At 58.7% G+C, this 55,732-nt stretch carries 57 protein-coding genes and 2 pseudogenes (2 of these 59 running past the window's edge); 32 read left to right on the forward strand and 27 right to left on the reverse strand.

All coding sequences use genetic code 11. The annotated features are described in order from the left end of the window. Positions 1-764, reverse strand: partial view of a transcription termination factor Rho gene (rho, locus tag ABIB00_RS26530; RefSeq protein ID WP_247448236.1) — the 5' portion only. The gene continues 502 nt to the left of window position 1, outside the view; 764 of the gene's 1,266 nt are visible here — the first part of the coding sequence; the start codon lies at positions 762-764; its stop codon lies beyond the left edge, outside the window. A 247-nt stretch (positions 765-1,011) separates the two neighbouring features. After that, on the reverse strand, positions 1,012-1,446 hold the full coding sequence (gene hemJ, locus ABIB00_RS26535; RefSeq protein ID WP_354106396.1) for a protoporphyrinogen oxidase HemJ: 435 nt from the start codon (positions 1,444-1,446) through the stop codon (positions 1,012-1,014). Between the two features lie 456 nt (positions 1,447-1,902). Between hemJ and ABIB00_RS26540 the strand changes: the two genes are divergently transcribed. From ABIB00_RS26540 to dnaQ, 4 genes are read left to right on the forward strand one after another with little or no spacing between them, the layout of a single operon-like run. Beyond that, positions 1,903-2,742: a pyruvate, water dikinase regulatory protein gene (locus ABIB00_RS26540; protein ID WP_354106397.1), complete on the forward strand. Its 840-nt coding sequence runs from the start codon at positions 1,903-1,905 to the stop codon at positions 2,740-2,742. 19 nt (positions 2,743-2,761) lie between these two features. Then, positions 2,762-3,370, forward strand: coding sequence for a Maf family nucleotide pyrophosphatase (locus ABIB00_RS26545; RefSeq protein WP_354106398.1), 609 nt, complete (start codon positions 2,762-2,764; stop codon positions 3,368-3,370). Between the two features lie 23 nt (positions 3,371-3,393). After that, entirely contained in the window at positions 3,394-3,987 is a 594-nt protein-coding gene (gene coaE, locus ABIB00_RS26550) for a dephospho-CoA kinase (protein WP_247352576.1), read from the forward strand. 28 nt (positions 3,988-4,015) lie between these two features. Then, positions 4,016-4,732 carry a DNA polymerase III subunit epsilon gene (gene dnaQ, locus ABIB00_RS26555; protein ID WP_354106399.1) on the forward strand — a complete coding sequence of 239 codons (717 nt, stop codon included), beginning with the start codon at positions 4,016-4,018 and terminating at the stop codon, positions 4,730-4,732. Here dnaQ and secB read toward each other — a convergent pair. Next, the gene (gene secB, locus ABIB00_RS26560) at positions 4,729-5,211 is read right to left on the reverse strand and encodes a protein-export chaperone SecB (protein WP_247352580.1); all 483 of its coding nucleotides are present in this window, start codon (positions 5,209-5,211) and stop codon (positions 4,729-4,731) included. The two genes, dnaQ and secB, sit on opposite strands and share 4 nt — an antisense overlap. Before the next feature lie 419 nt (positions 5,212-5,630). On the opposite strand from secB, the gene ABIB00_RS26565 reads away from it, so the two are divergent. The 3 genes from ABIB00_RS26565 to ABIB00_RS26575 are packed head-to-tail and all read left to right on the forward strand — an operon-like array spanning position 5,631 to position 8,468. After that, positions 5,631-6,326 (forward strand): Tim44/TimA family putative adaptor protein, encoded by a 696-nt coding sequence (locus ABIB00_RS26565; protein WP_247352582.1) that lies wholly within the window; start codon positions 5,631-5,633, stop codon positions 6,324-6,326. Next, positions 6,304-7,881, forward strand: a complete 1,578-nt coding sequence (gene mltA, locus ABIB00_RS26570) for a murein transglycosylase A (protein ID WP_354106400.1) — start codon at positions 6,304-6,306, stop codon at positions 7,879-7,881. The genes ABIB00_RS26565 and mltA overlap by 23 nt, the downstream gene beginning before the upstream one ends. Next, a complete protein-coding gene (locus ABIB00_RS26575; RefSeq protein ID WP_354106401.1) occupies positions 7,878-8,468 on the forward strand; it encodes a Smr/MutS family protein in 591 nt (196 codons plus the stop codon). The genes mltA and ABIB00_RS26575 overlap by 4 nt, the downstream gene beginning before the upstream one ends. Before the next feature lie 109 nt (positions 8,469-8,577). Here ABIB00_RS26575 and ABIB00_RS26580 read toward each other — a convergent pair whose 3' ends face one another. From ABIB00_RS26580 to hslV, 4 genes are all read right to left on the reverse strand, one after another. Then, positions 8,578-9,702, reverse strand: a complete 1,125-nt coding sequence (locus tag ABIB00_RS26580; RefSeq protein ID WP_354106402.1) for a hypothetical protein — start codon at positions 9,700-9,702, stop codon at positions 8,578-8,580. Positions 9,703-9,731: 29 nt separating this feature from the next. Then, on the reverse strand, positions 9,732-11,036 hold the full coding sequence (gene hslU / locus ABIB00_RS26585) for an ATP-dependent protease ATPase subunit HslU (RefSeq protein ID WP_354106403.1): 1,305 nt from the start codon (positions 11,034-11,036) through the stop codon (positions 9,732-9,734). A gap of 50 nt (positions 11,037-11,086) precedes the next feature. Then, the gene (locus ABIB00_RS26590; protein WP_354106404.1) at positions 11,087-11,704 is read right to left on the reverse strand and encodes a DUF2585 domain-containing protein; all 618 of its coding nucleotides are present in this window, start codon (positions 11,702-11,704) and stop codon (positions 11,087-11,089) included. A 199-nt stretch (positions 11,705-11,903) separates the two neighbouring features. Then, entirely contained in the window at positions 11,904-12,464 is a 561-nt protein-coding gene (gene hslV, locus ABIB00_RS26595; protein WP_247352594.1) for an ATP-dependent protease subunit HslV, read from the reverse strand. A gap of 191 nt (positions 12,465-12,655) precedes the next feature. Between hslV and hisB the strand changes: the two genes are divergently transcribed. The 8 genes from hisB (at position 12,656) to ABIB00_RS26635 (ending at position 17,845) form a co-directional block, all read left to right on the forward strand. Further along, the gene (gene hisB / locus ABIB00_RS26600; RefSeq protein WP_247352596.1) at positions 12,656-13,249 is read left to right on the forward strand and encodes an imidazoleglycerol-phosphate dehydratase HisB; all 594 of its coding nucleotides are present in this window, start codon (positions 12,656-12,658) and stop codon (positions 13,247-13,249) included. A gap of 63 nt (positions 13,250-13,312) precedes the next feature. Next, a complete protein-coding gene (locus ABIB00_RS26605) occupies positions 13,313-13,843 on the forward strand; it encodes a DUF2628 domain-containing protein (RefSeq protein WP_247352598.1) in 531 nt (176 codons plus the stop codon). After that, a complete protein-coding gene (gene hisH, locus ABIB00_RS26610) occupies positions 13,840-14,490 on the forward strand; it encodes an imidazole glycerol phosphate synthase subunit HisH (protein WP_247352601.1) in 651 nt (216 codons plus the stop codon). Before ABIB00_RS26605 ends, hisH begins: the two co-directional genes overlap by 4 nt. Then, complete coding sequence (gene hisA, locus ABIB00_RS26615; RefSeq protein ID WP_354106454.1) at positions 14,487-15,224, forward strand: 1-(5-phosphoribosyl)-5-[(5-phosphoribosylamino)methylideneamino]imidazole-4-carboxamide isomerase; 738 nt, start codon at positions 14,487-14,489, stop codon at positions 15,222-15,224. Before hisH ends, hisA begins: the two co-directional genes overlap by 4 nt. 10 nt (positions 15,225-15,234) lie before the next feature. Then, the gene (gene hisF, locus ABIB00_RS26620) at positions 15,235-16,011 is read left to right on the forward strand and encodes an imidazole glycerol phosphate synthase subunit HisF (protein WP_247448248.1); all 777 of its coding nucleotides are present in this window, start codon (positions 15,235-15,237) and stop codon (positions 16,009-16,011) included. Between the two features lie 103 nt (positions 16,012-16,114). Next, positions 16,115-16,441, forward strand: coding sequence for a phosphoribosyl-ATP diphosphatase (locus ABIB00_RS26625; RefSeq protein WP_354106405.1), 327 nt, complete (start codon positions 16,115-16,117; stop codon positions 16,439-16,441). Positions 16,442-16,462: 21 nt separating this feature from the next. After that, on the forward strand, positions 16,463-17,419 hold the full coding sequence (coaA, locus tag ABIB00_RS26630; protein WP_247352607.1) for a type I pantothenate kinase: 957 nt from the start codon (positions 16,463-16,465) through the stop codon (positions 17,417-17,419). A 24-nt stretch (positions 17,420-17,443) separates the two neighbouring features. Continuing rightward, on the forward strand, positions 17,444-17,845 hold the full coding sequence (locus ABIB00_RS26635; protein WP_354106406.1) for a hypothetical protein: 402 nt from the start codon (positions 17,444-17,446) through the stop codon (positions 17,843-17,845). A 58-nt stretch (positions 17,846-17,903) separates the two neighbouring features. Here ABIB00_RS26635 and ABIB00_RS26640 read toward each other — a convergent pair whose 3' ends face one another. The 4 genes and pseudogenes from ABIB00_RS26640 to ABIB00_RS26655 all read right to left on the reverse strand — a co-directional run. Beyond that, positions 17,904-18,533, reverse strand: coding sequence for a histidine phosphatase family protein (locus tag ABIB00_RS26640; protein WP_354106407.1), 630 nt, complete (start codon positions 18,531-18,533; stop codon positions 17,904-17,906). Between the two features lie 103 nt (positions 18,534-18,636). After that, positions 18,637-20,862 carry an ATP-binding protein gene (locus ABIB00_RS26645; protein WP_354106408.1) on the reverse strand — a complete coding sequence of 742 codons (2,226 nt, stop codon included), beginning with the start codon at positions 20,860-20,862 and terminating at the stop codon, positions 18,637-18,639. Positions 20,863-21,002: 140 nt separating this feature from the next. Further along, positions 21,003-21,470, reverse strand: a complete 468-nt coding sequence (locus ABIB00_RS26650; RefSeq protein ID WP_354106409.1) for a hypothetical protein — start codon at positions 21,468-21,470, stop codon at positions 21,003-21,005. Positions 21,471-21,578: 108 nt separating this feature from the next. Next, positions 21,579-22,487, reverse strand: a pseudogene (locus ABIB00_RS26655) (YifB family Mg chelatase-like AAA ATPase); the annotation flags it as partial. A 33-nt stretch (positions 22,488-22,520) separates the two neighbouring features. Here ABIB00_RS26655 and ABIB00_RS26660 point away from each other — a divergent pair. Further along, the gene (locus tag ABIB00_RS26660) at positions 22,521-24,245 is read left to right on the forward strand and encodes a recombinase family protein (RefSeq protein WP_354106410.1); all 1,725 of its coding nucleotides are present in this window, start codon (positions 22,521-22,523) and stop codon (positions 24,243-24,245) included. 81 nt (positions 24,246-24,326) lie between these two features. Here the strand turns inward: ABIB00_RS26660 and ABIB00_RS26665 are convergent, their stop codons facing one another. Then, entirely contained in the window at positions 24,327-24,905 is a 579-nt protein-coding gene (locus ABIB00_RS26665) for a hypothetical protein (protein ID WP_354106411.1), read from the reverse strand. A 76-nt stretch (positions 24,906-24,981) separates the two neighbouring features. Between ABIB00_RS26665 and ABIB00_RS26670 the strand changes: the two genes are divergently transcribed. Together ABIB00_RS26670 and ABIB00_RS26675 are read left to right on the forward strand one after the other, a co-directional pair. Further along, positions 24,982-25,947 carry an HNH endonuclease gene (locus ABIB00_RS26670; protein WP_354106412.1) on the forward strand — a complete coding sequence of 322 codons (966 nt, stop codon included), beginning with the start codon at positions 24,982-24,984 and terminating at the stop codon, positions 25,945-25,947. Further along, the gene (locus tag ABIB00_RS26675; protein WP_354106413.1) at positions 25,922-26,902 is read left to right on the forward strand and encodes a hypothetical protein; all 981 of its coding nucleotides are present in this window, start codon (positions 25,922-25,924) and stop codon (positions 26,900-26,902) included. The genes ABIB00_RS26670 and ABIB00_RS26675 overlap by 26 nt, the downstream gene beginning before the upstream one ends. Positions 26,903-26,951: 49 nt before the next feature. Here the strand turns inward: ABIB00_RS26675 and ABIB00_RS26680 are convergent, their stop codons facing one another. Continuing rightward, entirely contained in the window at positions 26,952-27,650 is a 699-nt protein-coding gene (locus ABIB00_RS26680) for a hypothetical protein (protein ID WP_354106414.1), read from the reverse strand. Between the two features lie 201 nt (positions 27,651-27,851). Then, the gene (locus ABIB00_RS26685; RefSeq protein ID WP_354106415.1) at positions 27,852-28,496 is read right to left on the reverse strand and encodes a recombinase family protein; all 645 of its coding nucleotides are present in this window, start codon (positions 28,494-28,496) and stop codon (positions 27,852-27,854) included. Positions 28,497-28,731: 235 nt separating this feature from the next. Between ABIB00_RS26685 and ABIB00_RS26690 the strand changes: the two genes are divergently transcribed. Continuing rightward, positions 28,732-29,013, forward strand: a complete 282-nt coding sequence (locus tag ABIB00_RS26690; protein ID WP_354106416.1) for a winged helix-turn-helix domain-containing protein — start codon at positions 28,732-28,734, stop codon at positions 29,011-29,013. A 120-nt stretch (positions 29,014-29,133) separates the two neighbouring features. Beyond that, on the forward strand, positions 29,134-30,141 hold the full coding sequence (locus tag ABIB00_RS26695) for a BsuBI/PstI family type II restriction endonuclease (protein ID WP_354106417.1): 1,008 nt from the start codon (positions 29,134-29,136) through the stop codon (positions 30,139-30,141). Here ABIB00_RS26695 and ABIB00_RS26700 read toward each other — a convergent pair. Beyond that, positions 30,138-31,571 carry an Eco57I restriction-modification methylase domain-containing protein gene (locus tag ABIB00_RS26700; RefSeq protein WP_354106418.1) on the reverse strand — a complete coding sequence of 478 codons (1,434 nt, stop codon included), beginning with the start codon at positions 31,569-31,571 and terminating at the stop codon, positions 30,138-30,140. The genes ABIB00_RS26695 and ABIB00_RS26700 overlap by 4 nt on opposite strands. 568 nt (positions 31,572-32,139) lie before the next feature. Between ABIB00_RS26700 and ABIB00_RS26705 the strand changes: the two genes are divergently transcribed. Together ABIB00_RS26705 and ABIB00_RS26710 are read left to right on the forward strand one after the other, a co-directional pair. Further along, positions 32,140-34,128, forward strand: a complete 1,989-nt coding sequence (locus ABIB00_RS26705) for an ATP-binding protein (protein ID WP_354106419.1) — start codon at positions 32,140-32,142, stop codon at positions 34,126-34,128. Between the two features lie 343 nt (positions 34,129-34,471). Then, positions 34,472-34,690: a hypothetical protein gene (locus ABIB00_RS26710; protein ID WP_354106420.1), complete on the forward strand. Its 219-nt coding sequence runs from the start codon at positions 34,472-34,474 to the stop codon at positions 34,688-34,690. Positions 34,691-34,798: 108 nt separating this feature from the next. Here the strand turns inward: ABIB00_RS26710 and ABIB00_RS26715 are convergent, their stop codons facing one another. Continuing rightward, positions 34,799-35,374 (reverse strand): hypothetical protein, encoded by a 576-nt coding sequence (locus tag ABIB00_RS26715; RefSeq protein WP_354106421.1) that lies wholly within the window; start codon positions 35,372-35,374, stop codon positions 34,799-34,801. Positions 35,375-36,251: 877 nt separating this feature from the next. Between ABIB00_RS26715 and ABIB00_RS26720 the strand changes: the two genes are divergently transcribed. Further along, positions 36,252-37,031, forward strand: a complete 780-nt coding sequence (locus ABIB00_RS26720; RefSeq protein ID WP_354106422.1) for a DUF7689 domain-containing protein — start codon at positions 36,252-36,254, stop codon at positions 37,029-37,031. A gap of 730 nt (positions 37,032-37,761) precedes the next feature. Here the strand turns inward: ABIB00_RS26720 and ABIB00_RS26725 are convergent. After that, the gene (locus ABIB00_RS26725; protein ID WP_354106423.1) at positions 37,762-38,283 is read right to left on the reverse strand and encodes a TIGR02594 family protein; all 522 of its coding nucleotides are present in this window, start codon (positions 38,281-38,283) and stop codon (positions 37,762-37,764) included. 506 nt (positions 38,284-38,789) lie between these two features. Here ABIB00_RS26725 and ABIB00_RS26730 point away from each other — a divergent pair. The 3 genes from ABIB00_RS26730 (at position 38,790) to ABIB00_RS26740 (ending at position 41,830) form a co-directional block, all read left to right on the forward strand. Beyond that, positions 38,790-39,233, forward strand: coding sequence for a hypothetical protein (locus tag ABIB00_RS26730; protein WP_354106424.1), 444 nt, complete (start codon positions 38,790-38,792; stop codon positions 39,231-39,233). A 787-nt stretch (positions 39,234-40,020) separates the two neighbouring features. After that, a complete protein-coding gene (locus tag ABIB00_RS26735) occupies positions 40,021-41,430 on the forward strand; it encodes an esterase/lipase family protein (protein ID WP_354106425.1) in 1,410 nt (469 codons plus the stop codon). 76 nt (positions 41,431-41,506) lie between these two features. Continuing rightward, positions 41,507-41,830 (forward strand): hypothetical protein, encoded by a 324-nt coding sequence (locus tag ABIB00_RS26740; RefSeq protein WP_354106426.1) that lies wholly within the window; start codon positions 41,507-41,509, stop codon positions 41,828-41,830. A 343-nt stretch (positions 41,831-42,173) separates the two neighbouring features. Here ABIB00_RS26740 and ABIB00_RS26745 read toward each other — a convergent pair whose 3' ends face one another. Then, the gene (locus tag ABIB00_RS26745; protein ID WP_354106427.1) at positions 42,174-42,620 is read right to left on the reverse strand and encodes a hypothetical protein; all 447 of its coding nucleotides are present in this window, start codon (positions 42,618-42,620) and stop codon (positions 42,174-42,176) included. A gap of 306 nt (positions 42,621-42,926) precedes the next feature. On the opposite strand from ABIB00_RS26745, the gene ABIB00_RS26750 reads away from it, so the two are divergent. Beyond that, positions 42,927-43,166, forward strand: coding sequence for a helix-turn-helix domain-containing protein (locus tag ABIB00_RS26750; protein ID WP_354106428.1), 240 nt, complete (start codon positions 42,927-42,929; stop codon positions 43,164-43,166). A 7-nt stretch (positions 43,167-43,173) separates the two neighbouring features. Here ABIB00_RS26750 and ABIB00_RS26755 read toward each other — a convergent pair whose 3' ends face one another. Beyond that, the gene (locus tag ABIB00_RS26755; protein ID WP_354106429.1) at positions 43,174-43,566 is read right to left on the reverse strand and encodes a hypothetical protein; all 393 of its coding nucleotides are present in this window, start codon (positions 43,564-43,566) and stop codon (positions 43,174-43,176) included. Between the two features lie 515 nt (positions 43,567-44,081). Here ABIB00_RS26755 and ABIB00_RS26760 point away from each other — a divergent pair. Then, the gene (locus ABIB00_RS26760; protein WP_354106430.1) at positions 44,082-44,603 is read left to right on the forward strand and encodes a rolling circle replication-associated protein; all 522 of its coding nucleotides are present in this window, start codon (positions 44,082-44,084) and stop codon (positions 44,601-44,603) included. 608 nt (positions 44,604-45,211) lie between these two features. Next, positions 45,212-45,583, forward strand: a complete 372-nt coding sequence (locus ABIB00_RS26765; RefSeq protein WP_354106431.1) for a hypothetical protein — start codon at positions 45,212-45,214, stop codon at positions 45,581-45,583. A gap of 120 nt (positions 45,584-45,703) precedes the next feature. Here the strand turns inward: ABIB00_RS26765 and ABIB00_RS26770 are convergent, their stop codons facing one another. The 4 genes from ABIB00_RS26770 to ABIB00_RS26785 form a co-directional block, all read right to left on the reverse strand. Continuing rightward, positions 45,704-46,159 (reverse strand): hypothetical protein, encoded by a 456-nt coding sequence (locus tag ABIB00_RS26770; RefSeq protein WP_354106432.1) that lies wholly within the window; start codon positions 46,157-46,159, stop codon positions 45,704-45,706. Positions 46,160-46,258: 99 nt separating this feature from the next. Next, positions 46,259-46,612: a hypothetical protein gene (locus ABIB00_RS26775; RefSeq protein ID WP_354106433.1), complete on the reverse strand. Its 354-nt coding sequence runs from the start codon at positions 46,610-46,612 to the stop codon at positions 46,259-46,261. A gap of 423 nt (positions 46,613-47,035) precedes the next feature. After that, a complete protein-coding gene (locus ABIB00_RS26780; RefSeq protein WP_354106434.1) occupies positions 47,036-48,796 on the reverse strand; it encodes a DNA polymerase in 1,761 nt (586 codons plus the stop codon). A gap of 64 nt (positions 48,797-48,860) precedes the next feature. Further along, on the reverse strand, positions 48,861-49,490 hold the full coding sequence (locus ABIB00_RS26785; RefSeq protein WP_354106435.1) for a hypothetical protein: 630 nt from the start codon (positions 49,488-49,490) through the stop codon (positions 48,861-48,863). A 417-nt stretch (positions 49,491-49,907) separates the two neighbouring features. Between ABIB00_RS26785 and ABIB00_RS26790 the strand changes: the two genes are divergently transcribed. Continuing rightward, on the forward strand, positions 49,908-50,459 hold the full coding sequence (locus ABIB00_RS26790; RefSeq protein ID WP_354106436.1) for a hypothetical protein: 552 nt from the start codon (positions 49,908-49,910) through the stop codon (positions 50,457-50,459). A gap of 71 nt (positions 50,460-50,530) precedes the next feature. Here the strand turns inward: ABIB00_RS26790 and ABIB00_RS26795 are convergent. Next, positions 50,531-51,175 (reverse strand): annotated as a pseudogene (locus tag ABIB00_RS26795) (magnesium chelatase domain-containing protein); the annotation flags it as partial. Between the two features lie 228 nt (positions 51,176-51,403). On the opposite strand from ABIB00_RS26795, the gene ABIB00_RS26800 reads away from it, so the two are divergent. Together ABIB00_RS26800 and ABIB00_RS26805 are read left to right on the forward strand one after the other, a co-directional pair. Continuing rightward, positions 51,404-51,649: a PilZ domain-containing protein gene (locus ABIB00_RS26800; protein ID WP_247352615.1), complete on the forward strand. Its 246-nt coding sequence runs from the start codon at positions 51,404-51,406 to the stop codon at positions 51,647-51,649. 136 nt (positions 51,650-51,785) lie between these two features. Further along, on the forward strand, positions 51,786-52,571 hold the full coding sequence (locus ABIB00_RS26805; protein WP_354106437.1) for a tetratricopeptide repeat protein: 786 nt from the start codon (positions 51,786-51,788) through the stop codon (positions 52,569-52,571). Between the two features lie 75 nt (positions 52,572-52,646). On the opposite strand, the gene ABIB00_RS26810 is transcribed toward ABIB00_RS26805, so the two are convergent. The 3 genes in view from ABIB00_RS26810 to ABIB00_RS26820 are tightly spaced (at most 56 nt apart) and all read right to left on the reverse strand, a layout consistent with a single transcriptional unit that may run on beyond the window. Beyond that, a complete protein-coding gene (locus tag ABIB00_RS26810; RefSeq protein ID WP_247352619.1) occupies positions 52,647-53,936 on the reverse strand; it encodes a CpaE/TadZ family protein in 1,290 nt (429 codons plus the stop codon). Continuing rightward, positions 53,933-54,667 (reverse strand): CpaD family pilus assembly protein, encoded by a 735-nt coding sequence (locus ABIB00_RS26815; RefSeq protein ID WP_354106438.1) that lies wholly within the window; start codon positions 54,665-54,667, stop codon positions 53,933-53,935. Before ABIB00_RS26815 ends, ABIB00_RS26810 begins: the two co-directional genes overlap by 4 nt. 56 nt (positions 54,668-54,723) lie before the next feature. Beyond that, positions 54,724-55,732, reverse strand: the 3' portion of a protein-coding gene (locus tag ABIB00_RS26820) for a type II and III secretion system protein family protein (protein ID WP_354048538.1). It continues 509 nt past the right edge of the window; the window shows 1,009 of its 1,518 coding nt (coding positions 510-1,518); its start codon lies off the right edge, out of view; the stop codon is at positions 54,724-54,726.

Below are 55,732 nucleotides of genomic sequence, written 5' to 3' on the forward strand. Positions count from 1 at the left end.
CGCTTGGCCTTCTCGATCACCATCTCGGCGACCTGGACGTGGCGCACCGCCGGCTCGTCGAAGGTCGAGGAGACGACCTCGCCCTTCACCGAGCGCTGCATGTCCGTGACTTCTTCCGGACGTTCGTCGATCAAGAGCACGATCAGATAGCACTCAGGATGATTGTGCGCGATCGAATGCGCGATGTTCTGCATCAGCACCGTTTTACCGGTGCGCGGCGGCGCGACGATCAGCGCGCGCTGGCCCTTACCGATCGGCGCGACGATGTCGATCACCCTCGCAGACAGGTCTTTCCGCGTCGGATCGTCGATTTCCATGCGGAAACGCTGATTCGGAAACAGCGGCGTGAGATTGTCGAAATTGACCTTGTGCTTGGCCTTTTCCGGGTCCTCGAAATTGAGCGTGTTGACCTTCAGCAGCGCAAAGTAGCGCTCGCCCTCTTTCGGGCTGCGGATGTGGCCTTCGATGGTGTCACCGGTGCGCAGGCCAAAACGGCGGATCTGCGAGGGCGAAACGTAGATGTCGTCCGGGCCCGGCAGATAATTCGCATCAGGCGAGCGGAGGAAGCCGAAGCCGTCGGAGAGAACCTCGACGACGCCTTCGCCGACGATGTCGGTCTCGGCGATCGCAAGCTGCTTGAGGATGGCAAACAACAGCTCCTGCTTGCGCATGGTGCTGGCATTCTCGACCCCGTTCTCTTCCGCGAACGAGACGAGCTCGGCCGGCGTCTTCGACTTGAGGTCCTGGAGTTTAATTTCCCGCATTGGGGTGGTCCTGTGGGGTAACCTGGGGAGGGGTGCGAGGAGGCTCTGAAGTGCGGACGCGAGAATGTAAGGTCCGCAGGTCTGGCAAGGAGAGCGCCGGTGAGGCTTCAAACCTGATGGGGTGTCCGGCTTTTGGAAAGCTCAGACACAACCACATCCGCCTGCGTTGGGTGGGATATCGCTAATATAGAAAATCGGCTCACACTCCGCAAGCCGAAGCGCTGAGCGATCGTTCGCGAATCCTTGCCTAGAACGGCTTCACGATCACCATGATGACGATCAAAATCATCAGAGCAGTTGGTACCTCATTGATAATCCGATAGAATTTCTGGCTTCGTGGACGCCGGTCCGCGGCGAAATCCTTCAACCAGCGCGAAAAAAAGCCGTGGACCGCCGACATCGCCAGGACCAGCGCCAGTTTTACGTGCAGCCAGCCGAAGGTGAACCAATGACCGGCCCACGCGAGATAGAGCCCGGCGAGCCAGGTGACGATCATGGCGGGATTGATGATCGCCTTGAACAGGCGCCGTTCCATGATCTTGAACGTTTCCGACTGCTTCGAGCCGACCTCGGCTTCGCAATGATAAACGAACAGCCTTGGCAGGTAGAGCATGCCCGCCATCCACGAGATGACGGCGATCACATGCAGCGCCTTGATCCAGAGATAGACGTCTTCGAACATTTTTCTGCGTCCGGATTTCTGCCGAGGCAAGGGAACTGGGGATAGTAAGAACCCGTTAAGGTCTTGCCTGCACACTTATCCGTCCGTAGCGCCCTTCTCCAATAAGAATCTTAGATTCTTAAGGTTTGAGTCTATGTGACGGTGAATTGGACTCACACAATTCAGTCCGCCCGTTGCCACGCGCTTATTCACATCCATCAACATATACCCGATCGCTCTGGTCGCTTTCGATAAGTCGACCAGCTTCAAAGGCTTGCGCGTTTCTGTCGGCAGCTTATCAAGGGGGTTATCGGCCCAATCCCGTTTCCCTTTCGGCAGGGCGTCGAACTTGTTCTCAGGGGCAGTGGTGTGAAGAAAGTTGGCGGTTATCCCGTCCCTGCTGTCGCACATCCGTTTCCGAGCGGTTAAGCTCCACAGAAATCCACAAACCACACCGCCTTCATACAAAGAGCTTTTGTGCCGACCTCGAACAATTATTTCCATCTGCACCTCGTCTCCGACTCCACCGGTGAGACGCTGATCACGGTCGCACGCGCCGTTGCCGCCCAGTACGCCAACGTTACCCCGGTCGAGCATGTCTATCCGCTGGTGCGCAGCCAGAAACAGCTCGATCGTGTGCTCGACGAGATCGAGGAAGCGCCGGGAATCGTGCTGTTCACGCTGCTTGAGAAGGACCTGGTTTCCAGGCTCGAGGACAAGTGCAAGGGGATCAATGTTCCGAGCCTGTCGATCATCGGCCCGGTGATGCAATTGTTCGAGGCGTATCTCGGAGCTGCCACGACCGGCCGGGTCGGCGCCCAGCACGTGCTCAATGCCGAATACTTCAAGCGCATCGACGCGCTGAACTACACCATGATCCATGATGACGGTCAGCATGTCGAAGGGCTCGACGACGCGGACGTGGTGCTGGTCGGTGTCTCCCGCACCTCCAAGACTCCGACGTCGATCTACCTTGCCAATCGCGGCATCCGCACTGCCAACGTGCCGCTGGTTCCGGGCATTCCGGTTCCCTTGCAATTGGAAACGTTAACGCGACCGCTGGTCGTGAGCTTGCATGCGACGCCGGAACGCTTGATTCAGGTGCGCCAGAACCGCCTGCTTTCGATGGGCGCCGATTCCAGCAGCGACACCTATATCGACAGGCAGTCAGTCGCGGAGGAGGTCGCATTCGCCCGCAAGCTGAGCGCCAAGCACGATTGGCCGCTGCTCGACGTCACGCGGCGCTCGATCGAGGAAACCGCCGCGGCGATCATGAAGCTCTATAGCGATCGCCAGCGTAACCGGCCTTCTCAATAGTCTTGGGATTAATCTTGCGATGGGTCTGTGGCTCGGCAAATCTTCGTTGATCCTGGCCTCGCAGAGCAGCGCGCGAAAGATGCTGCTGGCCAATGCCGGGCTCGAGTTCAAGGCGATCACGGCTGATATCGACGAGCGCGGTATCCAGGCTGCCTCGGGGCTTTCGAGTCCGGGCGAGATCGCCCTGCTGCTGGCGCGCGAAAAGGCCAGGGCAGTCTCGGCCAATCATGCAGGAAGCACCGTCATCGGTGCGGATCAAACGCTGGCCCTTGGCGATCGCCTGTTCAACAAGCCTGCGGGGCGCTCCCAAGCGCTGGCGCAATTGCGCGATCTCTCCGGCAAGTGCCATGAGTTGAATTCCGCCGTGGCGATAGCACGCGATGGCGAGATCATCTTCGAGGACGTCTCGGTCGCCCGCCTGTCCATGCGGCAAATGACCGAGGCTGAGCTTTCGGCCTATCTCGACGTCGCCGGCGATGCAGTCGCCACCAGCGTCGGCGGCTACCAGCTCGAAAGCCTGGGTATCCATTTGTTCGAGCGTATCGAGGGCGACCACTTCACCATTCTCGGCCTGCCGCTGCTGCCGCTGCTTGCGTTCCTGCGGCGCGAGCGGCTAGTTGCGGTGTGAATGGCAGATATGGCTGGGCACTGATGCGAATCCTGGGACTGACCGGCTCGATCGGGATGGGCAAATCCACCACCGCGAAATTATTCGAGGAGGCCGGCGTCCCCGTCTACGATGCCGATGCGGCCGTGCATCAGCTCTATGAGGGCGAAGCTGCGCCCGCGATCGAGGCCGCCTTCCCCGGCACCACCGCGAACGGCAAGGTCGATCGGCCGAAACTGTCGGCGCGTGTGGTGCACGATCCCGCCGCCATCAAGCAGCTCGAGAAGATCGTCCATCCGATGCTCGGCGCTTCTCGAAACAAATTCTTCGCCGACGCCGCTGACGCGCCGGTCGTGGTGCTGGACATTCCGCTGCTGTTCGAGACGGGCGGCGAGACGCGGGTCGATGCCGTGGTCGTCGTGACGACGTCTCCGGAACTCCAGCGCGAGCGGGTACTGGCGCGCGGCACGATGGACGAGGCCAAGCTCGACGCCATTATCGCCAAGCAGACGCCCGACGCGGAAAAGCGCAAGCGTGCCGATTTCGTGGTGGATACCTCACACGGACTCGAACCGGTGCGCGCCCAAATCGCGCACATCCTCGCCGAGGTCGTTAAGATGCCGCAGCGGCGAGCCTGATTCGCCGCCTTACACGGCTTCCTGAATCATGCGCGAAATCGTTCTCGACACCGAAACCACCGGCCTCGATCCGCTGCGTGGAGATCGCCTGGTCGAAATCGGCTGCGTCGAGATGTTCAATCGCATGCCGACGGGGCAGAGTTTCCACGTCTACATCAATCCCGAAAGGGACATGCCGGCGGAAGCCTTTGCCGTGCACGGGCTGTCGGCCGAGTTTCTGACGACGAAGCAGCTGTTTCACGAGGTCGTCGACGAGTTTCTGGAGTTCATCGGCGACGCGCCGCTGGTGATCCACAACGCCTCGTTCGACATCAGTTTCATCAACGCCGAGTTGGACCGGATCAAGCGCGCGGCGATCCCGCGTGAGCGGCTGGTCGATACGCTGCTGCTGGCGCGGCGCAAGCATCCCGGCGTGTCGAACCGGCTCGACGATCTCTGCTCGCGCTATGCGATCGACAATTCACGCCGAACCAAGCACGGCGCGTTGCTCGACGCCGAGTTGCTTGCGGAAGTTTATGTCGATCTGGTCGGGGCGCGGCAATCGCAGCTGCTCCTGGCTTCGGAAGCCGAGGAGATGCGCGTCAATGGTGCTGCCGATGCGCCGCGGCGGCAGCGGCCGGTGCCGCTCACGCCGCGGATTTCAGACGCCGAGCGCGAGGCCCACCGGGCCTTCATCGCGACCCTCGGCGACAAGGCGATCTGGAAAGAGTTCTTGCCCGCTCCAGCCGCCGCTTCGGCCGGTTAGGCCTGACCGGCCGGCGGAGCGGCCATTTGCCGCTCCATGTTCTGACGATAGAGACCGACGAAGTCGACCGGATCCAGCATCAGGGGCGGGAACCCGCCGTCGCGCACGGCGGTCGCGATGATCTCACGGGCGAACGGGAACAGCAGGCGCGGGCATTCGATCATGACCAGCGGATGCAGATTGTCCTTCGGCACATTGGAGATCCGGAACACGCCGGCATAGGCGAGTTCGAACGAAAACATGATCTTGCCGGCGGTCTCGGCCTTGCCCTCGACCGACAGGGTCACCTCGAACTCCTGTTCGCTGAGGTTGTTGGCGCTGACATTGATCTGGATGTTGATCTGGGGCGGCTGGCTCTGCTGCTGGAGCGAGCTGGGCGCGTTCGGATTTTCGAACGAGAGATCCTTGGTATATTGCGCCAGCACGTTGAGCTGGGGAGCCTGGGCCGCTTCGGGAGGGGTGCCGTTACCGTTGGTCATAAGAGTGTCTCCTTACCCGATTGGGCTGAATTTCGCGGCGGTTGGCTAACATAGGGCTACCTCGTTCCACAAGGACGAACGGTCCCGGATGGGGAATTCAGGCCGCGCCGACAGCGGTGTCGTTCACCCCCACCGATCCAGCCAAGTCGCGCCTTAAACGATTGAAGATGCGCGATTTCCGGGCAGGATCGGGTTTCCCCTTAAGCATAAAACGCGCTACACTCGGTGCTGTGCCAAAAGGCGCCATTGGCCGGGCCAGGTTTCGTGCCTACATCCCACGGACCTGACGCGCGGACCTAAAATGGTGACGTAGACTTGCCGTTTCCGTGTGGAACGGTCTACTGGCCGGATCGATTTTCCCGGCAACGACCCCTTCGGGACGGCTCCTTATCTACAGAAGACTAGAAAGCGAATACGACGTGGACATCTACACCATCATCTTCCTGGCGCTGGCGGTCTTCATCTTTCTGAGGCTGCGCAGTGTGCTGGGGCAGCGCACGGGCAACGAACGGCCGCCGTTCGACCGTAACGCGCTCCAGGGTGCCCAGGACAAGAACGTCGTGACCATGCCGGGCAAGGTCATCGACCAGGCCCCGTTGGCGCCGACGGCCGAGCCGGCCCCGCCTTCCGACCGCTGGAAGGGCCTGACCGAGCCGGGCACCGTGCTGGCGCAGGGCCTGGACGGCATCGTCGAAAAGGATTCCACCTTCGATCCACGCCATTTCATCTCCGGCGCCCGTGGCGCCTATGAGATGATCGTGCTGGCCTTTGCCAATGGCGACCGCCGCGCGCTGCGCGACCTGTTGTCGTCGGAGGTCTATGACAGCTTCGATGCCGCCATCAAGGAGCGCGAGAAGAACGAGCAGAAGACCGAGACGCGCTTCGTCTCGATCGACAAGGCCGAGCTCGTCGGCGCCGAGCTGCGCGACCGTACCGCCCAGCTCACGATCCGCTTCGTTTCGCAGATGATCTCGGCGACCCGGGACAAGGCCGGCAACATCGTCGACGGCAGCGCCGATACCGTCGCCGACATCACCGACATCTGGACTTTCGCCCGCGACATCACCTCTCGCGATCCGAACTGGAAGCTGGTTGGCACCGGAAGCGCGAATTAAGGCTTTCCTGAAGACCAGCGCGACGGCGCTTTGCGCAGCTGTCGTCGCGCTATCGTCGTTTTCGCTCGGCGCCGAGGCGGCGCGGCGCCACTATCGCAGCCATCACCATCATCTCCCGGAATTGCCCGCCGCGCCGCCGCGGGCCTTGCCGTATCCGCAGCTTCCCCTGCCATTCGGAATCCCTGGCGCGCAATATCTGCCGCTGGCCTGGGCCGACGTAAAGGGCTGGAGCGACGACGCTCATCTCGCCGCCTATAAGACGTTTCGCGCGAGCTGCCGTCCGATCAGCGCGCAGACCGGCGCTCCCGAACCGAAGGCTTTGGGGGCCTCGCTGAGCGAACCCTGTCGGGCAGCGAAATCACTTGAGCTTGCTGACGACGCGAAAGCCAAAACCTTCTTCGAGGAGAATTTCGCGCCGTTGCGCATCTCCCGCCTCGGGGAGCCCGATGGTTTCGTCACCGGCTATTACGAGCCGGTGCTGGAGGGATCGCGCACGCAGACCGATGTCTACAACGTCCCGGTCTATCGCCGACCCTCGAACCTGTTCGTGCGCGGCTACAAGCAGGATTCGGTCAGCCTGCCCAACAAGGGCCCGGTGTATCGCAAGATCGGTCGCCGCAAGCTCGTGCCGTATTACGACCGCGCCGAGATCGAGGACGGCAAGATCGCCGGCCGCGGACTTGAGATTGCCTGGCTGAAGGACCCGACCGATCTGCTGTTCGCCCAGATCCAGGGCTCGGCGCGGATCAAGTTCGACGACGGCGGCACGGTCCGGCTCAACTACGACGCCTATAACGGCTATCCCTATACGGCGGTCGGTCGCATCCTGATCGAGCGCGGCATCATTCCGAAGGAAGAGATGTCGATGCAGAAGATCAGGGAGTGGATGGCGCAGACCCCTGACGGCGCCAGGGAGCTGCGGCGCCAGAACCGTTCCTACATCTTCTTCTGCGAGGTCAATCTGTCCGACAAGGACGAGGCGGTCGGCGCGCAAGGTATTCCGCTGACGGCCGGCCGCTCGATCGCGGTCGACAAATCGCTGCACGTCTACGGTACCCCGTTCTTCATCGAGGGTGAGCTGCCGATCGATTCCGAACGCGCGAAGACGCCGTTCCATCGCTTGATGATCGCGCAGGACACCGGCTCGGCCATCATCGGACCCGCGCGTGCCGATCTTTATTTCGGCGCAGGGCAGGAGGCTGGCCGGGTCTCCGGGCGGCTGCGCCATGCCATGCATTTCGTGATGCTGGTGCCGAAGAGCCTCGATCCCACAGTGCGCGGCGCGCGGCTGCCGGTGCCGGATCCGCGGCCCTCGGAGAAGATCGCAAAGCTGTTTCCGCAAACCGAGCCTGCGAAGGATTCCGCCAAGGATCCGAGCAAGGATCCGACCAAGGATCCGACCAAGACGGCGGCTCCGGCCGCAGCCGTGACACAAGGCAAAGGTGAGACGGTCGCTGTCGCCAACCCGGTCCCGCTGCCGGCGCCGCGCCCGCTGATAGAGCCTGTTCGCGAGCCGCGGCGGCCGGTGAAAAATCATCCCCATCGGCAGCAATGAAGCGATCGTCCCGTCCGCCCGTGCCGGAGCCTCGTCCCTCGCCGCGCCGTCGCGCGCTGAGCGAGGAAGAACGCGCGCTGTGGGATACGATCGCAAAGCAGGTCAAGCCGCTGAGGAAGCATCGCGCGGCGAAGGCGCAAGCTGCGCCGCGCACGGAGCCTTCACCCGCCGCGCCTGCCGCGCGGCCTGCGCCATCGCCGCGTCCGATCGCTGCCGTCCCGGCGCCGCGCGTCGCAAAACCGGCCATTCCGCCGCTGGCGCCGCTTGGGAAGCGTGAGCGAACGAAACTCTCGCGCGGGCGCAGCGAGATCGAGGCGCGCCTCGATCTGCACGGCATGACCCAGTTGCGCGCCCATCGCGCGCTGACCGGATTCCTGCACCGCGCTCACCATGACGGCCTGACCTTCGTGCTCGTCATCACCGGCAAGGGGCGAAGCGGCGGCGAAAGCGGCGTGCTGCGCCGCCAGGTGCCGGAATGGCTGAGCCTGCCGGAATTCCGTACCTTCGTCGTCGGCTTCGAGGAAGCCGGTATCGGCCATGGCGGCGAGGGCGCGCTCTACGTGCGGATTCGCCGGGCGAGATTTTAACCGCGCGCTTGAAGAGCGCGGCGGGCGAGGGCTCTCTCCTTTTGGAACCCCTCTGCGGAGACACCCTCTCCCCAGCCCTCTCCCGCAAGCGGCAGAGGGAGCGCACCGTCTAAAAAGGCCGTACGATTCCGACGCGGGGGATCAGCGTGATGATCAGGCCGAAAATATTGGTCTTTTGATCTTCTGATGGAATCGGCGGCGTCTCGCGCGCGGCGGGCAGCATCTTCACCGCGTGCAGGATCAGGAACATGCAGACCGCCCAGTTCGAGATCCAGCGCGAATAGTCGAACACCATCGCGAACATCACGAGGTAGGCGAGGCTGACGCCGGCGAGCGCAGCGACCACGAGACGGCGGTGCGTGTCTTTTGCAAGTGCAGCGATCAGGTTCGAAAAATAGCGCCACAGCGGCGTATGCAGCCAGATCAGCAGCGCGAATACGGGCACGCCCAGGATGTTGTGGGGCAGGCGGCCCCAGGTGTCGGAAATCTCCTGCGCCAGCGGCTGGTACCAGATGTAGGCGAATTGCAGCAGCTCGGTCCGCGACGGATCGGCCATCCGGGTTTTCAGATACGCCACGAAATCCGCTTCCGGGATCGGCATCGTTCCCACAAACTGCGCAGCGAAGAACAGCGCGGAGACGACAAGCAACGCAATGATGCCGAATGCGACGTTGGTGCGATCGCAACCGTGCGTCAGATAGTGCCTGATCACCACGATGGCGATGATGGTCGGCACATACATCAGGAGATGGATGTGGTGGACCAGCACCAGGATGATCGAGAACAGCGCGGCCAAAGCCACGAACAGCAGTGAGCCCGCCGGCACCAGCAGCAGGATGATCGCCAGCGCGCAGCCATAGATGTCGAAATGGCCAAGCGTGTGCATGAAGTTCTTGAGGAAGAACGGCGAGCCCGCGATGAAGACGAACAGCGGCAGCGTCCTTGCGGTGAAGCCGAACGTCTTCTGGAACAGTCTTGCATAAAGGGCGAGCGTCACCAGCCACGTCACGCCGCCGAGCGCGAACACCAGCCATACCGGCACCTTGTCCGTGAACAGCGCGACGACCGCCCCGATCAGCGCGCGCTTGACGAAGCCGAAATGGTAATCGACCAGAAGGTGGATGTAGGGGACGTAAGGCGGCAGCTGGATCTTGTGAACGAAGACGCCGACGATGACCGCGACGTTGATCGCGAGCAGAAGGCGCCAGGGGTTTTGCATGATGCGAGCGGTCACGCGGTAACTGATAGCGCGACCGCCCGAAATTACAAAATGAACCGGCTCAGATCCGCGTTCTTGGCGAGGTCGCCGACGTGCTTCTGCACGAAATCCGCGTCGATCTTGACGGTCTCGCCGCCGCGGTCGGGAGCGGTGAAGGAGATCTCGTCCAGCACCCGCTCCATCACGGTCTGGAGCCGCCGCGCGCCGATGTTCTCGACGGTGGAATTCACCGCCACCGCGACGTCCGCGAGCGCGTCGATGGCGTCGTCGGTGATGTCGAGCGTGACGCCCTCGGTCTGCATCAGCGCGACATATTGCTTGATCAGCGAAGCCTCGGGCTCGGTCAGGATGCGGCGCATGTCGTCGCGGGTCAGTGCCTGCAGCTCGACGCGGATCGGCAGGCGGCCCTGCAGTTCCGGCAGGAGGTCGGACGGTTTTGCGACGTGGAAGGCGCCGGAGGCGATGAACAGGATGTGGTCGGTCTTCACCGCGCCGTGCTTGGTCGAAACGGTCGTGCCCTCGATCAAAGGCAACAGATCGCGCTGCACGCCCTCGCGCGACACGTCGCCGCCGGCGCGACCTTCGCGTGCGCAGATCTTGTCGATCTCGTCGAGAAACACGATGCCGTTGTTCTCGACCGCGCTGATCGCCTCCTGCGTCAACTGATCGCTGTCGAGCAGCTTGTCGGACTCCTCGTTGACGAGGATCTCGTGCGAGCTCCCCACCGTCAGCCGCCGCGTCTTGCTGCGTCCGCCGAGCTTGCCGAAAATGTCGCCGATCGAAACCGCGCCCATTTGGGCGCCGGGCATGCCCGGGATCTCGAACATCGGAAAGCCGCTGCCGCCGCCTTGCGTCTCGATCTCGATTTCCTTGTCGTTGAGCTCGCCTGCCCGCAGCTTTTTGCGGAAAGAGTCCCGCGTTGCCGCGCTGGCATTGGCGCCGACCAGCGCGTCGAGCACGCGCTCCTCGGCGGCAAGTTGCGCGCGTGCCTGCACGTCTTTGCGCTTGCGCTCGCGGACCTGGGCAATCGCGACCTCGACGAGGTCGCGCACGATCTGCTCGACGTCGCGGCCGACATAGCCGACCTCGGTGAATTTCGTCGCCTCGACCTTCAGGAACGGTGCGTTCGCCAGCTTGGCGAGCCGCCGCGCGATCTCGGTCTTGCCGACGCCGGTCGGGCCGATCATCAAGATGTTTTTCGGCAGTACCTCTTCGCGCAAGGAGCCTTCGAGTTGCTGCCGTCGCCAGCGGTTACGCAGCGCGATCGAGACGGCCCGCTTGGCATCGGCCTGGCCGACGATGAAACGGTCGAGTTCGGAAACGATTTCACGGGGAGAAAAGTCTGTCATGGGACCTTAGCTAGGGTCAGATGCGGGGCAGGACAAGCTGCTTTTTGTCGTCAGATGATCGGCGGACCCGATTGCCATTGTTTCACGGCCTCGATCGGATGGATCAGCATCAGGATATTGAGCGTCAGATTGTCGCGAATATGCAGCGCGAGCATGATTTCGAAGGCGACTCCTAGCAGGACGGTCACTGGGACAGGCAGCAGGCGCGCGGCGAGGAAGCCCAGCATCATGGACAGCGTGTCCGAGATCGAATTGACAATGCTGTCGCCGAAATAGTCCAGCGAGATCGTGCCGGCGCGGTAGCGCTCGATGATGAACGGCGAATTCTCGACGATTTCCCAGGTACCTTCGATCAGCATCGCGATGATCAGCCGCGCGGGCCATGAGAGTTGCGGCGACGGCAGGCGCACGAACAGCAGCCAGGTCAATCCGTAGAACAGGAAGCCGTGCAGGACATGCGAGAAGGTGTACCAGTCGGCGATGTGCTGCGAATTCTCCGAGCTGTTCACCACGCCATGCCATAGCTTGACATAGCCGCAGGTGCAGATCGGCACCCGCCCCATCGCAAACAGGATCGAGGCCTGCAGCGCCAGCAATAGCAGCGCGATGCCGACCCAGTAGGTCGGCGGGATCGCCGTCTTGGCTTTCTCGGAAATCGCGAGCGTCATGAATTGCGCATCATCAGCAATGAAGGGGGGTCATCGGAAGTAAGGCAGAAATCGAAGTCACTTTCCAGCTATCACCTCCGTCATCGCGAGGAGCAGAGCGACGAAGCAATCCAGATACTCTCCGCAGTGCCAGTCTGGATTGCTTCGCTTCGCTCGCAATGACGCGGAGAGCGCAGTTTTGATGTCGAAGTTTGAAACCCTAGCCGGCCGACAGGGCTTCGATGGTGACGTTGCGGTTGGTGTAGACGCAGATGTCGGCGGCGATGTCGAGGGAACGGCGGACGATGGTCTCGGCGTCCTTGTCGGTGTCGAGCAGGGCTCGGGCCGCCGCAAGCGCGTAATTGCCGCCGGAGCCGATCGCCATCACGCCGGCCTCGGGCTCCAGCACATCGCCGGTGCCGGTCAGGACCAAAGAGACGTCCTTGTCGGCCACGATCATCATGGCCTCCAGCCGCCGCAAATAACGGTCGGTACGCCAGTCCTTGGCGAGCTCGACGGCGGCCCGGGTCAATTGCCCCGGATATTGCTCGAGTTTGGCTTCCAGGCGCTCAAAGAGCGTGAAGGCGTCGGCGGTGGCGCCGGCAAAGCCGCCGATGACATCGCCCTTGCCGAGTTTCCGGACCTTTTTGGCATTGGACTTGATCACGGTCTGGCCAATCGAGACCTGGCCGTCGCCACCGACCACCACCGTGCCGCCCTTGCGGACGGTCAAAATCGTGGTGCCGTGCCAGCCCGGCGAGCTGTTTGGGGAGTCCTGCATGAATGAACCTCGTTGTCCGGGCTGATTTAGGCGGTCAGGAGCCGCTGCACAACGGGCCGCTCCGGGCCCGATTTCGCTCACCATAGGCAGAAGTAGCAGCCCGGCCAGCCGTTCCCGCAGTAGCGAAGGTGTCATTTGGCTGTTAAAAGACCGGCGTTTTCGGCTCAAACCAGAATGGAAACCGATTTTCCATGCGCACCGCGACGATCAAGCGCAAGACCAAGGAAACCGACATCGAGGTATCAGTGAACCTCGATGGCACCGGCGTATCCAATATCGCGACCGGCATCGGCTTTTTCGACCATATGCTCGATCTCCTCGCCCGCCATTCCCGCATCGACCTCACGGTCAAGGCGGTGGGCGATCTGCACATTGATTATCACCATACCACCGAAGACACCGGCATCGCGCTCGGCCAGGCCATCAAGCAGGCGCTCGGCAACATGGCGGGCATCACCCGCTATGCCGGCGTGCATATGCCCATGGACGAGACGCTGTCGCGCGTGGTCATCGACATCTCGGGCCGCCCGGTCCTGGTGTTCAAGGTCGACTTTCCCCGCCACAAGATCGGCGAGTTCGACACCGAGCTGGTGCGCGAGTGGTTCCAGGCCTTCGCCATGAACGCCGGCGTGACTCTCCACGTCGAGACCCTATATGGCGATAACAGCCACCATATCGCCGAATCCTGCTTCAAGGGTCTGGCGCGGGCGCTGCGGACGGCGGTTGCGATCGACCCGAAGACGGTGGGCGAAATCCCGTCCACCAAGGGCTCGCTCGGCGGCTGACATCTCGGGCCGGCGGCACGCGCCGCTTGCGGTATCACTGAAATTAGAGAACGGGGCATCACCATGCCTGTCTACACAGTTCATGCTCCCTCTCCTGCCGGAGCCGATCTGCGCGCGACCGAGAAGTTCGTCTTCGTACGCGACGGCTTCCATTTCTGGGCGATGATTTTCGGCCCGCTCTGGCTGCTGTGGAATCGGCTGTGGCTGGCGCTGATCGGCTGGGTGATCTTCGTCGCCGCGTTCAACGCCGGGCTGTCCAGCCTCGGAATCGGACGCAGCTCGATCTTCTTCGCCGACATCATCGTCGCGCTGCTGATGGGTTTCGAGGCCTCCAGCCTGCGCCGCTGGACGCTGTCGCGCGGTAAATGGCGGCAGCTCGACGTGGTGATTTCCGACGACGAGGACACCGCCGAGCGCCGCTTCTTCGAGCGCTGGAGCCAGAAGCAGCGCGGCATCGTCAACGATCAATGGGCCGTCGATCGCGGTGGCCCGCCGCCGACCCGCAACGTGCCGGGGCAGCAATTCTCAAGCCCGCCGCCGATGCCGGCGGGCGGCATCATTGGTTTGTTTCCGGAACCGGGAGGGTCAAGATGAGTGTCGCCATCATCGATTACGGTTCCGGCAATTTGCATTCCGCCGCCAAGGCGTTCGAGCGCGCTGCGCGCAGCATGGAGAACCCGCAAAAGGTCTTCGTCACAAGCGATCCCGACCAGGCCTACAGCGCCGATCGTCTGGTGCTGCCGGGCGTCGGCGCCTTCGCCGATTGCCGGCGCGGGCTCGATGCGGTCAACGGCATGGTCGAGGCGATCACCGAGGCAGTGCGTGTCAAGGCGCGGCCGATGCTCGGCATCTGCGTCGGCATGCAGCTGTTCGCCACCCGCGGCAAGGAACATGTGATCACGCCAGGGCTGAACTGGGTCGGCGGCGACGTCGAGAAGATCACGCCGCGCGACGAAAGCCTGAAGATCCCGCACATGGGCTGGAACACGCTCGATGTGCTGCGCGAGCATCCGGTGCTGAACAAGCTGCCGCTCGGGCCCAAAGGCCAGCACGCCTATTTCGTGCACTCCTATCACCTCAATGCGGCCAACGAGGCGGACGTGCTCGCGCGCGCCGATTACGGCGGGCCTGTCACCGCGATCGTCGCAAAGGATACGGCCATCGGCACCCAGTTTCATCCCGAGAAGAGCCAGCGCTTCGGTCTGGCCCTGATCTCGAACTTCTTGCGATGGAAACCGTGATTCTCTTCCCCGCGATCGACCTCAAGAACGGCCAATGCGTGCGCCTCGAGCAAGGCGACATGACGCGTGCGACCGTATTCAACCTCAATCCCGCCGCGCAGGCCGAGAGCTTTGTTGCGCAGGGCTTTGAGTATCTCCACGTTGTCGATCTCGACGGTGCGTTTGCCGGCAAGCCGGTGAATGCCGAGGCGGTCGAGGCGATGCTGAAGACGATCAGGATTCCGGTGCAGCTCGGTGGCGGCATTCGCGATCTCGCGACTGTCGAAGCCTGGCTCGAAAAGGGCATCACCCGGGTCATCATCGGCACCGCCGCGGTGCGCGATCCTGAATTGGTGAAGGCTGCCGCAAAAAAATTCCCCGGCCGCGTCGCGGTCGGCCTCGATGCACGTGACGGCAAGGTCGCGGTCGAAGGCTGGGCCGAGACCTCGCAGGTGACGGTGCTGGAGATCGCGCAGCGTTTCGAGGATGCCGGCGTCGCCGCGATCATCTTCACCGACATCGCGCGCGACGGCCTGCTCAAGGGCCTGAATCTCGATGCCACCATTGCGCTCGCAGATGCGATCTCCATCCCCGTGATCGCCTCCGGCGGCCTCGCCTCGATCGAGGACGTCAAGGCGATGCTGACGCCGCGCGCGAAAAAGCTCGCCGGTGCGATTGCCGGCCGCGCGCTTTACGATGGCCGCCTCGAACCGGCAGCCGCCCTCACATTGATCCGCGACGCGCGCGCCGCCTAGGAGCTGACACATGTTCAAGGTGCGCGTGATCCCCTGCCTCGACGTCAAGGACGGCCGCGTCGTCAAGGGCGTCAACTTCGTTGACCTGCGCGATGCCGGCGACCCCGTCGAAGCGGCGATCGCCTATGACGCCGCGGGCGCCGACGAGCTCACTTTTCTCGACATCACCGCGACCCATGAGAACCGCGGCATCATGCTGGACGTGGTCCGGCGCACCGCCGAAGCCTGCTTCATGCCCGTGACCGTCGGCGGCGGCGTGCGTGAGGTCAACGATATCAAGACGCTTCTGCGTGCCGGCGCCGACAAGGTCTCGATCAACAGCGCCGCGGTGTCGCGGCGTGAGTTCGTCAAGGAAGCCGCCGAGAAATTCGGCGGGCAGTGCGTGGTGGTCGCGATCGACGCCAAGCGGGTCAAGCGCGCCGGTGGCGGAGAGCGCTGGGAGATCTTCACCCATGGCGGCCGCAACTCGACCGGCATCGACGCCATCGAATATGCCCAGGAGGTGGTCTCACTCGGCGCTGGTGAAATCCTGCTCACCTCGATGGACCGCGACGGCACAAGGCAGGGTTTCGACATCCCGCTGACCCGCGCGATTGCCGACAGCATTCCCGTTCCCGTGATCGCCTCGGGCGGTGTCGGCAATCTCGACCACCTCGTCGACGGTATTCGCAACGGCCACGCCACCGCCGTGCTGGCTGCCTCGATCTTCCACTTCGGGGAATTCACCATCCGCGAAGCCAAGGAGCACATGGCCCGGCGCGGGCTGGCCATGCGCCTCGATGCCTGACGACTCCCGTCCATAAAAATGCTACACGATTGGCGGGACCGGCTTGTCCCGTCAGATAACCGGCCAGGGCAATCGGCCAAGGCGCGTTTTCCGAGTATTTTGTATGCCGCGTTTCACGATCCACGATCTGGCCGAGACCATCGACGCCCGCGCGGCAGCGGATGGCGAGACGTCCTATACCCGCAAGCTTCTCGACAAGGGCGCCGAACATTGCGCCAAGAAGTTCGGTGAGGAAGCAGTCGAAACCGTAATCGCAGCAGTCGAAAACGATCGCGCGCATCTGATCGCCGAAGGCGCCGATCTGCTCTACCATTTCCTTGTGCTGCTCAAGGTCCGCGGCGTAAAGCTGGAAGAGGTCGAAGCCGCATTGGACAAGCGGACTTCGATGTCAGGGTTGGAAGAGAAGGCGTCGCGCAAGGGCGGCAACTAGCCGAGGTGGAAAGATCGCGTCATGGATATCCGCGCACCCGAGCAGCAGTATAATCCGTACCGCGTCTATACGCGCGAGCAATGGGCGCGGCTGCGCGACGACACGCCGATGACCCTGGAGCCGGGCGAGTTCGATCGCCTGCGCTCGCTGCACGACCGGCTCGATCTCCAGGAAGTCGAGGACATCTACCTGCCGCTGTCGCGCCTGCTGTCGATCTATGTCGATGCCATGCAGCGGCTCTATTACGCAGAGCGCCAGTTCCTCAACATCCGCGACCGCAAGGTGCCCTACATCATCGGCGTCGCCGGTTCGGTGGCGGTTGGAAAATCCACCACGGCCCGCGTGCTTCAGGCGCTGCTGGCGCGCTGGTCGCCGCGTCCCAAGGTCGAGCTGATCACCACCGACGGATTTCTGTATCCCAACGCCGTGCTGGAGCGGCAGGGCATCATGCAGAAGAAGGGTTTTCCGGAGAGCTACGACCTGCCGCTGCTGCTCAGCTTCCTCTCCGACATCAAGGCCGGCCGCCGCCATGTGCGCGCGCCGGTCTATTCGCATTTGACTTACGACATCGTGCCGAACGAGTGGGCCGAGATCGACCAGCCCGACATCCTGATCGTCGAGGGCGTCAACGTGCTGCAAACAGGCAAGCTGCCGCGCGACGGCAAAGCCGTGCCCGTGGTCTCCGACTTCTTCGATTTCTCGGTCTATATCGATGCCGACGAAGCCGCGCTGCGACAGTGGTACATCCGGCGCTTCCTGTCGCTGCGCGACACCGCATTCACCAATCCGAAATCCTACTTCAACCGCTACGCGCTGTTGTCGGACGAGGAAGCCACCGCCACCGCGATCGCGATCTGGGAGCGTACCAACCTCGCCAATCTCGAGGACAACATCCTGCCGACCCGCCCCCGCGCGACGCTGATCCTGAAGAAGGGCGCCGACCACACGGTGGCGAGCGTGGCGCTCAGGCGGCTGTAGCTTCGTCCTGCAGCGCGATCAATCATGGCGCTGGAAGTCGAAATGAAGCGTCCAAGATACCTCCCGACCGCCGCATTTCTGGCAACGGCTCATCTCTTGTTGGCGTTGAGCACTCTTCTCATCAGTCATTCCCTGGCGATGGGACGCTTCGACTCGGCCGGCAATATCAGCCAAGCCGAAAGTCTGGCCAGGGCACTGACAGACACGCTCTTTTGGCCCGTCTCTCACGTCCAGACCAAGGGATTATCGGCCGCGCTACAGTGGGCAGCTGTTCTTGGAAACAGCATCCTTTGGGGATCTGTCCTTGCGGTGCCCGTGTGGCGATTGGGACGATCGCTGAGCGGCAAGGTGCCGGCCTCCAACGACGCGTTTGAGTGGCCTGGGAAACATCGCGGGCCGCGTCTAATCACAGAATCTCGAGGATAATGCCTCGCCCGGCCGCCCACATGGGGCTCCGGCCGGTATGTCGCTCTTGCTCCAGCCGTCACTTGCCTGCCTTCGCGCTCCAATCGGCAGGCTTGATGCGCCCCACGAAAGCGGCCGCACCGGTGGTACTTGCCCGGTAGGCGAAGGCTTCGCCTTCCTGCACGTCGCCGGCGTCCTTGCCGAAGGCATCGGCGATGTTGGTCTTGTGCGTAACGAGGAACGTGTTGGTGCCGGCCTTCGGAGCCGCATCGACGAGCTGGCGTACGGCCTGTCCGGCCTTTGCATTTGCACCGGTCGGGTTTGCCATTCCCGATGCGCTGGCGTTGCTGCTGTCCGTCAATGCTTCGACCGGCGTGACCTCGCGGCCGGAGATCAGCTTGCCCGCCTCGATCGCGCGGTTCAGCCGGCTGGTGTAGACGTCGCCGATCGGGATCGCGAGTTCCCTGATCGACGTCCCGATCTGGCGCGCCATGTCCCGGCCCTTTTCACTGAGCTGACGCTGGGCGCTCACGTCGTCGAATTTGAAAGGGTAGACATCCTTTTGGCTGTCGTCGGTGGCGGTGTGCCGAAACACCAGCACGTAGCCGCCTTGCTTGAGCGAGGCGACCAAGTTCGGCGTGTCGGCCGCGTTGGCTTGGGTGGAACCACAGAGAAGGGATATGACGGCGAGGCGGCAAAGCACGTTCATGCGCGACATCCTCCGTTGCAAATGCCACGGAGGATGGTGACGCGCGACGCGATCGATTTCAATTATCGATTGCCGGCCGATCAGGTTCCCATGAAATTCCAGGTCAGATCGCCAGATCCCGCGCCGCCGCCAGCCCCGCCAGCGCCTCTTCCAGCTTCTCGCGATCGAGCGGCTTGATCAGAAACCCGTTCATGCCCGCCTCGAAGCAGGCGTAGCGATCTTCCACCAGCGTATTGGCGGTGAGTGCGAGGATCGGCGTGTGGTGGCCGCCTTTGGCCGCCTCATGCGCGCGGATGCGCTTGGTCGTTTCGATGCCGTCGAGCAGCGGCATCTGGATGTCCATCAGCACGAGATCATAGGGCGTACCGGCCGATGACGCGCCGAGCCAGGATTCCAGCGCGGCTTCGCCATGGACGGCGATGACGACGTGGTGGCCGAGTTTCGTCAGCAGCGAGCGCATCAGCAGCGCGTTGATCTCATTGTCCTCGGCGACGAGAATCGACAGGCCTTTCGCCGGTACCGCGCCGGTGGATTGGGCCGGTGGCTCCGGCGCGAGATCGGGCGAGGCGATCTCCGGGGTCAGCGCGAGGCGTGCAGCGAGTGAGGCCGCGCGAAGCGGCTTGACCAGGAAGCCGGTGAAGGCCGGCGAAACTTTCTCGTGGCGCGAGCCCGATGTCAGCAGCACGAGGCGTTGCATCGCATGCCTGCGTGCGGCTTCGCCGAGGCGGTCAGTGATGGCGGCGCCAAGCGCACGATCGATCAGCACCGAATGCCATGAGCGTTCCGGCAGCAGCGCTTCCGCCACCGCCGCGTCCGTCACCATGCAGGTCTGGCCACCCCAGCGCTCCAGCCGCCGCGCGATCAGCGAGGCCTCGATACCGTCGGCGATCAGCAGGATCGACTTGCCGGCAAGATCAGGGCTCGCCAACGCCGTCGGTTCTGCGCCGGCGTGTGATGGCGCGAGCGGAATCGCGACCTCGAAGGTTGAGCCCTTGCCTGGCTCGCTCGTGAGCGTGATGCGGCCGCCCATGCGCTTGACGATGCGCTCGCTGATGGCGAGGCCGAGCCCGGTGCCGCCATAGGTGCGCGCGATGCGCTCGTCGGCTTGCTCGAATTCGCGGAAGATGCGCTGTTGCGCCTCCGGTGCGATGCCGACGCCGGTGTCGCGCACCAGAAAACTGATCTCGTTCGGCCAGATGCCGGGCTCGACGATCAGCGCAACGCCGCCACTCGCAGTGAACTTGATGGCGTTGCCGGCAAGGTTGAGCAGAACCTGGCGCAGCCGCGCGGCGTCGCCGACCACTTCGAGCGGCAGGCGCTCGTCGACATAGGCGGCGATCTCGAGGCTCTTTGCCTGCGCGCGCGGCGCGAGCAGCTCGGTGATGTCCTCGATCAGGGCCGACAGCGCGAAGGGACGCTGCTCGAGATCGAGCTTGCCGGCTTCGATCTTGGAATAGTCGAGCAACTCCTCGATCAGCGCCATCAGCGCTTCGCCGGAGGTCTTCACGGCCTTAGCGTAGGTCGTCTGCTCCGGCGTCAGCGTGGTGTCGAGCAGCAGGCCGCCCATGCCGATGATGCCGTTGAGGGGGTTGCGGATCTCGTGCGAGGCCATGGCGAGGAAGCGCGATTTGGCGCGGTTGGCGGCGTCGGCCTGGTCGCGGGCGTCGGACAGCGCACGCTCCGTCTCGGTGCGGTCGGTGACATCGCGTCCGACACTCTGCAATTCGGCGGGCTGGCCGGCGTCGAGGCGGACATAGCCTTCGCGCCAGGCAATCCAGCGCGCGCCGAGCGGGGTTGCGATCTTCTGGTCGTGAATGCGCGTGCCGTTGCTCTCGCGGGCGCTGTCACCCTGCTCCAGCACGTCGAAATCAAAGCGCGTGCCGACCAGCGCGCCACGCGCCTGCACCGCGAGCGCGCAATAGGCTTCATTGGCGAAGGTGATGCGGCCGCTTGTGTCGCGCAGCACGATCAGATCGCCCTGCTGTTCGAACAGGCTGCGGGCGCGTTCTTCCGCTTCCTTCAGCTCCCAATTGCGGTCGATCAGCGCTTCGTTGTGGGCGGCCAGCGCACGCATCCGCTTGTTGACGAAGCGCAGGCGCATGCTGAGCGTGGCAAGGCCGAGGCAGGAGAGCGCGAACAGGAAGCTGGCGCCGATCGCAAACGCGTTGGGATCGTAGCCGGAATTCTCCGACCGGCTGCCGGAGACAAAGCCATAGGCGCCACCGAAGGTCGCCGAGAAGATCATGAAGGAGCGGATCGCGAAGGCGATCTTGGGGTACTGCCGCCTGAAGCGGCGCATGCGCACCTTGATCCGGAACGTCCGACCCATCGCCACCGACCCGACTGTTTTCTTAAAACCCTGTGCTCGCTGTAAACGACGATGTCCCGCCGACCTTGCGAACAGTTTGAGGATTTGCGGCCGCCTCCAAACAGGGTTGACGAAGCATTAACGGCTCAGAGCGAGGCGGCTCAAAGCGAAGCGGCCTGGAGATGGCGATGGCCGCCGTGGGCGCCTACGATCAGCGCCGCCGCCTCGCGCTGCGAGAACGTCTTCGAGCGTACATAGACGCGGTAATCCGCCGGCCCCTCGGTGGAGAGATAGATCACCTGGCCGCCATCGACGGGCTGCGCCGCAATCGAGATCAGGCGGGTCGAAGGATTGGCCTGACAGGTCTCCGATTCCGAACCGAGGCCGTCGTCGACAACGGCGAAGTCTGCCGCATCCGCATCCTCGGTGATCTGAACCCGCACCGTGGCGCGCACGGGATCATCGGTGAAGGCGACATGCACGCCGGCGGTCCAGAACAGCGACGTTAGCTCGACCGAGGTTTCGCCCAAGGCGATGCAGGGATGCGAGACCGATCCGATCTCGCTGCGGGCAAACACCGCAGCCGCGAGCAGGGGAACGACCGAGGCCAGGATCTTGAAACGCAACATGACACGCTACTCGCCGGGCCCCGGGAAACTCGTGGCGGGAACTGATGGGCCTTATGGTTTGCAGAGCGTAAAGGAAACTCGTTACCGCCGGGTTGATGCGCGTTCACATCACGCCATCTGGCGCACATCCTCCGCGAGTGCGCGGTAGGACAGCGCCTCGGCGAGGTGCAGCCGGCCGATCTTGTCGGCGCCGTCGAGGTCGGCGAGCGTGCGCGCCACCCGCAGCACGCGGTGATAGCCGCGCGCCGACAGCCGCATGGTCTCGGCGGCGTCGCGCAGCAGTTTTTGGCCCTGCGCATCCGGCTTGGCGATCTCCTCCAGCACCGAGGCCGGCGCTTCGGCATTGGTGCGGACCTTCGGCAGCCCCGCATCCGCGTAGCGCGCGAGCTGGATGTCGCGCGCCGCCGCCACGCGCGCGGCGACCTCGGCCGAACCCTCCGCAGGCGGCGGCAGGATCAGATCGGCCGCGGTCACTGCGGGAACCTCGATGCGCAGGTCGATCCGGTCCATCAGCGGCCCCGAGATGCGGGCCTGGTAGTCGCCCGTGCAGCGATCGATGCGGCCGCGCTTGCAGGCATAGCCGGGCTCGAACGCATTGCCGCAGCGGCAGGGATTCATCGCCGCGATCAGCATGAAGCGCGCAGGGTAGGTGACGCGGTGATTGGCGCGGGACACCGAGACCTCGCCGTTCTCCAGCGGCTGCCGCAGCGAATCCAGCACGCGCGGATCGAATTCGGGCAGCTCGTCGAGGAACAGCACGCCCTGATGCGCGAGCGAGATCTCGCCGGGCCTTGCGCGCATGCCGCCACCGGTGAGCGCGGCCATGCTGGCGGAATGATGCGGCGAGCGGAACGGCCGCCGCGCCGTCAGCGCACCGCCCTCGATCTCGCCGGCGACGGAGGCGATCATCGAGACCTCCAGCAGTTCGCCGGGTGAGAGCGGTGGCAGGATCGAGGGCAGGCGCGCCGCGAGCATCGATTTGCCGGCGCCGGGGGCGCCGATCATGAGAATATGGTGGACAAATAATGTAAAATTTCGCATGGATTTCAGATGGATAGCTCACCAAAAAACGAGCCTGTTAAGGCATTTTCTTACATCAGAATGTCTACGGACGTTCAGCTACAAGGCGACAGCCTGCGCCGGCAGCTTGAGGCCTCACGAGCCTACGCAGAGCAGCATGGCTTGCAGCTGACGGAGCTGAAGGACCTCGGTGTCTCCGGCTTTCGAGGCGCGAATATTGCGTCAGGGGCACTCGGCACCTTTCTGGAGGTGATCCGAAAGGGAAAAGTCTCAAGAGGCTCCTATTTGCTGGTGGAATCAATTGATCGCTTGAGCCGGCAAGCACCAGCGAAAGCCCTCCAGCCCTTCTTGGAGGTGATCAATGCGGGCATCGTATTGGTCACATTGAACCCGCTTGAAGTCTTCACCGAGGAGAATCTCGATTTCTACCGCCTCCTGATGGCGCTCACGATCATGCAGCGCAGCCACGAAGAGTCGGACGTGAAAAGCCACCGCCTGAAAAGTGCGTGGGCGGCTAAGCGGACAAGCGCTGGCCAAAAAAAATTAACGGCTCGGTGCCCAAGCTGGCTGCGCCTTTCCTCGGACCGCTGCGGTTTCGAGATCATTGAGGAGGGGGCAGCGATCGTCCGTCGGATCTTTGACGAAGCAGCGAACGGGTACGGCACGTACACGATCGTACGCCGCCTTAACGCCGATGGCATCCCTACCTTTATGGGCAAAGGAGGCTGGCAAAACTCGACGGTCAATAAGATCCTCAGCAGCCCTGCGGCGACCGGTACGTTCCAGCCCAATCGCATGGAGAGCGGTAAGCGCATTCCTGACGGAGAGCCGATCCAGGACTATTTTCCTCGAATTATCCGACAGGACGTCTTCGAAACAGCTCAGCGCGGGCGGCTTGAACGTTGGCGTGAAGCGCAACCCGAACACAAGAAAGAGGCGGGGCCGCGAGGCGGACGACACGGCAAGCAGTATACGAATCTCTTCTCGAAGCTGGCTGTCTGCGACTACTGCGGTGAACCAATGCATTACCTGGACAAAGGTGCGCCGCCAAAAGGGCGAACGTATCTTGTGTGCTCGAAGGCGCTCCGTGGCAACGGTTGCGAGATGACAGGCCGTTGGCGTTATGACCAGTTCGAATCAACGTTCTTGTCATTCGTCGAGCAGCTTGATCTGGCATCGTTGGTTCAATCCAGCGACCATTCGAACAAACGAAGCGAGCTCGCTTTCCAGATCGAGGCTGCCGAAGGCAAGATCAAACTTCTTCAGGAAAACGTACGACGAGCCATAGAAACCAGCATGACCCTAGCGGAATTTAGGAGTGAGCTGCTGGCTGAAAGCATCAAGAAGGGCGAGCAGGAGCTGATAGAAGCAAAGAAGCTGCAGCAGCAACTGCGGCACGAGATTGCAATTCTCGACCAAACGGCACTGACGTACTACAACAGTCCAGACCAGGTTGCGGGGCTGATCGAGCGTGTGCGTGCCGCCCGAGGCGGGGACGTGTACAAACTCCGCGCTCAGATAGCATCGCGGCTGCAATCGTTGATCAGCGAGTTGCGCCTGACTGTGGACCCTGACACACAGCGGTTTGAGGTCGTCTTCCGAGACGGTCAAGGCATGACACTCTTTGTCGATCCGGAAGATCCCGCGAAGTTCGTCCAGAAGATCAGCGGTAAGGCGCCGGATTTCGACGTGCTTTCCGCTGATGGCAGCGTCGTCCAACTGCCGGCCGACGAACCAGATCCGCACGGGAAATAAAGATGCCCAAATAGGTCACTCAGAGATGTTAATTTCCCACTATGGACAAACCGCACTGTTGGGTCAGGCAACTATGTGTGTTCACCTGCTTATAGCCAAATCTAGGATTCGCTTTACTTCTCGTCGGACCGGGTCGAAATAGAATTTCTGTCCTAGCACAACAAATATTTGGCGAGACGGGTCAACAAGCTTAAAAATGTGCCCAATCAATTCGTCAGCCAACTCGTGAGTATCCACTCTAGCGTCAGGGAAGAAATAACCGGCATCATTCCACAACAAATATTCATCTAGACGCTCGTCGAAATGCTCAAGCGCGTTCCTCAACTCCCTCTCATATAAGGGAGAGCGATGATCAACCCCGAATGCGCGCCGTAACTGCTCGCCGCGACTCGAGGCCACTCCTTGCGCTCTCGTTGGCCAGAAAAACCGAGACAGCGAGGCCGCATGAGACAAAGCTTCATGGACAGAAGATACAATCTCATCGGCAGTCGCGCCCGATTCGAGGCCCTGGTCATATCTCATGAACGCCTTTTGTGAGCGCGAAGCCGAGTACAAAATAGAGCGCTCGTAAAACACGCAGTGCATAGGCAGAATGCCTTTCGCCTCCTTGACCGTCGCAATCCGCCGAGCTTTCTCGTCGGGCGATTCCCTTCCTGCCATCTTGTCCTAACCTCGCGCTCTAACTAAAGTGGCCTACGCAACCACAGATCGCAACCAGCATTCAATATGGGTCCAAGTGAACACGAGCACTAAAGGGACTACTTTGTCGGGCGAAATTGCATCTCTTGATCAAGAAAACGATCGGCGAAAGCGGCTTTGGATCGAGCTTGCGGCGAAGACGGATGCATCATCAGCGCCAGCGTCCGTGTTAAATGAGCTGAAGATATTCTACGGGGGCAGAGGTATATGGGTCGACAAGGCAACTACCCAAGGGGTGGCTGGCTGCGAGTATGGAATTACGGTAGGGCTGCTACACTCGGGGGCAGCCTATGCTGACGACTTGTTTGATGATGGGGCGATCTATCACTATCCGAAAACAAGAACACTTGGTCGCGATCGTGCAGAAATAGAGGCAACGAAGGCGGCCGGGCGTCATCGCGTGCCGCTGTTCTTCACGATCGTCCCACAGCGAGGACAAAACCGCGTTGTTAAGCTGGCCTGGGTAGAAAAATGGGATGATGAACTTGGACTTTTCTTTATCAGCTTCGGCGACCAGCCAGATCAGACTCAAGCAGATGACGAAATTGATGAAGACGATTTCGTTCTAACGGTCTCTCGTTCCGCCGAGGAGAGGCGGGTTAACCGACCCAAACGGGCGGCACGATTTAAGTATGATGTCCTTCAGTACTACGGCGAGTCACGGTGCTGCATGTGTGGAATCCGAGCAAGCCAACTATTGGATGCTGCGCATATCGTAGACGTTAGTGCCGGTGGCAGCGATGACAAGAGAAACGGCTTGATTCTTTGTGCCAGTCATCACCGTGCTTACGATGCTAAGCTCGTAGTAATTCATCCCGAAACGCATGTGCTCTTGGCCGCTAGCGAGCTAACACTTGAAGACCTAGGTATACTTTCCAGTTCACTGGCAGCTCTTCCGAGAAAACCACACGTCAAAGCTCTTAGTTGGCGTTGGGACCGTTGGCAGGCTCGGAATGAACTGGACAGGAGAGTGACCTATGATTCTCCAGCTATCACGGGCTGAACCTCGATCAGTATTCGAGCTTGTGGGTTCAAACGAAAACGCCGTGACGTTCGCACTGGGGTGGACGCTCGAGAAAAGCCCAGCTCTTCGGTCAGCTCTACTCCGGATTCTCGAAGTAGATGAAACTGACGGCTCAGTGGTCATCCATCTCCAACGTTTTGGACAGGACCGCGGCTTCTCAGACTTAGAGCTTTCCAGTTCCGGCAACTTCCATATCATTTTCGAGGCCAAAAGGGGGTGGGACGTTCCCAGTGTCGAGCAAATGACCCGGTATAGCACTCGTCTTTCAGTCTCCACCGGGAATAGAATGCTTGTATCGGTTTCCGCCGCATCAAAAGAGTACGCACGGCGACTCCCCCTCTCGATCAACGGGATTGCGCTGAAGCACATCTCTTGGACCATGCTGAGCGCCGCAACAGTAAGCGCACGATCGATTACTCGCAGCCCAATCGAGAAACTTTGGCTAACTGAGCTTTCGGCGCATTTGGAAGGCTACGTGATGGTGCAACAAGCCGATGATAATTTGGTGTACGTCGTATCGCTTTCGAGCCAGCCCATAAATCCATCGCGGTCATACACCTGGACCGATGTAGTGAATATCGACAATAGCTATTTTCATCCCGTGGGGCCCGGTGGAGGTTGGCCGTCAATCCCGCCGACGTACATGGGCTTTCGATACGGAGGTGAGCTGAAGTCAGTACATCATGTCGATGCATTCCAAGTTGCGAATAACCTGAAATCGTTGAATCCCAATTGGCCTGACATTGATAGCAGCCACTTTGTATATAAACTTGGTCCAGCAATGTGCCCACGAGTACCTGTTAGGTCCGGTAGAATCGTCCGCAACACCCGAGTTCGATGTGCTATTGATACACTGTTATCTGGAGCGCATCCCACGATTGATGCGGCTCGCGATGCCACAGACGCACGTCGTAATGCCACCGATTCCGCATGATACACGACGCGCTCGGAGTGGAGGGTGAAACGAGCTTAGCGATGGGTCGTTACAATTTCACGATTACTACTCCGACCGCTGGATAACGCCTTTCAACTCCGCGATTGTCTTTTTCCCAAGCGTACTGCTCCCGAGGGAAATATGCGAAGGCCACCCATGGCATTCCGAATCCCGAACAAGTTTCGTAGAAGGCCTCCGAAATCTCTTGGTCGTGTCTCTCATAGTGTTGATTGTATCGCAGCGTCTCACAAACGAATACAGCAGCGCATTGGTGGTCGGCATCCACTCCATGACGAGCATCCGCCACAGCTCTCGAAAGTGCCGATTTAGGTTGTTTCAAATCAAGCGCCGCCCGCAGTGAGCTACCATTCTGCACGTAGCATTGCTTAGCTTCGATCGAGATCGATGTTACTTTCCTGTCCGAGCGCACGCCGACATAAAGATCGGCTCGACCTCTCGCAAATTTTCCCTTCTCGATCCGATCCCTTTTGTCGCAAACGAATTCTTCAATAGCAACCCAACCTCGTTGACGCCATGCGGCTGCGGCTAGAAAGCCGATATTCGCCCTTTCGTTATAAAAGTATCCCAAGTCTTGAGCCGCGTCTTCGTGCAAAAAGCATCTTACGTAGTCTCGCTGGCATGCGATGAATTTCGACCCCAACTGGGAGAGAAGAATTCCGAAGCGGGTTTCGGGGCAATTAGTCGCTAGCGAGTAGTCGCGCCCCTCTTTATAATCGTAATCAGCCATTCGGAATGATCCTTAGATCCGAAGCAGTTTATTCTGTTTCAGAAAATAGACTCTCGTGTAACAAGGAACCTTGCAATCTCAGAAGCAAACGATTGGCTCGCGAAGAGAGGCGCCGCAAGATACAGTTTCATTGCACGAATTGTGATCTCGCCAGGTAACCGTCGGGGGCTTTCGGCGAACTCCGAGCGCTGGGTCTGCCCCTCAGTCGCCTGGACCAATAAAAGACCGGGTCAGATAGTTCTTGACCGTTTGCGGATAGAATTTCCTGCCTGTCGCTGTCGTGACCCCCGCATCATTCAGATGCCGGGCAATCTCGCTGTAAGAACGCCGCACAGCATCGGCATCCAACTTCGCCCTGAGCTGTGATGCAAATTCGTCAGCGGCCTTGCGGTTCTTCGCGGCCAAATTCCTTCCGTTTGATCCAAGAATCTTGCCTCGTCGTTTCGCTTCCGCCAAGGCGGCCTTCGTTCGTTCGGAGATCAGCCGGCGTTCCTCTTGGGCGAGCGCAGCGAAGATGTGCAGCTGGAAATCAGTGGCATTGGGCATTTCGGCGCAGACCAAGCCTATGCCCTGCTCAAGGATGCTGGCGATGAAGCTGACGCGGCGTGAGAATCGATCGAGGCGAGCGATGACAATCTTCGCGTTCTCGCGCTTGGCCAGCTGAATGGCCCGCTGCAATTCTGTGCGGGAATCGTCCTTCCCGGATTGGATATCGCAGAATTCGGCGATCAGCGTTCCGGTGCCAGCAACGAACTCGGATATCTTGCGGTGCTGAGCGGCCAAGCCAAGTCCTGACTTGCCCTGGCGTTCGGTCGAAACTCGGAAATAGGCAATGAATTTCGTCATGGTACCCCATCCAATCGATGAGATCGCCATCGACTAAAGCGCACAAAGCTGACAACAGCCAAGATCCCTTGCAGGCTTGGCCGTGGCGATCGCACCGCGCCGATCGTGCCTCCAAAGGGTTTGCCTCAGCGGGATTGGCGCCACGCAGACTGGCCTCGCTGCGGGAGGCTCCACTCATATGATGGACCCGAGAGCCAGCCCTATAGTAGGCTGTGTTCGGGTTGCGGATCGTGCGATGGAAAGTCTGACATTCCTAGGTTTGGCGGAGCGCATCTTAGAGGAGGAGCAGCGGCCTCTATCTCCGCACGAGATTTGGACCATAGCTGTAAGTAAAGGTTACGATCGGGAACTGCGATCGAGAACGGGCAAAACGCCGTTTGCTACGCTGTATTCGGCAATTATGACCGATGTTCAGGGCAAAAGATCCCGATTCGTAAGAGTCACAGAGGGTCCCGCGCGCTACTTCTTGAAGCGTTTGGTCGAAGTTGGGGGCACGGCGAAAAGCCCAGAGCCGTAGCGAGAATCTTTACATCTAACTTTAGGCAGGACCACACAGCTCTTCTCAAGTGGAGGTAGTGACAACTAGCGCTAGAATCAGCCATGTACCCGCCAACAAGGCTGGGCTAGGGGGCATTCCGTGGCGCTTAACGACGATGTTACGAGGATCAGAGAGAAACGATTAAGCAAGGGACGTTTAGCCGTTCCAAACCAGCTTCAGGGTGTATCAAAAAATCGCATACGTGAAGTGCTCGAGCGACTCGACCATGGGACAAATGCTGACCTGGTTGATGGCGTTTTTGCGTTGATGGATAACGAGACTCTCAGCTGGTTTGGCAAGGCACCACCGAATGCCAAATTTGCAGACGGAGCTTCCACGGCCCATCTTGCATGCCACATTGGCATTCTTCAGCGAGGCCAAAGCAAGCTTGACAGAGAGGGCCGGGACTATTGGATTAAGCCGCTGCGCGAGTTGGGCGGCATCGAACCTATTACCTTGTATGCCGGCGAATTCATTCCTGGCCATGTCATAGCGAAATCGCCGAACTCTGCCTATCGCCTGTCTGAAGACTTCAAAGCTGTGTTGCAAGCCCCTGACGATAAGTGGCGGGCCATGCTGGCATTCTGGTCAAGCCAAGATGCGGCACGTCAGCGGCGAGAATTCCAGGCTCAGATGGCCGAAGCATCGCGTCTGCTTGTGGACACCGGTCATTCCGATCTTATCCAAGCGGCAATTGAGTATTACGCGCCAAAATTCCTTCCAGGTTACAAGGTCATCTATGTTGATGATGGCGACGGAGATCGCGTGACGGATGCTGATCGACGGCGGCTTGCAGACGCCGGAGTTGAGCTCACGTTGGCCGATGCAATGCCAGACGTGCTGCTGTGGAATCCCACTTCCAACAGGCTTTGGGTCATCGAAGCCGTTACAAGCGATGGGGAAGTTGATCTTCACAAGGTGAACCAGCTTCAGCTGCTGGCGAAGCGAGCATCAAAGTCCGGTATCAATTTTACGACAGCTTACCGAACGTGGAAGGAAGCGGCTTCGCGCCAAGGCGCACACCAAAATATCGCAGTCGGAACGTTTATCTGGATACAAGGCGATCCCGCCAGGCAGCTGAAGGTGGAATCTTTCGGGCAAAGCTAAATGAGAGCGGCAACCATCCCGTCGATCGTTTCCTGGTCCGGCATGGCGTCTCCCATTTTCTTACCAAGTGCGAGCAATTGATCAGCATCGGGGTAATGGAGATTTCGAAGATCAGTCGCATTTACCTGCGTATGTCCGCTAAAAACCCGAAAGAACTGGTCCACAGCAGTCGAGTTTAAGAAGATGGCCAGACCCCTTGCTAACAGGGGGTCCAATCCATGTCCCTGCTTGTGGAAATAGTTCAAGTGATTCTCGAAGCCGACTACATCGGCATTGAGTCGACCGGGGTCATAAATGACTGCAACGATGCGCCGGCGTTCTTCTTTCGATGTAAACCGCTTCGTCAGTACATAGGTGCCTCGTGGAACAACCTGGTCGGCTGTATAGTCGTCTATCACGAGAGCGTTAGGTTTGCGGCTCTCGAGATTGGGCCAGGCAACAAATCCATCTTCGAAGTGGGCCGGATAGATTAGCGGTGCTGTTCCTGGCTCCGGCTCTTTTCTCAAGTGGTTCTTGGCCCTAAAATCAACAACTCGGCCCGTTGAGACAGTAAGCCCGAGATCCCTCAAAACGGCGCCAAGCGACATTATCTTTTGCGCCAGAGCGGAATGGGCGTCCATCGTGGGGAGCCGAATGAAACAGTGACGGTCATTTGGTCTGACCACCTCGGCAAATGGAACTCGCCGAATCCTGATCTCCTCCGCCGACGGACCCTCGCTGGACGAGATCTCCACCTCAGGAGGCTGCATACTTCCGTTAGTCAGTCGATAGATGATGTTCTCCTGAAGCACGTCATCATCTTCAAATGCCTTCCGTCGAGATTCATAAACGTGAACTCGTTCGATAGCAGCATTAGCTAGAACAAAACGACGAAACGGCTCGAAGTACGACCCGTTACAAAAGCTCCGCGGAGTGATGGCGACCATTTGACCCGCGGGCGCAAGTTGAACGAGTGCCACGGCAACGAAAGCTGCATAAAGATTGCTGGTTTCGATTGAGAGTTGTCGTAGTGCGTGACGCCATGCAGAGCTGGTGTTCAGCTTAGCGTAAGGAGGATTCAAGATCGCACAGTTGTAGCTCTCAGCCCTCGCATTTGTCGCGATGAGTGGTTCAGCCGAATGCAAGATGAAATCATCTTGAACTATGCGAGACGAGAATTCGATATCCTTCTGGCTGCATTCCGCTGCGCAAGCAGCAAGCGTAGCCTCAAGGTGTGGCACCAACTTGGGATCTATCTCGAACGCTGTTACGTCGATCGACTTGGGAGGATCAGCTCGCGAGCAAGCTTTATGGACGAATGCGGCAGTGAGTGAGCCAACGCCTGCACCTGCATCCAGCAACCGTACCTGCTTTGGTAAGTCAAGAAACAGCGCGGCCATAAAGGACGCAACCTTCGTAGGCGTCATAAACTGGCCGAGCTTGCGGCGCATGGCCGGATCGAGCGTCGCGCTAACGTGCGTTCTCGAATGATCGGCGAGTCTTACTGCTATCATTTTCCCAATTTTTCGCTTGGTTAGCGGATCACCCTTCAACATAAGGGTACGCGCGGTAAACGACGGACTGCGAGGAATCTATCTTACTCTGGAAAATTTTGCTTCAGCGACAAGATTTCGATCTTTGCACCGGCATTTGGCCGAGGCGAAGAGTTGCGATCTGAGACGAGAACGGCTCTGGCGCTGGCGAGCACCACCGATTGTCGAGACCCCTGCGTCATTCAGTAGTTATTCTCAAATAGGCGACGAACTTTGCTATTGGTCACCCGCTCAAGATTGTTAGAGCGACCTCCACCACATCAGCGGAATGAGCAAAGGATACCATTCGGTCCCTCTTGCGGGCGATCGACGATGGAATCAGCTCGACACGCTAAAACCTCTGGCAGCGCAAGCTATGTCGCCCACGCTGCCGTGGCCCGGTGAACAGCCGTGACTGGGGGCCACATTCTCCTAGACTACGGCCCTAGGCGCCATCTAAGGTTGTCGCGGGCCGGGAGGAGCGGAAATGAAGTTTGATGTGATGGGGCGTATCGGCAACATGCGATTGCCGGATGGCAAAACTGCTCTGCTATTTTCGATTTATGAAGCCGTCAGCAACGCCATCCAGGCGGTAGAGGAGCGATTCGGGAGAGCGGAATTCGCCAATCGCGGTGAGATCAACGTGCTGGTTGATCTGAATGCTGACAAGTCGCTCAAATACATCGCGATCTCGGATAATGGTATCGGCCTTACGCCGTCTCATCTACTAGCGTTCGAGACATGCGACACGAGACAAAAATACACGATTGGTGGCAAGGGAGTTGGCCGTCTAATTTGGGTAAAGGTCTTCAACGAGATACGAGTTAGGAGCGCGGTCGAAGTTGGTCTCGATCAGTATCAGCAGGTCGCGTTCAAGTTTGATCCCAACCAAGATGAATCACTGGTCGAGCTGACGAAAGCCAAAGGCGAAGCTAGCGATGTCGGCACTAAGATCATGCTGAGCGAAATCAAGCCTGATCAGAATGCTGGTGTCACTCGTTCCATCCTCGCTCGACACATCTGCCATCACTTCTTCCCATTCTTTATAGCTGGCAGCATGCCACGACTGAACGTCATGTTTGGCCGGCGTGAGCTGGATATCGGTGATTACTTAAGCTCCAAGGTCGACGTGTTTGCGAAGGAGAAAATAGATGTGCCATTCGGGAACATTGGAAGCATCGAGATTTCTCACGTGTACATCGAGAAATCGATATCCCAAGAGCTATCGAACGCCATCCTCTTGGCTGCACAGGGCCGAGTAGTGAGAAGCATAGAAATAGAGAAAAAGTTTGCCCTGCGAAGTCTCGAAAACGGCAAAGCCTACGTTTGTGTCGTACATGGGAAATTCTTAGACACTAAGGTTGATCAGGAGCGAACTGGCTTCAAGGCGCTCGAAAGTGAGATGGAAGCCATCATCGAGACAGCGATGGACTCAGTCGAACGCTTTCTGGATGCGCACATCGCCACCATCAGGAAGGAACAAAAGCGTCTAGTCATAGATATTCTCGAAGAGCACCCGCAACTTGCAATTTCAGTCACTAACATAGAAACGTATGTGTCAGGACTATCTCCGAGTATGTCGGAGGAGGACATAGGGAAAACCCTCTTCACACTCTTATATCGACATGAGCGAAAGTTAAAATCTCAAATCAAATCACTACAAAGTCGGGAGGCAGATGGCGAAGATGAGCCCTCTCGGCGAAAGCGAATTGACGAGCTAGTGCAGAAGGTGACTGACGACGCGAAGCGGCGCCTAGCGGAGTACACGATAAAGCGACATCAAATAATACAGCTAGCCCGATCGTTGCTCCGATACTCTGACGCCGAAAAGCGAAGTTATCATTGGGAGCAAGCTGTTCATGAACTTATATGCCCCATGGGGAAAATGTTGGATGCAAGAGATTACGATGAGCACAATCTCTGGCTAGTCGATGATTTGCTCTCTTACTATTCTTTCTTTGCGTCGGACAAAGCGCTCTCAGCCTTAGGAGTCGACGGAGAGCGTAAAGAACCGGACTTGATATTTTTCAATCCCTACGGGTTTCGTCGGGAGGGTACCAATGATCCCATCGTGATAATAGAATTCAAGCGCCCAGGAGACGAGAAACTTTCGAGTGATCCGGTAGACCAGGTGCTTGAGTATATCGAGAGGTTGCGCAGTCGCACTGTCAGGGACATAGAGGGAGCTATCGTCTCAGACATCAACGAACAGACGCCCTTTGAGTGCATAATTGTTTGCGATTTGAGTGTGGGCGCTAGACGCAAGTTCGAGCGCAGCGTCGCGCAGAATCCGACTCCCGATGGTCTTGGCTATTATGGCTTTTCGCCTAACCACAAGGCAAGCATCAGGGTGTTGAGCTATAGTAAGGTCTTTAGGGACGCGGAGCTGCGTAACCAAAGCTTCTTTTCAAAGCTCGGCCTCTTGCCAGAGGAGGTTCGTCAAGCGCTCAGCGCTGCTGCCCAAGCGGCGGAATAGCCCTAATCGGTGCAGGCTACGACGGATTAGGAGGGAATTGGGTGGAGACGCCCGTGCACAGGAGAGCGGTCTTAAATGGTAAGCCAGCGTTTATGTTTGACGGTCCCTTATCACAATAACAACAATATCTCTTGCCTGCGCGCAATCTCGGCACATCGTAGCAGGAGCAGCCATCGGCTCTCGATAGTGACCCGTGGACGCGCAGCTCTCGCCCAGTGCGATCGGCCCTGATCTGGCTGGGCATGGGTGACTGCCGAGGCGATATCGATTCAACGCGGTCAGACGATCCGAGAAAGCGGAGCTGGCTGAGATCATCGACGCACTTCCGACCGGCAGGTTTACGGTGCGTGAAATCGCGCACAGCGTATCTGAAAGCCCAGATATGCGAGAGGTTTTTGCGGGCTTCATCGGACGAAACGGCGTGTTTGCCACCAAGAGTTTCGGTCGCTATCTGGCGCGGCTTCGCGGCACGATTATAAGGGGGCGATCGATTGAATTAGCGACCAAAGACATTCACGGCGCTGTCTGGCAAGTCTGCGGCCAAGCCGGTCGAGAATGGTGATGTCGCCTTGCGTATCAGGCTGGCGCCCCTGCTAGTTCACTGAACTGCTGAGCGGACAAAAGGAAAGCCGCCCCGTTGGGCGGCTTTTGCTTACCGGCTGTTCCCTCTTCAACGTGTGATCGGGCGAGTTCCAGCAAGGATAGGAGTCGCCACGAAGATATCAACCCGTCCTCCAGCAACGGAAGGGCTGCTCTCGACCTTTAGCACCCAGCCCAACTGGGGGTAGAATTGTCCCTCTGGCGCTTCGGCATACGGTTTCAGTGTTAAATCAGTTTCATTACCTTGATAAGTGAGCTTACAGGTACCGTTACCGGCCGTTGCCGCAATCGGTGCATGCCTTCCACCGACATCCCATGGATCAATGGCGATGCTGGCCCCGTTAGGCTGATCCACACCGGCAATGAACGAGCCGGTATCTTTGTAATATGGAGGCGGCAAATCGTAGCGGCAAGTAGCTTGTAAGAAGCAGATTTTTATAGCGGCCGGCGTGTCGTTTTGTACGTACATCGATGTGGTTCTTTGATACTTGTCCCTATCATCTAATGTGCGAATACCAGGTACTACATCAAAGACTTTTTGTCCGAATGCCGTATTTGCCGTCCATATGGCAAATGTCCCTACGCCTAAGGTCAACAAAAAACCGCGGCGGTGTATTGCGGGCAGGAAGTACTTTTGATCATTCATCTTGATACTCCTGTGTGGCTGACTACCAATTTCGAAGAAGACGGAGCTAATAAGACGAAGCCGCCCCACGAGAAGGTTGGGCGCCCATAGCTTAATGAAAATCCAACGGCGATACAACCTTTACGCGTTGCTCGCACTGATCCCTTGGCCAAGCAGGCGGATTGCCTACGGGCAAGAAGTCAGAAGCCAAAAGTCGGGTTTCTCTCACTCCAAAGAAATGACCTATCAAGAGGATCAAGCTCTGCGGCGCGGCGCAGCCTCCGGCCAGCGCTTCACCTGGAACTCGTGTATGGCCGCCTTCGCATGGCAGCTGTGTCGCTGTCTCGCGATCCCTAAGTAACTTCTACAATTCGATGACGCGCATTTTTGAAAAGCGCTCCTCGCAAAGCCATTCCAGGGTGTTCTAGAGAATTTTCGAAATCTTTTTTGTAGTCGTACCGCATATTTTCTATTTCAAGAACTTGCATAGCCTTGCCCTTAGCGCCTTCTCATCGATCGTCTCGCGCTCCCATACCACGAGCACATCCCAGCCGGAGACGCAGGCTATGGGAAGGCCCAGCTTATTGAGCGGCACGCAGGCGGGTGATCTCTTTCAGGATGGCTCTCTTGGTTAGAGGCACCTTCCAAAAAACGAATGGGAGGACCGCTGAGCGAACCGAGGTCAATTCAGCCGTTGGTCGCTCACGGCGGAGATGTCCCATTGTGACTCCATTGCTGCCACCGCTCAAGGCTGCAGCGGCTCGCTCTATCGCGCAGTGCTTGCGATCGGCGGGTTACCGCGCTATCATGAGGCAATCCAAGCCCCCGCGGCTGCATTTAGGTTACAATATACGGAGGTTTCTAAGTTCAAGCGGGGATCATCTGGAGGGAGAAAAGTATGCCATACAATCCCTACACAGATTGGAAAACTACGAAAGGCAACATAGCCCCCGATTCTCACTGGTCAGGAACAGATGACGCGGCGGCCGCGTATGCTCAGCTCAAGGCTGAAGTTGAACGGAATTATTCCGGTGCCGTCGTTGTTGGCACCTCCACGAGAACTTATAACTGCCATGCATTTGTCCATGCGTCGGCTCATGCTTGGTTCAACGATATTGGCCCTTTCTTGCGAGATGACTATTATCTATTCACTCCGGGCACTCTGCAACTGAACGACGCCGTCGTATACGTAAAAAACGGTCAGATTACGCACAGTGGATTCATTATACAGTTGTCTGGCAACAGCGTCGCCCGAGTAAGATCGAAATGGGGTGCTTATCCCGTTGTTGAACACCCGCCAAACAGCGTGCCAGATATTTATGGTAGTATCGTCTACTACTTACGCAAGAGACCGGAGCATGCTATGGCGATGACCGGCGAGGCGCCCGAAATCTCCAAGCTCATCGATAACGTGCTCAACGAGAACCGTCTCAGAGATTTGTGGCTCGCCAGCACTCCGCAAGTAGCTGAAGAGATCGTCAAAGGCTGGCCAGAATTTTCCGCGCTTCAACTAAACGGTGCCGCCGCGGCCGATTTAATTCGAGATCGATTAAAAGAGGCCTCTGGCGATAAGCTATTCGTTCTGCTTGTTTTGGCGAAGCACTCGACTGAGCATGATCTCAGGTCTCTTGCATTCAACCGGATGGGCGCGGACTTTAGTTTGAGTCCAAAAGAGTAGTGTATCTAAAGAACGTCTTGTTAATCGCTTGTGCACAAAGCAACGTTGGAGAGAGCACGAAGCAACCGTTGGACGGCGCCCTTTAGTCGATAATGTGTGTTGGAGCTGGACGGCGTAACCCTGGCTCGCTTCCTCTACGACTGAGCTTGTCCTCATTCGTTCGGGGACACAATCGTGGCGCCCCTTGATGTCTCTCTTGTTGCCGGGTAGGTCCAGGAACTTGCTTGGCGAAGATAGGTTCGTCGTCACCGGCCCCGCAAGGCCTCTGCTATTACTGAGCAACAAGTCACGCCACTTTCTACTGCGCAACCTGTGTCGACTGCGCCGTAAGCGACGCTGGCCGCCGATAAAATCTCAATGATCGCTTGTCCCACAACCTGCCGTGAGGAATCGGGGAGGTTTATCAACTCGGCGCAATTCAAAATCCTGCAGCAGTCACGCTTACGATGAAGAAGCGTGCCGGATCACGGGCCGTTGACGCGTTATTGCTTCGGAGAACTTCTGGCACTTTCGCAATCGTCTGAATCACGCCGTGATTGGCAGCCGCGCAAAGCGACATGGCGCGCGGCTATCCATGGTCACGGTATTCGAAACAAGTGCCGACTATCGCTTGCACCTCTATTGCATTATCGACCGGCCATACCACTGCCCGTTCGCACAATTTGCGGCGATCGTACGCGAACAATCACCGTGAAGCCTTCAATTGTGATCTGATATCGGTCGCCCGTATTCAAACGCCTGCAGGCCACCGAAATCCCAAAATTCGCTCATCAGGAAAATTCGTGACACACACCTCATCCCAATCCGAACCGCCTCCCTGATTGCCGCCGAGAAGGCGAACGCGATGCCCAACATCCCAGCCCGCGAAAAATCCGACATGACCTTTCCAAGACTGCGGAGATTCGCGCCACAAAATTACGATGCAGCCGGGTCGCGGCTCAACGAGCCGCTGTCCAAAGTTAAGCCAAGACCTAGCCGCTGCGCTATTGGTTCCGCGTATTGCATTCTGCGCGAGTGTCCAATTGACGAACGCTGAGCACCAGCTCGTTTCGTCATCGTTGTCTTCGTATCCTGTTGTTGCCAGATATTCTACAACTCGTGGGTTATAACGAGGGCCGGGATAATCTCGAACACCAAGCTCAGCCATAGCGGTGTCAACCCAGCGAGGATTTCCTCGAGGCGAAAGTATCGCGTCTGCAAGCACTAGATTACGCTCACTGACAGACGAACGTCTCGCTGCTCTCTTGGCCATCGTTACCTCCTGAAAAGTGCTTCTCGGAAAAAATTGCTCAATCGCAGCGTGCAATCAAGTACTCATTCTGAGCTTACTGCAATGAGCTGAATCTCAGTTAGCTAGTGCAGCATCACCGCCTCACCAACTCGCCATCCACTTATTTCGTGTGAGCATCAGCTCACGCAGTTGACGTACTGAACCGCCTGCGACGTCGGCACGCACCGCGCGGGAAGGGCTCGACACGAAAGGTCTTGACCAAACTTCATATTCTCATATAGGTTGCACTATTGCGGCAAGCTATCTATTCGATTTCTATTAGGCTTCGATTTTCATTTTTATGGAGGTCGTAATGCGAGCTGCACGCCTAGCTAAAAGGCGGTGCTAATTTTGAAATCAACTGAGCAGTGCAGCAAGAACGTCTTCCAAATCGAGGCAAGATGATCGCTAAGCTGCGTCCCCCAATAATGACTTGCCTGGAGAAATTCTAACCGAAAGAGGTACGCACTCACAAAGGGATACAGAGCATGTGGCCGTACAAATCGATGCTGCTAGCAGCATTTGTGACCGTCAATGCAATTCCCGCTCACGCAGGCAAGTATATCTGTAGCTTTAGCAAGTCGGGGATTGAGTTTCGTCCGCGCTGCCAGATGGAATCAACAGGTATGCAGATCTGCAGGAAAGTGTTTGCGCCTACATTAGAATCTAGTTGCACCGCCTCCGTTTTTCCCGCGGAGCCCCGAGATCAACTGGCATGCTATTTCTTCAACCCGCAGAAGTTTACTGAAGACGCGTTGAAAAGCGGAACTCAATCTCCCAGAGAAGATCTTTTGAAGATTCTAGCCCAACAACCTGGCTTTATAGTCGGTGGTGTCACCAACACTTCCACAGATGGCAATTTTGTAAATGTCGGATATCTCGAAGCAACTGGCGCGGAATTTCTCGACGTAACGTGCATTCGGCAACCATAGTTGATGTCATCTCCTATGGAGACATGCGTGATTAACAAAGGCAAACATAAACTCGCTCGGTGAGAAGATCGCCCGAGTGGGACGGCAGCCACGCATTGGCGCCTTGCTGTTGTCTGGCATGTTGCAGAAGCGCGGCGTGCCGTCGATAGTGTGCAATCTGCTGGGCTCTTTATTGACTTCACGGCCTTCCAGAATTCGTTCACGGCTGAAAGGTTAAATACTCGAGGTCATAGTACCGTATCAAACAACAATGGACCCAAAGCGATGTGCAGTGGGTACAACACTCTTGTTAGAAGATCAGCAAGACACGCCCCAAGTTGGGCACGCATCATAGTTGCGCCCGTCTTAACGTCCCCCGTTCTTAGTGTGGCTCGCATGCCCAGTCTGGCGTCGATTCCCGGATAAGAAGATGCGGATGCGTTTATTGGTAAGTGCCCGACTGCCTACTGCTTCGGACAAGGCTAGGGGAAACACTCAATATCGCGCAGGCACGTCCGGCGCCGCTACCCCGTAATGAGATCTGCCTTACCGGCAGCATTGCGGACAAATTTTCATACTGTCCGGGTCCAGTTTTGGAGGGCATCAGATATCGGTACACCGGACTTCGCTGCGAACTCCGTCCTAACGGGTATAGCAAGCATGGGAATGCTCCACGGAAAGCAATTCGAATGAACTGAACCGAACGACCGTCAATGCCGAGGATGTACAACATCGCCTCATCCAAAGGGTGACGTGTCGGATTTTGATTCATCAAGAGCACAATAGGACGTTCGAATGAGGGGGTACGATGTCTTACGAATCATACCGAAAATTGAAGATCGAAGGATATTACGATCACCAACTCCAATCTCTCTTAAGCAGCTATAATCCAAACAAACCCACTGTAATTCTGTTGCCCGGCGGCATGGGCTCTCAGTTGGAACGCACGGAGTATCCCGTCGGGAGAGAACCCAATGTGATCAACGATGTTATCTGGGTTGATTGGGGAATTTTCTGGCCAAAGCGCGACGCACGGAATTTGAAAATCGAAGTAGGGAGAAGTGAGGAACGCGACAAAGACTCTCATGTGGTCGCGGCGCATGGACCTCTCAAATTCATAACACAAACACCATACCAAGAACTCGGAGATCATGCTTACAACGAAGGTTGGAACTATTTCGTGTTTGGTTTTGACTGGCGCAGACCACTTTCCGAAAGCGCAACGTATTTCAGGGACTTTATATACAAGTTCCAAAAGGAGATACTTGCGGTGCATCGAAAGGATCCGATCCCAAATCTAACAGTTGTCTGTCACAGCATGGGAGGCCTCGTTTGTACCTATGCATTAGCGGACCGTAGCTTTAGCAACCTGGGTTTCAGGGGAATCGTGACTATTGCAACGCCGTTCTACGGAACATCCACTCAACAGGACCGATATTTTCGCGGTGATGAGGATCTGTTGAATAAGATCTACGGAAAGGCTGACGTAATCGATATAACAGCCTCTCTTCCTGGTCCGTACACCTTGATGTTCCTGCCGAAGGAGACTTACAAACGTGATGGTCGAAGACTCGGGTTAAGTCGCTATCCGGAGTATGATCCCGCAGATAATTCCGACACCGATCCCTATGACCCTAGCATGATGAGCCGATGGCCTCAGCCGGTCAAAGATCACAAGCAATTTCTCAGCCGCGCTCGGACTGAGTTAATTAGAGTAGCCCAGCCGCTTCAATCGAACATTGCCTCAGTGTATTTTAACGTTAGATCATCACTAGACGCGAATACGGCTGTAGAGCTACTTTGGGCCAAGGATCCCGCGACCAAACCCAGTCCGATTGCTGGAATACCCGGCCCAGGGGATGGAACTGTACCAGCTTGGGCGGCTTGGCATGCATACACCCGTCCGGCCAATCGTTGCGAGCTGAAGCAGGCCAAGGATCACGGCCTTTTACTTGAGCATGTCGAAGTTCTCTCAGTGATTGACTCCATCGTGAAAACCCGAAAGCTGCCAACGATCAAAAAGCGTGCGGCTCGTTCGCCTTCGGTAACCAATGCCAAAGCGGTAGATCGCACGATTGATTCATGGGTCAAAAAGTCAAAAAGTAAGCAAGCGCCGCCCAAAGAGTTGTTCGAAAAGCCCCTCCAGCGAGCGATCCTCTCCAGTTTAATCGCTGGAAAAAAGCCGCGAATGGTTCGTCGAAGGCCAAAGGAGCCTTAGTAAGTTTAACTTGGGAGCTTACTCCTCCAGGGGCGAGCAAGATGTCATCGGGAGGCACATACGGGAGGGTTCGACAATGAGCGTAACTTTTCTGAACGTTGTGTTCGAGAACACTACGGGCTTCGATCTACCGCTGACGATTGAAGCGCCGATCGGGGCCGTCGCATACGGACCGAACATCGTGGTGAAAAACACGAATGTCGACATTCCCATAAGGCGCGATAACTGCTTGTCCGTGAGACTGATTGCGGAGGAACGTGATCACGGAGCAACCCAGGACTTCGTATTGGTGCTCCCAGAAAAAGGGCGTGGCAGCTATCTGGAGCGAGTCGAAGCTAAATTCACCGTTGCAGATATCACCGGCCGCGTAACAGCTCGCACCGAAGGTATCGCGGGATGAGGATTCTCCCCAAGTTACCCTGTGCGTCCGACTTATGCTGTGGCGTAGTACAGTTTATGAGAATGCGAATAGCGTCTGAACGTTTTACGATCGAGTGCGCCCCGTCTAAACAACGCGTCGCGACGACGACTAGATGTTGTGGTGGATCTCTCAACCGGGAAGGTGATCCACACGATCCCGATCAGGTCTGGTTCAAACCCATGAACGAACTTCAACTCAGCAGCCGGTAGCCGTCATATCCTCCTATTCGCTGCCGAAGCAGCTTTTGTACAGCCGTTGGACGTTCGCATCTGTCGTGTCGATCGTGACGACAATCTCGCCGAACTCGGTTATGAATTCGGCTTTAACCAGCTTGATGTTCTTGTATCGAGCGACTGGCAGTATCGAGTGAGTGCCGTTGATCGCAGCCCAAGCAAGCGCACCACCATACAGCTTCTCGAATTGTTGCATTGCGGATTCTGTGGCAACCGCCGGCGTTCTGTTCGTCGATACGATAGCGACCCACCTGCACCCTCCATCTGCCCATTTCTTCATGGAACTTCAGATTCGACAGTTTGATTGGTTCGCCCTGCTCGTCTGTGAATAACGCAGCAAAGACTATCTTCTCTGGGGCTTTGCAATCTGCTGTGACGTAAGCAACAGCACCAGTTCGATTACGTTGCTCTGACAGAATAATCGCCTTCGTCTTGCCGGTCATCTCGTCGACCTTCTCGACGTACTTCCATTCAGCGTTTGCGCCTGATGCCAGCAGCGAGCTCGCCAATGCGATTAACAAAAGCTTCTTCATCATGATAACACCTACTCCGATGTTGTCACATCATCCGAGTTGGATGTGGATCAAGACAACGTGGATAACACCTGTGCTCGATTGTAGATTGCATCGAGATGCTGCCCGTCCCCGGGCTCGGAAATACATGAGCTTTCGCCGTCAACGTCTCTTGATGCCGCATATCGTGAAGCGCCACACGACTGCAAAATCTTGCCTCGGCAGATTGGATAGCCCCGCAACCCATGCAAACCGTCTGTCGCTAGCCAAGTCGCCCCTCCATTTTCGGCTTTAAAGCCGTGATAAACCACAGATTGATTGGCTGGGTCCATGGACCTACGCCAGCTTTTTGCGACGAATCTTCGCCGGGTACGGCACAGCCGCCGCATCTCGCAGGAGCAGCTGGCGCATGATGCCGGTATCGATCGGGCTTATGTCAGTCGGGTTGAACGGGCGACCACCTATGTGGGGCTTGAAATCATCGACAAGCTCTCCGCCGTCCTGGGCGTTGAACCTGCCGAATTCTTTCAAAAACCACCCAAGCGCCCGGCAAAGCGAAAGCCCGATTGACCGGACTTCAGTTCTTACCCGCCTTCTTGTCCTTGGCCGCTTTGAAGTTCGACCTCACGGCGTTGGCACAGCCAGCCAGGGCATCATCGAGACCGCCACCGACCGCGATTGTCTTGATCTGGTCAAGCTGCTCGACGAGATCATCGAACGTCGATGCTTTCAACGTGCTCTTGCCCTTCTCCAACTCGAGCGGCTGCTTGCCGTAGCGAAGCTGGAAGAAAATCGCGCCCGTGCCATCGACCCAGAATTGTTCTCTAGAGATGCGCTTTCCATCGCGAAACAGCCCGATCTTCGTGATCTGCTGATCGATGTTGGACGTCAGCTTATTGCGGCGCTGAAGTATCGGCGTATTAGCAGTCGGTTTCTGAACTGAGACGAGTGAGATCGAAGTCTTGGCCATCGTGGGCTCCCATCGGTTGACGATGGAGCTGCCCGTCCTCCCGATTTGACGTTTAGACAACAGCGCAGTGGGTCAAAAATATCGTCCTGGTCTCCGAAGGGCTTAGCGACAGAATTCTAAATATCTCCGTTGGAGCTGACGCAGTTGATCGTCGGTTCGCAATCCCAGTTCATCACGAAACGGAGATACTTAATGCCAGCAACACATGACCTTTGGGGAAACCCAATACCACCTGACCCGCCGCCAGCACCTCGACCCAAACCAAAGAAGCCAAGTCGCTTCGCAAATGACATACCAACCCACGTGATCGTCTGGCTGCTACAAAACGAGCCACAGCATTACGACGATCTGAAGGACCTGCGACTTGCGCTATACAGCCGAAAGACGCACGGCAATTACTCAATAAGTCCTCGTGGTCTCACGTTGGGTGGCGAGGAGAAGTTCGTTCTGACTGGTCCAGTTGGGTCGGTCCTTATTCTTAGCAACAAGTCTCGTCACTTCCTGCTTCGAACGCTGTGTCGATTGCGACGCAAAAAGCGCTGGCCGCCAATCCGATATCAATGACCTACCAACCGTTCGCCTGCCGTGACGATCTGGAGAGGTTTTTAAAGTCCATCAAGTTTCAGAACCCCGCAGCTGTCACGCTAACGATGAAGAAACGTGCCGGCGGACGGTTAGCTGACCCAATAATTGCTTCAGAGAACTTCAGGCACTTCCGCAATAGGCTTAATCATGCCTTACTCGGCAGTCGGGCTAAGCGGTACGGCTCGCGGCTGTTGATGGTGGTGGTACTCGAGATGAGCGCTGATCACCGATTGCACTTTCACTGCATCATCCACCGGCCATACAACTGCCCGTTCTCGCAATTCGAAACGATCATACACGAGCAATGGTGGAAGACCGATTTCGGATATCACCAAGTCGATGTCCAAGATCAGTCCGATGCTGGCTGGACCGATTACATTCTAAAGCAGCGACAGAAGCGTTCGCTGCTCGATTCTATAGATTGGGCAAATTGCCAACTGATTGCTGAGTGAAGTCTCCTCTCAGGCAACCGATCGTTCGTGTTAAGCAGAAAGCGTCTCGGTGTGGGGACGCTTTAATAGCTAACTGCGCTCCAAGAGGTAGCTAACTGCACTCCGAAACCGGCGATAGAAGAGCAACAATCAAAACGCAGAGTGCCGAACGCACAGTCATTGAGTGCGATTAGGTAACAAGGCAAACAAGTTGCGCATTGAACCAATCATGATAGAAGGCCACTCCAGTTAATCGGAGTTGGCATGGCCAAAAAATCAAAGAAGACAGTTAGACGGGAATACACCAAGGAAGACGTGAAAGAGCTACGGGCTCACTCAAAAGCTAAAACCCCTGTAACCAAGATTGCTAAGCTGACGAAGAGGTCCGTAGGCTCATTGCGTCAGAAAGCATTGAAGCTGGGTATCGGATTGGGCCACCAACGATAGTACCAGCCTCTGTAGGTCTGGCCCCTCAGCTCTTGGGTGGTGCAGGCCAGAGATGGAATGACCAGCCAACCTCGCTTGCCACTGACGACCAAGTCCGAATCCCCGTAGGTCACGTCGGCCCGAGCCGCATTGCAACGCTGGAACTAATCAACTCTGATACCGAACCAAACTGGAGGAGATAAATGCGCGTCCGGCTGATGGTTTATACGACGGTTTTCTTGGCCGTAAGCACTGCGAATGCATCGGCATTTTCGATGAGCTTTCGATGGTGCGGTCTCAGCTCTCCGGTGTTCGCGTTGAACGGTGTGCCGAAGGGGACAGCCACACTGCAATTCCACATGGTCGATCTTCAAGTCCCCAGCTACAATCATGGCGGGGGAACGGTGCCGTACAAGGAGCAGTCCACGGTGGCTTGTGGAGCGCTGAACAACTATTCGCCACCAAGTCCGCCGAGCGGCAGCCACTCATATCAAATCACTGTCACCGCATTTGGGCCCAATAATTCAAATCTTGGCTCGGCGACCTTCACAAGGGAATTTCCCGAGAAGAAGTGAGGGGCAGAATTTCTGCTCACTATCACTGGCCCGCCGTCGTTTCGCTCCTTGTCCGCTTCAGATTGTGCATCAAGAGCTAGACGACCTCTTCGAACCCGCGTGAGCGTAGGCCAATGAGCGTCAACGACCGCACGCCGATTGTAAGTTGAGTTTACGCATCAAAGAGCCAAGGCCATCTGTTCGACAGTCTTGTGACTCAGCGACTTTGGTGGAGGTGCCGTTACCGGAGGTTTTTCTCGATGGTTCGGACTTCAACCTTTTCACACTGGCGCTTTTGTCATTAAGATCGTGCCAGTGGCGAGGAAGGAATTCTGGAGCATTGGCCTTAGCTACTTCCTTTGGAGGTGGCTGAGCCGGTAATTGAGGTTCGGAAGGCGGCGTGTAACCAAGGGCAACCTGCTTCACTGTCGGCTGGATGTCCTGGATGCTGGCCAGCGACAGCCGATCAGCCTTATTGCCGACTACAGCAGGATAAACGACCGAAGGTGCTGGCACCGGAGCAGACTTGGACGTGGCGGCGGCAATAGCTCCGACACCACCGACACAAATCAATACGAGTACGATGATCCTGATCACAGCGATGCCCCACACCGAGGCATTGAGCCTAGACGAGATTTGGCCCGGATTAGGGCGACATGATTGTTTGGTTAATGTCTACGACCGGTTCTGTCCTGCCTACGATGCAGGAGCGAATCGCTTCTGGACTCTCTTGAGTACCATCCGAGCCATCTCGAGCCGCTGCTTTGCTTCACGGACTTCCTCCGGGCTGAAGATCTTACCAGCCTCTCCGAACTCAATTACAGCTTGCTCCACAGACAAGTGCAGCAAGCCCGCTCGAGCAAGGACCCGCATGCCAACTGGGAATCGTCCGATATTGCTTGACGTAGGCGCGATCAAACGGCTTGCGGCAGCCACTGCGCCCGCCTTCTTGATAAGCTTGATAAGCCCAGAGAACGAGTGACCCGTCAGTCCGGCAGCAGTTGCGGTTCGCTCAAGCAGCACATGCTCGAACTCTTCCTCATACGTCATCGCGGCAGCCTTCCGATCACTTCGACGAATTGGATGCGAGGGTGACCCGAGCAGATCGTCCGCGCCTCTGCTCCACCATGATCAGACCAGCCGCACTCAGGGCCCGGATAGCGCGCGACTTTCCGTCCTTGTTGATCCCCAATTGGCGAAGAAGCGGTGCCGGCAGGGTCACCGCGGCAGATCGCGAAATGTCGCACCGATGGCGAACGGCCAAATAAAGCGCAAGCGCCTGGCCAGGGAGCCGTGAGGCCGCGGAAAGGTCGTCCATAGGGATTGGGCCCTTCAGAAATCGAGCTTGCATACAGCGCTCTCTCTGGCGGCTGATCTCGGTTTGAACCTCAACCTCGTGGATCATTGATGAAGGCATTAGTAGACTCAGATTAGAGGAGACGGGGTCGCTCTTCTGCGAAGCTGGTTTCGCTTCTATGCGACGGACGGGAGTGCGTAGACTGCATCGGGTCGATCAATCAGCCGAACCACTCGATTCCACATATCGGCGCCGCGCTCATCCATGTACCGGTGCGGATATCGGACGACCTTCGCATCAGTACGAATGTTGATACCCCCTGTTACGACGCGTCCAGCCATAGCCATCAGTTGACGCATCCGTTCGACGTCGTGATCGAGCTGCTCGATCGGCGCTGCAATCAGGAATGCGTCATGGACAGGGGCGCAAACCGCGATTCCAGCCTCTGTAGCGCCTATAGCGGCAGCCCGCATCATCTCGGCCCCATTCGCTTGCATCGGGAAGTTCATCAGCGAAGTCGGGCGATCGAGAGAGCCAATCGTGCGACGCCATCCGAAAAGCGACGTCATCTCATTGCTGAGCAGTGCGGACGTGACAATGTCTTCGCTCCAGCGCCAATAGCGAGGGTACGCAATGCGGTGGCGTTGAATAAGCTCAGTTGCCTGGACAGGAGCAATGCCCGCCTGGTAGGCCATTCTTTCCGCTCCGAGCCCATAGTTGAGCCCAAGCACGACGGTCTTGCAGACGTCGCGAACTCGAGCGTGAGATTCACGGGTGGCCCCAGCCGGCACAAGCCCTGCCTGTTGGCCGAATGCGAGATAGGGGTCGCCGCTCTCGTAGGCGTTAATTAAACCGACGTCACCAGACAACCCCGCCGCAATGCCGATCTCTTGGGAAGAAAAGTCGACATAGGCCAACCCCCAACCTTCCGACGGTCGGATAATGCCCCGTTGCCATGCGGCGAGCCCAAACGCGAAGCGTTTGGCCGAAGGCTGATTGCGACCGGTCTTGGAGGCAAACGGAGCCAAGAGAGTACGATTGCGGCCGTCTGGACCGACCGGAAGGTCGGGCAAGTGCATGCTGGTCAGAGCCTGCCTGAGCTCGCGCAGCTGCTTCAGTACAGGCCAGACCAACGCCTGCTCCTTGAAGGTTTCGTCGTCGAGTCTCAGAAAGCCAGCATCGGTGCGCGGCCAGGGGATACCGTGAACGCGCAGCCACTCATCGAACCGACCGCGCTTAAACCTTAGGCCATCATAAACGCCGTAGTCAGCATCGACGGTCTTGACCAGCTCCACGCGAGCGCGTCGCCAACCTTCGACAAAACTCTGGCGGAGTTCAGTATCGATCGGGATACCAGTGCGCTCCATTTTTGCTATCGCCGCCATGTATCGGCCCCGAAGCAGGGCACGAGGCAGGTCCAAGGTCGGTGACACGGCATTGAGCAGGCTTGCGAGGGCATCCACATCCGACTCGCAATAGGCAAGGATCTCGGCCTGCTCAACTTCCGACCATGACGATTGGTATAGAACTTTGTCTCGCATTGCGTCTTTCGCGGCGACGTCGATGCGCGCTAGACCTCGCCAGGCAAGGGCGCCCAGCAGACCGTTTCCCGCCGGCAGCTGCAGACCGTTAGTCTGGACACGATGCTCGGCAAACAGGTCAATTACGGAAGAAGGCAGTCGCCAACCAAGTTCGAGCATGCAGCCCAACTCGGCGGAGGCGTAGAAAGCTACCATGGCGTCTCTCGGACCAACCGGGAACGGGCACCCGCGGAGATTTGCAATCTCGTCACGCCAATACCGCCGCACTTCGCCGGAGCGGTAATCCCGGACAACCATGCACACCACGTCGGGACGGCTGCCGTTCAGCGCACGAAATTCAAAATCGACCAGCGACACGCGAGCGAACGCGTCCAGCTGCCCAGCCAAGATGGACATGATGGTATCACTAATTTATCGAGTAGGGAGAGGACGGCGGGTTTGGCCGCCGCCCTTTAGTGTTCTAGATCCGGCCGAGGATCTTGTTGAACATCGGGTGGTCCTGGCTCGAGATCACACGGTCCTTAAACGCAAGGTCCAGAAGCTCATTGAACGGCTCCGCCGGCCACTTGGGTTCCCCAAGCTGCCCCTCTGCCTCATAGATTCTGTATCCTGACAAAGCCATGTCGGCCTGCATGCGGATCCATTTGGTTTTTGCCAAGTGGGCCGCCGTCATAGCCGTGGTCTGCCAACCGCCTTGCGCGGTGGCATCGCTCGCGAGCTTGAGCGGGAAGACGCCAACCATCTTTTGCTTCGTGATGAACGGAACCAGCGTTGCGACCGAAACGTCGGTCACGGCACGCAGGAGCGGGAGCATCTTAGGCGCAACGAAATAATGCTCCCGCGTTTCGCGGTCCTCGTAGAGCACTGCCGTAAAGCAGTTCTCATCGCCGGGGCGAACGCGAAAATATTCGTGCTTTTGTGGCTTCCGGACCGGAATGCGCGAGAGGATCTCGTTCGCGCCCTGAATCCCCGCCTCCTCTTGGGAGAGCTTCAGCAGTTCAAGATCGTCGAAGAAACCAGCCGCTCCAGAGCTAAGCTTAGGCTGTTCGATCGTGGCGGCGGTTTCCGTCGGTTTGTCGAGCGTAGACATTTACCGTCCTCCCGTCAGATACGGAGGACGACGGTCTCCGCGAGAGGTGACCGGAGAGTTCTTCACCATCGCAGCCACAAGCGTTTCCGGCCTGTGCCTATCGATGTATAACGCCCTCGATTGGCCGTGCATTTGTTTGCGGACAATCTGCAGGAGTTCGCCGCCAGGCGGCTTCCTCGCTGACGAGAATCTAAGCTTGCTGATGCGCCCGACGAGGTTCACCCGATCCGGGCCACTGGCGATCTTGGTTCTTGCCTTTGCAGGTAGTTGGACGTTCTTCGACATGTATCTCTCTCCTTGCTCAAAATGGGCAACGTGAGTGTCATGCCGCTGCTTTGAAGGATCGAGTAGCACTCGGAAAAAACTGGCGAAATGCAGCCGACCCAATGGGTTGCCGCTGAAATTTTGAGGGTTCGAATGGCAGATAAGCCCTACAAAAAACGGATCGATAGCAGGTTAAAGGACTGGATCGGGTGCGAGGTCAGAGGTGAAGAGCTTATGGCCGAAGCATTTCATGACCTGAATGGGCCCATAGCCGAACTGTTCGACCAGTCCGATCTCGACCCGCGCTATCAAATCAGCTGGTACTTGCTCCTGGGGATGTTTGCCGAAATTCACTACGAAAAAAAACCTCATCCCAAAACTTGGGACACTTTCGCATACCTAGATCTGCTGAAAGCAGCATACGAGCAAAAACTGCTCAGTCCGGGCGACGATCTCCATGGCATATGCATGAAGCTGATCGCCAAAAAGCACCCCATCGTGGACTTGGTTAATGGTGTTAAACCTGAAAAGGTCAAAAATGCTCTTTTGAGGCAGATGTATTTCGCAATGAACTGGGCTCACTCCAGGTTGCAGCAAGAGCCCACTTTGCTCAAGGACCCCGAAGGCGAGGCCGAAATACGCAAATGGCTGTTGGCCCTCAAGGGCCCCGGGTCTGCTCCTCGAACCAAGATGAGCAAACCTTAGGCTGCATTAGGATCGCCAACAAAAGACATCACTTGAAGATCAGGTGGCCATTCGAAATCAAAAGGACATCACATGAGCAGATGATGCCCGCCGGCGGCCGCGATCTCCAGCGCCCGCTTGGCGCTCTCCTGGCCCTTGATGTCGCGCAGGTCGAGCAGCGAGGCGGCTGCTTCGTGCACCTTCGGCACCGGCCGCGACAGCACCTGCGTCCCTTTGAAGTGGTTGGCGATCTGAATGAGTGAACTTGCGGCGATGATCTGGATGTCCGGGCTCGCCCACGCCGCTTCGGAGCCGCAAGCCGCCGGACAGATCAGTCCCTCCTCGCGCACATTGGCGCCGATCGCGGCGGGAAGAACACCGGCCACCGGTGCGATCGATCCGTCGAGGCCGAGCTCGCCCAGAACGGTGAAGCCGGTCAGCGCATCCGGGGGAATTGCGCCGATCGCCCCCATCAGACCGAGCGCGATCGGCAGGTCGTAATGGCTGCCCTCCTTGGGCAGATCGGCGGGCGCGAGATTGACGGTGATCCGCCGCGCCGGCAGCGCCAGGCCCGAGGCGATCAGCGCCGAGCGGACCCGCTCGCGGGCCTCCGACACCGCCTTGTCCGGGAGACCTACGATCGCGAAGGCCGGCAGACCCGGCGCGACCTGCACCTGCACGTCGACCGCGCGGGCCTCGATCCCCTCAAAGGCGACGGTAGAAACCCGCTGAACCATGCCCGAACCAGCCTGCCCTCTTGCACAATTAGGGGTAGCAGAGCGGGGCGGGTCTTGCAAGAACAATACGGGAACAGCTTGAGGGGAGCTCGAAGGCCCTAACCAATTGTAAACACGACCAGGACACTACGCCTCGAATGCGCGCGGCTCTCCTCAGCACATTCCAACGAATGTCCGCTACTCCTGAGGCTGCGGGATGGGCCGTGGTCTAACGGGTGAACAATTCAAATGCTTGCAAATCGCCGGAGAAGCGAACGTCGGGGTTGCACTCGGCTCGCCAAGATTCACTTTGGCTCGGGCTCGCTGCCGAGGGATTGCACGATCACGGATATTTCGGATGGCGGCGTGAAAGTGGTGGCCGAGTTTCTGGAGGTGCCGCCGCAATTCACCATCATCTTCGCGCCCGACTATTCCCGCCAGTGCCGCCTGCGCTGGCGCATCGGGTGCGAGTTCGGCGCTGAATTCACGGACTAGGCGAGCATGATCCGGAAAAGTGTGAAGCGGTTTTCCGAAAAGATCATGCTCAAACAATAGAAGGAAGCGCGCTTCCTTAACGGGACTTTAGCGTTAATCGGTAAGCATCTCTGATCAGTCGCCGAGTGATCAGAGTATGTCCAAGCGTTTGTCCGTTGCCTCTCCCCCGGCGAGATTTCTGTTTTCCGCGCTTCTGATCCTGGCCCTCGGCGGCTGTCAGACCACGGGCATCGAGGACATCACCGGCGCCCTCGGCGGAAAGTCGGAGATGGCCGGCAGGCTCGACGCCAAGCCGGACGCGAAGCCGGACATGGACGCGCTGCGTGAGCGCTATCGCGCCAAGCCTGGCGATCCCAACGTCGCACTCGAATATGGCAAGGCGCTGCGCCAGACCGGCCAGCGCGCGCAGGCGCTTGCGGTGCTGGAGCAGGCCGTACTCGCGCATTCCACCAACAAGGCGGTGCTCGCCGGCTATGGCCGCGCGCTCGCCGACAGCGGCAATTTCCAGCAGGCGTTCGACGTCCTCGGTCGCGCGCATTCGCCTGAAGATCCAGACTGGCGCATCCTGTCGGCGCAGGGCGCCGCGCTCGATCAGCTCGGCCGCAGCGAGGAGGCGCAGCAATATTACGCCACCGCCTTGAAGATCGTGCCCGAAGAGCCGTCGGTGCTGTCCAATCTCGGACTGTCCTACATGCTCCAGAACAACCTTCCGCGGGCCGAGGAAACACTGCGCCGCGCGAATTCGCGCAACCCCGCCGATTCCCGCGTGCGCGCCAACCTCGCGCTGGTGGTGGGGCTGGAAGGAAAGCAGGCCGAAGCCGAAACCATCGTGAAGGCCGATCTGCCGCCGGATCAGGCGGCGGAAAAGGTCACGGGGCTGCGGCAGTTGCTGGCGAAGAAGCAGCAGCGGGCGGACAAGTAACCCGCCGACTGCCTGGTCTTGCCGCGTTTGCTTGACGCGAACCGGTATCCACTTCGCGCGAAAGCGCGCTTGCGCTTACGACGCCTTGCGATGCGGGGCCGACCCGCGCCCCGACCTGCCCTTCAGCTTCTTCAGGAGCGGTCCGAGCAGCGAGCGCTTCGGCTTCTTCACCTCGCCGCGCCCGGCGAGGCGGTTCGCCATGTTCTGGAACAGCTCGGTGGTGCGGTGGCTTTTGGAGACCTCCGCAATCATCTGGCCGTTGTTGGCCGCGGTGGAGAACAGCTTCGAATCGAACGGGATCACCGCGATCGGCTGGCTCTCCATGGTCTTGGCGAATGCCTTGACCTCGATCTCCGCCCGCTTCGGCATGCCGACCTGGTTGATGCAGTAGAGCGGCGGCCGGTCGTTCGGCCGCGCCGCCTTCAACACGTTCAGCATGTTCTTGGTGTTGCGCAGGTTCGCAAGATCGGGCTCGGCCACGATCACGATGTCGTCCGCGTTGACCAGCGCACGCCGCGTCCAGCCCGACCATTGATGGGGAACGTCGAGCACGATGCAGGGCGTGGTCATGCGCAGCGTGTCGAACACCGCGTCGAAGGCCTCCGCGCCGAAATCGTAGACGCGGTCGAGCGTTACGGGCGCGGCGAGCAGGCTGAGCCGCTCGGTGCATTTGGCGAGCAGGCGCTCCATCAGCGCCGTGTCCGGCCGGTCCTGCGACAGCACCGCATTGGCGATGCCCTGCATCGGGTCCTGGTTGTAGTCGAGACCCGCGGTGCCGAAGGCAAGGTCGAGATCGATCACGACGGAGTCAAGCGCGAGGTCGCGGGCGATGGTCCAGGCCACATTGTGCGCGACGGTGGAGGCGCCGACGCCACCCTTGGCGCCGACCACCGCGATGACGCGGCCGGTGATGATGGTTTCGGACGCCGAGAACAGGCTGCAGATCGAGCGGACGACGTCGAGCGTTTCGACCGGTCCCACCACATAATCGTTGACGCCGCGGCGCACCAGCTCGCGATAGGGCGCGGTGTCGTTGGGATTGCCGATCACGACCACACGGGTGCCGGGATCGCAGACGCCGGCGAGGTCGTCGAGCCCTTCGAGGATGTCACGCGTGCCGTCGGATTCGATCACAATGACGTTCGGCGTTGGCATCGTTTCATAGACTTCGATGGCCGCGGCGAGGCCACCGTCCTTGGCGGTGAGATGTGCCTTGGCAAGACGGCGATCCTGCCCGGCCGCGGTCATCGCGGCGAGCGTCTGCGCGGTCTCGCAAAAGGCCTGCACGGAGATGCGAGGAACCGGCGCAATGTGTTCCTCGGGATGCTGCGGATCGTCCGCTTCTTCGTCGTGGACGCTTGTCATCTGCCTGTGTCGCTGAGTTTGGCCTTGTCGGCCTCTGGATTGGCGGTCGCGATCGGCGTGCCCTTGCGATAGCGCTCGAAGGCGATGTCGCGCCGTGCGGTATAGACCGGCGTCTCGGACCGCGGCTGCTCGAGGTCGGCCGGATTGTCGATCATCGCCGCGAGATTGCGCTGGGTGGCGCAGCCCAGATTGAAGTAGGGCCGGTTCTCGTTGTAGCCGGGATCGAGGATGCTGGGGCCGACGTCTTCGGGCCACAGCCCGCAGGGGCCGGCGACCGCGGCGATCCGGGAATAGCTCAGGCGGATGGTGGGCAGCAGTCCGGGATCCTCGGGCCGATAAGGATGCTGGACGATCGCGCGCGAGGGTACGCCGCCGGATGCGAGCACGGAACGGATTTCGTGATAGGTCGCTGCCGCCGCGCGCGAATTCGCGGCGTCGACGGGGACGTCGACGACAACCGAGCCCGTGCCTTCGCGGCCCCAGTCACGGGCAACGCCAGCGACGTCCGAGCGCTGTGCGGCCGAGAGGCCGCCGCGAGCCTTGCCGACGAAGATCACGATCGACTTCTTGGCTTCCTGCACCACGATCGGGTGACGCTGGCGATAGTCGGTCGGCACCGTCTGGGTGACGGTCTCGCCGGTGGTGTTGCAGGCGCCCAGCATGACGGAGAGTCCCGTCAGCGCCAGCGCGACGCTCAACTTGCGACGTCGATCGGCCATGGTTTTCGTCATCGCTTCATCCCCTCTTGCCCATCCCTCGCCTCGTTCCCCAAGCCGTCCGTTCGTCATCAGTCGATGATGAAACCGAAATCGTCGGGCGTGCCCGCGATCGGATCGACGCGGCGCGCGATGCCATAGAGACGGTTCATGCGGCCGAGCAGCGCCGTCTGGGCGTCAGACGCCGGCGCGAAGCCGTCGTCGGGCCGCGACAATTCCTTCTGGGCCACCGCGCGCACCACATAGGGCGTCACGATCACCATCAGCTCGGTTTCGTTGTTGACGAAGTCCTGGCTGCGGAACAGCGCGCCGAGGATCGGCACCTGGTCGACGCCGGGCAGGCCGTTGATCGCCTGTTTGGTCTGCTGCTGGATCAGGCCGGCCATCGCCATTGAGCCGCCCGAGGGAATTTCCAGCGTCGTTTCGGCGCGGCGGGTCTGGATCGAGGGGATGGTGATCGAGTTGGTCGAGGACGAGGACAGCGCCTGGGTGACCGTGATGGCGCTCTGGCTCGACAGCTCGGACACCTCAGTCATCACGCGCAGGCTGATTCGGCCCTCGCTGAGCACGACCGGGGTGAAGTTCAGGGAGATGCCGAACTTCTTGTAGGTGATCTGGGTGGTACAGACGTGGGTGACCGGATCGCAGGCATAGCCTGACGGAATCGGGAATTCGCCGCCGGCGATGAAGGTGGCGGATTCGCCGGAGATCGCGGTCAGGCTCGGTTCGGCGAGCGTACGCATGACACCGGCGCTTTCCATCGCGCGCATCGTGGCGCTGACGGTCGCGACGCCCTTGGTGAGGCCGGCTACGCCTAATCCGTTGTTGCTGACGATCGGTCCGCCGCTGACCGAGAACGGGTTGGAATTGTTGAAGTTGACGACCGCGGTGCCGGCGTTCAGGCTGGCGCTGAGATCGACGCCCAGCTGCTTGACGATATCGCGGCGCACTTCGCCGACGACGACCTTGAGCATCACCTGGTCGCGGCCGCGCACGACGATGTTGTTGACGACCTTCTCGGAGTTGCCGACCAGCTTCGCGGCGACGTCGCCGGCCTGCTGGGCCTCGACCGGGCTCGAC

Origin of the sequence: Bradyrhizobium sp. LB14.3, assembly GCF_040547985.1 — a bacterium.
In the GTDB taxonomy this organism is placed as follows: Bacteria; Pseudomonadota; Alphaproteobacteria; order Rhizobiales; family Xanthobacteraceae; genus Bradyrhizobium.

Excerpts from the sequence above, each read along its gene's own strand:
- ABIB00_RS26815 (WP_354106438.1), bottom strand. The coding sequence starts at position 54,667 with ATGACGAAAACCATGGCCGATCGACGTCGCAAGTTGAGCGTCGCGCTG.
- ABIB00_RS26635 (WP_354106406.1), top strand. The coding sequence starts at position 17,444 with ATGGCGCTGGAAGTCGAAATGAAGCGTCCAAGATACCTCCCGACCGCC.
- ABIB00_RS26740 (WP_354106426.1), top strand. The coding sequence starts at position 41,507 with ATGAGCGTAACTTTTCTGAACGTTGTGTTCGAGAACACTACGGGCTTC.
- ABIB00_RS26775 (WP_354106433.1), bottom strand. The coding sequence starts at position 46,612 with ATGACGTATGAGGAAGAGTTCGAGCATGTGCTGCTTGAGCGAACCGCA.
- ABIB00_RS26605 (WP_247352598.1), top strand. The coding sequence starts at position 13,313 with ATGCCTGTCTACACAGTTCATGCTCCCTCTCCTGCCGGAGCCGATCTG.
- ABIB00_RS26675 (WP_354106413.1), top strand. The coding sequence starts at position 25,922 with ATGATTCTCCAGCTATCACGGGCTGAACCTCGATCAGTATTCGAGCTT.
- hslV (WP_247352594.1), bottom strand. The coding sequence starts at position 12,464 with ATGCAGGACTCCCCAAACAGCTCGCCGGGCTGGCACGGCACCACGATT.
- coaA (WP_247352607.1), top strand. The coding sequence starts at position 16,463 with ATGGATATCCGCGCACCCGAGCAGCAGTATAATCCGTACCGCGTCTAT.
- ABIB00_RS26625 (WP_354106405.1), top strand. The coding sequence starts at position 16,115 with ATGCCGCGTTTCACGATCCACGATCTGGCCGAGACCATCGACGCCCGC.
- ABIB00_RS26725 (WP_354106423.1), bottom strand. The coding sequence starts at position 38,283 with ATGGCCAAGAGAGCAGCGAGACGTTCGTCTGTCAGTGAGCGTAATCTA.
- dnaQ (WP_354106399.1), top strand. The coding sequence starts at position 4,016 with ATGCGCGAAATCGTTCTCGACACCGAAACCACCGGCCTCGATCCGCTG.
- ABIB00_RS26685 (WP_354106415.1), bottom strand. The coding sequence starts at position 28,496 with ATGACGAAATTCATTGCCTATTTCCGAGTTTCGACCGAACGCCAGGGC.
- ABIB00_RS26705 (WP_354106419.1), top strand. The coding sequence starts at position 32,140 with ATGAAGTTTGATGTGATGGGGCGTATCGGCAACATGCGATTGCCGGAT.
- ABIB00_RS26810 (WP_247352619.1), bottom strand. The coding sequence starts at position 53,936 with ATGACAAGCGTCCACGACGAAGAAGCGGACGATCCGCAGCATCCCGAG.
- ABIB00_RS26650 (WP_354106409.1), bottom strand. The coding sequence starts at position 21,470 with ATGTTGCGTTTCAAGATCCTGGCCTCGGTCGTTCCCCTGCTCGCGGCT.
- hslU (WP_354106403.1), bottom strand. The coding sequence starts at position 11,036 with ATGACAGACTTTTCTCCCCGTGAAATCGTTTCCGAACTCGACCGTTTC.
- ABIB00_RS26790 (WP_354106436.1), top strand. The coding sequence starts at position 49,908 with ATGGCAGATAAGCCCTACAAAAAACGGATCGATAGCAGGTTAAAGGAC.
- ABIB00_RS26720 (WP_354106422.1), top strand. The coding sequence starts at position 36,252 with ATGCCATACAATCCCTACACAGATTGGAAAACTACGAAAGGCAACATA.
- ABIB00_RS26750 (WP_354106428.1), top strand. The coding sequence starts at position 42,927 with ATGGACCTACGCCAGCTTTTTGCGACGAATCTTCGCCGGGTACGGCAC.
- ABIB00_RS26800 (WP_247352615.1), top strand. The coding sequence starts at position 51,404 with ATGCTTGCAAATCGCCGGAGAAGCGAACGTCGGGGTTGCACTCGGCTC.
- ABIB00_RS26690 (WP_354106416.1), top strand. The coding sequence starts at position 28,732 with ATGGAAAGTCTGACATTCCTAGGTTTGGCGGAGCGCATCTTAGAGGAG.
- ABIB00_RS26715 (WP_354106421.1), bottom strand. The coding sequence starts at position 35,374 with ATGAATGATCAAAAGTACTTCCTGCCCGCAATACACCGCCGCGGTTTT.
- ABIB00_RS26700 (WP_354106418.1), bottom strand. The coding sequence starts at position 31,571 with ATGCGCCGCAAGCTCGGCCAGTTTATGACGCCTACGAAGGTTGCGTCC.
- ABIB00_RS26590 (WP_354106404.1), bottom strand. The coding sequence starts at position 11,704 with ATGACGCTCGCGATTTCCGAGAAAGCCAAGACGGCGATCCCGCCGACC.
- ABIB00_RS26545 (WP_354106398.1), top strand. The coding sequence starts at position 2,762 with ATGGGTCTGTGGCTCGGCAAATCTTCGTTGATCCTGGCCTCGCAGAGC.
- ABIB00_RS26805 (WP_354106437.1), top strand. The coding sequence starts at position 51,786 with ATGTCCAAGCGTTTGTCCGTTGCCTCTCCCCCGGCGAGATTTCTGTTT.
- ABIB00_RS26680 (WP_354106414.1), bottom strand. The coding sequence starts at position 27,650 with ATGGCTGATTACGATTATAAAGAGGGGCGCGACTACTCGCTAGCGACT.
- hisF (WP_247448248.1), top strand. The coding sequence starts at position 15,235 with ATGTTCAAGGTGCGCGTGATCCCCTGCCTCGACGTCAAGGACGGCCGC.
- ABIB00_RS26730 (WP_354106424.1), top strand. The coding sequence starts at position 38,790 with ATGTGGCCGTACAAATCGATGCTGCTAGCAGCATTTGTGACCGTCAAT.
- secB (WP_247352580.1), bottom strand. The coding sequence starts at position 5,211 with ATGACCAACGGTAACGGCACCCCTCCCGAAGCGGCCCAGGCTCCCCAG.
- ABIB00_RS26735 (WP_354106425.1), top strand. The coding sequence starts at position 40,021 with ATGTCTTACGAATCATACCGAAAATTGAAGATCGAAGGATATTACGAT.
- ABIB00_RS26645 (WP_354106408.1), bottom strand. The coding sequence starts at position 20,862 with ATGGGTCGGACGTTCCGGATCAAGGTGCGCATGCGCCGCTTCAGGCGG.
- ABIB00_RS26765 (WP_354106431.1), top strand. The coding sequence starts at position 45,212 with ATGCGCGTCCGGCTGATGGTTTATACGACGGTTTTCTTGGCCGTAAGC.
- coaE (WP_247352576.1), top strand. The coding sequence starts at position 3,394 with ATGCGAATCCTGGGACTGACCGGCTCGATCGGGATGGGCAAATCCACC.
- hisB (WP_247352596.1), top strand. The coding sequence starts at position 12,656 with ATGCGCACCGCGACGATCAAGCGCAAGACCAAGGAAACCGACATCGAG.
- hisH (WP_247352601.1), top strand. The coding sequence starts at position 13,840 with ATGAGTGTCGCCATCATCGATTACGGTTCCGGCAATTTGCATTCCGCC.
- ABIB00_RS26755 (WP_354106429.1), bottom strand. The coding sequence starts at position 43,566 with ATGGCCAAGACTTCGATCTCACTCGTCTCAGTTCAGAAACCGACTGCT.
- ABIB00_RS26665 (WP_354106411.1), bottom strand. The coding sequence starts at position 24,905 with ATGGCAGGAAGGGAATCGCCCGACGAGAAAGCTCGGCGGATTGCGACG.
- ABIB00_RS26780 (WP_354106434.1), bottom strand. The coding sequence starts at position 48,796 with ATGTCCATCTTGGCTGGGCAGCTGGACGCGTTCGCTCGCGTGTCGCTG.
- ABIB00_RS26640 (WP_354106407.1), bottom strand. The coding sequence starts at position 18,533 with ATGAACGTGCTTTGCCGCCTCGCCGTCATATCCCTTCTCTGTGGTTCC.
- ABIB00_RS26745 (WP_354106427.1), bottom strand. The coding sequence starts at position 42,620 with ATGATGAAGAAGCTTTTGTTAATCGCATTGGCGAGCTCGCTGCTGGCA.
- ABIB00_RS26785 (WP_354106435.1), bottom strand. The coding sequence starts at position 49,490 with ATGTCTACGCTCGACAAACCGACGGAAACCGCCGCCACGATCGAACAG.
- hemJ (WP_354106396.1), bottom strand. The coding sequence starts at position 1,446 with ATGTTCGAAGACGTCTATCTCTGGATCAAGGCGCTGCATGTGATCGCC.
- ABIB00_RS26575 (WP_354106401.1), top strand. The coding sequence starts at position 7,878 with ATGAAGCGATCGTCCCGTCCGCCCGTGCCGGAGCCTCGTCCCTCGCCG.
- ABIB00_RS26660 (WP_354106410.1), top strand. The coding sequence starts at position 22,521 with ATGGATAGCTCACCAAAAAACGAGCCTGTTAAGGCATTTTCTTACATC.